Raw genomic sequence first — 44,011 nt, forward strand, 5'->3', positions numbered from 1 at the left:
CCACATACCCCCCCCCCCCCCCCACCCCTAAAAAATCCCGGGGGGGGGGGTCTGTTTTTTTTTTACACCACCCCCCCCCCCGGCGGGGGCCCCCGCCCCCCGCCCCCCCCCCCCGGCCGTGAGTGATCAGGCCTTCGGAGCCACCTTGGAGAGGCCGTTGATGATCCGGTCCATCGCGTCGCCGCCCGTCGGGTCGGTGAGGTTGGCCAGCATCTTCAGCGTGAACCGCATCAGCATCGGGTGGGACAGACCGCGCTGGGTCGCGATCTTCATGACCTTCGGGTTGCCGATCAGCTTCACGAAGGCGCGGCCCAGCGTGTAGTAGCCGCCGTAGGTGTCCTTGAGGACCTTCGGGTAGCGGTGCAGCGCCAGCTCGCGCTGGGCGGGGGTGCGGCGGGAGTGCGCCTGGACGATCACGTCGGCCGCGATCTCCCCGGACTCCATGGCGTACGCGATGCCCTCGCCGTTGAACGGGTTGACCAGGCCGCCCGCGTCACCGACGAGCAGCAGGCCCTTGGTGTAGTGCGGCTGGCGGTTGAAGGCCATCGGGAGCGCGGCGCCGCGGATCGGGCCCGTCATGTTCTCCTCGGTGTAGCCCCAGTCCTCCGGCATCGAGGCGCACCATGCCTTCAGCACCTCGCGCCAGTCCAGCTCCTTGAACGCCGCCGAGGTGTTGAGGACACCGAGGCCGACGTTGGACGTGCCGTCGCCCATGCCGAAGATCCAGCCGTAGCCCGGCAGCAGCCGGTCCTCGCCCGGGCCGCGGCGGTCCCACAGCTCCAGCCACGACTCCAGGTAGTCGTCGTCGTGGCGGGGGCTCGTGAAGTACGTGCGCACGGCCACGCCCATCGGGCGGTCGTCGCGGCGGTGCAGGCCCATGGCGAGGGAGATGCGGGAGGAGTTGCCGTCGGCGGCGACGACCAGCGGGGCGTGGAAGGTGACCGGGGTCTTCTCCTCGCCGAGCTTGGCCTCCACGCCGGTGATCCGGCCGGTCCGCTCGTCGATGATCGGGGCGCCCACGTTGCAGCGCTCGTGGAGCCGGGCGCCCGCCTTCTGCGCCTGGCGGGCCAGCTGCTCGTCGAAGTCGTCGCGCTTGCGGACGAGTCCGTAGTCCGGGAACGAGGCGAGTTCCGGCCAGTCGAGCTGGAGCCGCACTCCGCCGCCGATGATCCGCAGGCCCTTGTTGCGCAGCCAGCCGGCCTCTTCGGAGATGTCGATGCCCATGCCCACCAACTGCTTGGTGGCGCGCGGGGTCAGCCCGTCGCCGCAGACCTTCTCGCGCGGGAACGCGGTCTTCTCCAGCAGCAGAACGTCCAGGCCCGACTTGGCGAGGTGGTAGGCGGTCGTGGAGCCGGCCGGGCCTGCTCCGACAACGATCACATCCGCGCTGTGCGCCGTGTTCTTGGCGAGCGACTCGGTCACGGCGGGTTCTCCCGAAGACTCGATATTGCGTACCGGATGGCACTGGACATGTGCAGTCTATGGGGGCGTACAGATCAGCGACCGAAGGGCTCCCCCATGAGCAGGCTCCTCCCCGCCGTGCAGCTCCGCGTGCCCACCGGCGAGGACGCCGTTGCCTGGCACCGCGTCTTCGCCGACCCGGACGTCATGGAGTTCCAGGGCGGCAGGGCGGCCGAGTTGTCGGTGTACGAGGAGCTCACGGCACGCCAGCGCCGGCATGACGCGGAGCGCGGCTTCTGCTTCTGGACCATGCTCGACGAGCAGGGCGAGGTCATCGGTTTCACGGGCGCGCAGCCCTGGCCGCACACGCACTTCGGGCCGGTCGGCGAGATCGAGATCGGCTGGCGGCTGGCACGGCGGGCGTGGGGCAAGGGCTATGTGACGGCCGCCGCCCGCACCACGCTGGAGCGGGTACGGGCGGCGGGGGTCGGCCAGGTCGTGGCCATGGTCGACGCGGCCAACAAGCGCTCGATCGCGGTGACCGAGCGGCTCGGGATGCACCTGTCGGAGACGTTCACGGCCCCGGTGTCGAAGCGGCAGGGGTGCTGCTTCCGGCTGGACCTGACGAGAGCCTGATCCGGCGGACCGGGCCGGACCGGACCGGGCCGAGCCCGGGGGCGGTTGGGGCCGGGGGCGGTTGGGCCGGTTCCGGCGGTCGGTCCGCCCGGTTCCGGCGGCCCCGCCCCCGGGCGGCCGGGGCCGTCCGGCCGGTGCGCCCACGGGGGGGGGTGACGGGCAGCCCTCAGTTCGGCTTGAAGGTGCTGAGGGCCGTCGAGAAGACCACGTCGTTCTCGGTGTCCCACAGGTCCGCCCGGTCGCCGGCGAGGATCGCGTACTCCGTGCCGTCGGCCGCCACGAAGGCCTGGTCGATGACATGGCGCAGCACGGTGCTCTTCGAGGGATCGGGGATGTTGGTGAACTCCCACAGCGCGCCGGGGCGTCCCTGGAAGGTGTTCCGCACCAGTTGCAGACGCTGGTAGCGGACCTCGGGGAGCGCCTGGCGCTTGCTCTCCAGGTCGAGGAAGTTTTCGTAGGACGACGTCGGCGCGTTCTTGATGACGCCGATCTGGAGGTACGAGCCCCCGGTGGGAGCCTCGTAGAAGATCTGGCTGCCGGTCTGCCGCCGCTGCCAGCCGTCCATGACGGCGACCGTGAATCCGGCGGGGTCGTTCTTGAGGACGAATCCGGCGGGCAGTGCGCCGTCGGACGGCTGTGAGGGAGTCGCGTTCCCGCCCGGCGGCGTACTCGCGCCACCCGGCCCCTCGGTGGGCTCCTGCGACGGAGTCGGGGACGGCGTGGCCGACGAGGGCACCGGTGAGGGCGAGGCGGCGGGCTTGTCCGACGCGCGATCGGAACCGCCGTCGTCCTTCTGCAGGAGCAGCACCCCGGCCGCGGCACCGCCGCCGATGACGAACGCGGCGACGAGGGTGCCGGTCCAGACGAGCACCTTGCGCCGGCGTGCCGCGGCGGCCGGGTCGCTCCCGGGCGGGGGCACGGTGGCGTGCCCCGCGGCCAAGTCGGAGATGTGGGGGGCGGCGGGTCCGTAACCGGCCGGCACATAGGTCTCGGCGTCGTACACCGGCACGGGAGCGCCCGGCCCGTGCGCACCGGGAGCCGCCGGGGCGCCGGGAGTTCCGGGCAGCGGCGGACCCGCGGGAGCGCCTGCCGCGTCGCCCGCGGACGGAACGACGGGCGGAACGCCCGGGCCGGCGAGCGGAACGCCCGGGCCGGCGGGCGGGAGAGCCGGTGCGGCCGGGGCCGCGGGCGCGGCCGTTGTGCCCGAGGCGGCCGGGGCGTCCCCGGTGTCCGGCAGATCATGGCCCGAGGTCGGCGGCGGACCCGAGTCCGCAGCGACCGCGTGCCCGTCCGTCTCTTCCGGTCCTCCGTGGCCCGGCGCGCCCGCCACCGGCCAGGCGCCCGCGACGGTCGCCCCCGCCGCGCCCGGTGCCATGGGCGCCGGCGGGTGGGCCGGCGCCCCCGGGGCGTACGGCGGTACGGCCGGCCGACGCCCCGTCAGTTTCACCGCGTAGGGGGCCAGAAGCACCGCACCGCCCACCCACAGCAGACCGAACAGGAGCGCGTCGGGCACGCTCGGGGCCACCTCCGAACGGCCCTGGCCGCCGAAGCCGCCCACGCCGCCCGAGACGTCCGCCGCGAGCCCGGTGAAGCCCAGGAACAGCAGGAACAGGCCGAGCAGGAAGCCGCCGGTCAGCAGATGCTCACGGCGGTCCGGTGAGCGCAGGGCCGTCCGGACGCCGAGGATCAGCGCACAGACCACACCGAGCGTCAGGGCCCCGGCGACCGCGCCGTTGCCCCACAGGTCGCCGATCTCCGACAGCCCGAAGGCGCCGCTCTCCGAGCTCGATCCGAAGGCACTGGCCTCCCCCCGGACGTCGTACTCCACCGGTACGCCCCAGCTCAGTCCGAGCACCGCGAACCCGATGTTGGGCAGGAACGGCAGCGCGCCCAGCAGGGCCGTGCCGTCCACGTCGTCCTGCACCGCGAAGACGATGAAGCCCACCACCGAGCAGAGCGCGATCACCATGCCGAGCGCCCGCACCGCCGTGCCGAGGGCGCGGACCGCCGAGGCGGCGGCGGGGCGCATGCCCAGCCAGGAGGCGAGGTGGTCGCGCTGGAGGACGGCGCAGCTCACGACGAGCGAGATCGCCAGCGCGCCGAACATCGCGAGCAGCGGCGACGAGGAGACCTCGACGCCGTCGATGTCGGGCTGGGCGAACAGTCCGAGGACCAGCACCGCCGCGGTGACCACGAGTGACAGCCGTACGGCGGCCTCCAGCCCGGCGCCGCGCGTGCGCAGCATCCGGGCACCCAGGTAGAGCGCGGCGACGAAGAGCAGCGTCACGGTGAGCGGCACCAGCGAGAGCGAGGCGCTGCCCATGGCGTCGGACGAGCCGAAGGCGTCACCGAAACCGGACCCGGAATCCGATCCGAAGCCGGAGCCGGAGCCGGAGCCGGAGCCGGAACCCGATCCGAAGTCCTCCCCGAAGGGCGAACCCCCTTCGGCGGCCTTGATCTCGAATGCGCCGCCGACCCCTTGGAGCAGCATCGCGAGCGCGATCCGCAGCCGTGCGACCCAGCCGACGACGACCTCGTCGTCCTGTCCGTAGGAGGGGAACGCGAGGGCCACGCCCAGGGCGAGCAGCAGCCCGGCCGGGAAGAGCGCGGCCTGCGCGGGCCGCGCCCAGTCGCCGCGCAGGACCCGGCCGGCGAACTGCCCGACGGGCGAGGGCCCGGCGGGAGGGGACGGAAGCGCGGGAGCGGGCCCGGCGGGAGGGGACGGAAGCGCGGGCGAGGGCCCGGCGGGAGGGGACGGAAGCGCGGGAGCGGGCAGCGCGGAGGGAGCGGGCGGCAGTGCCGGGGGCACGGGCGGTGGACCCGTCTCGGCTGCCGGGAGCCGCTCACGCCCGCATTTCATACAGAAGCGTGCCTCGTCCGGGGACGGGGAACCGCAGTGCGGACAGTACGAGGCCATGGGTACTCCGGGACCGTGGGGAACGGGGCTGCGAGTGAACTGACACATCCTGCCCGCCGGACGGTTCCCGTCAACTCCCCCGTCGTGCTCGCCCGTTGCGTCCGCCGCTCCCGGCGCGCGCGGCTCAGGCCGGCCTGGTGCCCCGGTGCAGCGCCACGATCCCGCCCGAGAGGTTCCGCCAGGCGACCTTCGCCCAGCCCGCGCGCTGGAGCTTCGCCGCCAGCTCGGGCTGGTCCGGCCAGGACTGGATCGACTCGGCGAGATAGACGTACGCATCGGGGTTGGAGGAGACCGCGCGGGCCACCGGGGGCAGCGCCCGCATCAGGTACTCCTCGTACACCGTCCGGAACGGGGCCCATGTGGGGTGCGAGAACTCGCAGATCACGATGCGTCCGCCGGGCCTGGTCACCCGGTACATCTCGCGCAGGGCCGTGTCCGTCTCCTGCACGTTGCGCAGACCGAAGGAGATCGTCACCGCGTCGAAGACGCCGTCGCGGAACGGCAGTCGCGTCGCGTCGCCCGCGGTCAGCGGCAGCCAGGCGTTGCGCTTCTTGCCCTCACGGAGCATGCCGAGGGAGAAGTCGCAGGGCACGACGTAGGCACCGGCCGCGCTGAACGGCAGCGAGGAGGTGCCGGTGCCGGCCGCGAGGTCGAGGATCTTCTGCGCCGGACGCGCGTCCACCGCCTTCGCGACCTCCTTGCGCCACCGCCGGTCCTGGCCGAGCGAGAGGACGTCGTTGGTGAGGTCGTAGTTCGCCGCCACGTCGTCGAACATCGAGGCGACTTCGTGCGGCTGCTTGTCCAGGGAGGCTCGGATCACGCAGCCCATTCAAGCAGCCGTGGTGCACGCCTAGGCGCGGCGGTACACCAGCCGGCCGCCGAGGACCGTCGCCACACACGTCCCGGCGCCGTGCAGGCGCAGCACCTCCGCGGGCGGTTCGTCCACGGGAACGTCGAAGACGGCGAAGTCTGCCGGCGCTCCGACCGAGAGCCCGCCGTCGAGCAGCGCGCTCAGCGGAAGGATCCGCAGCGGATCGAGCGTGACGCCCTCCGTCGCCCGGACCGGCACGGGCTCGCGGACCCGCAGTCCGGAGCGGGCCACGGCGGTGCGGACGGGGGGCCGGCTGAAGGGACCGGTGACCGCCGTGACGCCGTGCCCGAGCATCCGCTGAAGCCCCCGGCGGGCGCTGCCGCCGAGGCGCTTGTCGTCCAGCTCCAGGGCGGCCAGGGCATCCCCCGTCAGCGGTTCGGTGCCGAGCGCGTCGGCCTCCCGGGGATCGGGGTGGTAGGCCGACTCCAGCAGGTCGACCGCCCCGGGGTGGCGCAGGCCCGGCACCAGGAGCCCGGGCCAGGTCCGCACCCGCGCCTGCGGGCGCGCGGCGGTCATCGCGTCGTAGGGACCCATCTGCACGATGAGCCCGGCGTCGACGACGACCGCGCGCACGTCCTCGTGGCCGGCGAACGACACGGCGTCGGCCACATGGATCGTCAGCAAGGCGGCCTCAGTTGGCGCTCAGCAGCTTGAGCTCGGGGTGGGCCGTGCCGCCCTCGATGGCCGTCGAGGAGATGTGCGAGGCGACGCGGTCGTCGACCGGGTCGTTCGCCGGGTCGTCGTGCACGACGAGGTGCTCGTACGTCGTGGAGCGCTGCGCCGGGACGCGGTCGGCCGTGCGGATCATCTCGATGATCTCGTGCAGGTTCGAGCGGTGCTTGGCGCCCGCCGAGGAGACGACGTTCTCCTCCAGCATCACCGAGCCGAGGTCGTCCGCGCCGTAGTGCAGGGTGAGCTGGCCGACCTCCTTGCCGGTGGTGAGCCAGGAGCCCTGGATGTGCGCGACGTTGTCGAGGAAGAGGCGGGCGATGGCGATGATGCGCAGGTACTCGAAGAGCGTGGCCTGGGTCTGGCCCTTCAGCTTGTTGTTCTGCGGCTGGTACGTGTACGGGATGAAGGCACGGAAGCCGCCGGTCCGGTCCTGCACGTCGCGGATCATCCGCAGGTGCTCGATCCGCTCGGCGTTGGTCTCGCCGGTGCCCATCAGCATGGTGGAGGTGGACTCCACGCCCAGGCCGTGCGCGATTTCCATGATCTCCAGCCAGCGCTCGCCGGACTCCTTCAGCGGGGCGATCGCCTGGCGCGGACGGGCCGGAAGCAGCTCGGCACCGGCGCCCGCGAACGAGTCGAGACCCGCGGCGTGGATCCGGCGGATGGCCTCCTCCGCGGAGACCCCGGAGATCCGGGCCATGTGCTCGATCTCGGAGGCGCCGAGGGAGTGGATGACCAGCTGCGGGTACGCCTTCTTGATCGCCGAGAAGTGCTCCTCGTAGTACTCGACGCCGAAGTCCGGGTGGTGGCCGCCCTGGAACATGATCTGGGTGCCGCCCAGTTCGACCGTTTCCGCGCAGCGCCGCAGGATGTCGTCGAGGTCGCGGGTCCAGCCCTTCGCGGTGTCCTTCGGCGGCGCGTAGAAGGCGCAGAACTTGCAGGCCGTGACACACACGTTGGTGTAGTTGATGTTGCGCTCGATGATGTACGTCGCGATGTGCTCGGTACCGGCGTAGCGCCTCCGGCGGACGGCGTCGGCCGCCGTGCCCAGTGCGTGCAGCGGGGCCGAGCGGTACAGCTCCAGCGCTTCCTCGGGCGTGATCCGACCGCCCTCAGCGGCACGGTCCAGCACGGACTGAAGGTCGGCCTTCTCGGTCACCGGGTGTCACCTTTCGGCGGTTTTTCGGAGCATCTGCGGGCCGCTCCAGCCTACGCCAGCCGCCTGGGCCGCCTTCCGGCCGGTGCCCGGAGTCAGTCCGTACGCTCCAGCGTGGCGCGCGGATCGCCCGCCCGCGGCTCGCGCGAGGTGTACTGGACGCGGTCCCCGTCCAGGCGCAGTTTCACCGTGTGGGTACCCGGTGTGCAGGTGTTGCCCGGCTTGCCGCTGGAGCTGCCGTCGGCCACGAGCTCGGCGGTCGTCGCGCCGCGCAGGACCAGGTTGTCCTCGCAGGAGAGGTTGCCGAGCGCGTCGTACTGGCTGACCGTGCCGAACGTCGCGCCCGTCTTTCCCGCGCGGATGACGACGGTGAAGGTCCCCGCCTCCAGTTCGCTTCCCGCGAGGCTGACCTTGAAGGGACCCTGCCAGCTGCCGATGAAGGGCTTCGGTACGGCCGCCACCTTGTCCCCGGGCTCCTGCGAGGCCGAGGCGGAAGGGCGGGGAGTGGACGGGTCGGGGGTGGACGCGGCGCTGGACCCCGGCGGTTCGGCCCCGGTGTCGGTGTTGTTCCCTCCGCCACCGGTGCCCGGCCACAGGTCCAACAGGAAGCCGCCGCCGATCGTCACCACGGCCAGCGCGGCGGCGAGCGTCAGGGTCACGGTGCAGCTCACCCTGCGCCTGCCGGCCGGTTTTCCGGGGGCGCCGGTGGGTGGCGCGGCCGGCCCCGTCGCCGCACCGCCGGGATGGGAGGGCAGCTGACCGACGGGATCGACCGGCGGTCCGAACGTGCCGATCGCCGGGCTGCTGAAGGCCACCGGACCCGACACGGCGTCCGCCACGGCCTGGTCCGCGGGCTCCAGGTTCAGCAGCGTCACCGCGGACCGGCTCACCTGCTCGACCAGCGGTCCCGGCAGCCAGCCGGCGGCGACCAGCGCGGCGGCGCCGCCGGGCGCGAGCCGGCGCGCGATCTCGCCGGGTGACGGACGCACGGAGGGGTCCTTGGCGAGGCACTCGGCGACCAGGTCCCGCAGATCGCCCTCCAGACCGGCCAGTTCGGGTTCCTCGTGCACCACCTTGTAGAGCAGCGCCGCGGAGGAGTCGCCGGGGAAGGGAGCGGTGCCCGTCGCCGCGAACGCGAGGACCGCGCCCAGCGAGAAGACGTCGGCGGCGCCGGTGATGCCCTTGCCGAGGATCTGCTCGGGCGACATGTAGCCGGGCGATCCGACGGAGACACCGGTGGAGGTGAGGGAGGCGGTGCCCTCGGTGGCGCGGGCGATCCCGAAGTCGATCAGACGCGGCCCGTCGAGCGTGAGGAGCACGTTGGACGGCTTCACGTCGCGGTGCACCAGCTCCAGCGCGTGCACGGCCGCCAGCGCCTCGGCGAGACCCGCGCCCAGCACCCGTACCGAGTGGGCGGGCAGCGGGCCGTGTTCCGTCACCGCCTGGGACAGCGGGGGTCCGGCCACATAGCCGGTCGCCACCCACGGCACGGACGCCTCCGGGTCGGCGTCGAGCACGGGCGCCGTCCACTGGCCGCCGACGCGCCGTGCCGCGTCGACCTCGCGGCGGAAACGGGCCCGGAACTCCTCGTCGAGCGCGAAGTGCGGATGGACGATCTTCACCGCGACCGTGCGGCCGCCGGCACTGCGCCCGAGGTAGACGCGGCCCATTCCGCCCGCCCCCAGCCGCCCGAGCAGCCGGTACGCACCGATGCTCCGCGGCTCGCCCGGATCCAGCGGCTGCATCTGTACTCCCCCGGTTGTTCCACGCCTGTCCCGCCCGCCCCTGCTGCTCATCAGGGTAGGCCCCGGCGTGTCCGGCATCACGGGGATTGCCCGCCCCCGGCGGCCAACCGATCCCGGGTACCGGCCGTCTCCCAGGTCGCCGTTCGCGCAGCTTGTCCGAAAAGATGCCTGCGCCCCGCCCGCGCCTCCGACCGCGCCGGAACCCTCGGAGCACCCTGCATGAACCGCCTCTCCCGCGCCCTCATCACCGCCGCCGCCGTCGGCTCCGTCCTGCTCGCCACGGGCTGCTCCGACGAGGGCGAACCGGTGAGCTTCGACGGACCGGCCGTGACGGCCCCCACCGGCGGCGATGGCGCGCGGACCGGAGGCGGGGCGGCGGCCGAGGCCGCCGCGAAGACGCTGATGCCGACCGGCCCCAAGGCCTCCTTCACCACCCAGAACACGCTGGATGACGGCACCCGGATCGGCGTGACCACCCTGGAGGGCAGGAAGTCCGGCTTCACGGGCAAGGTCTGGGTGTGGGCGCCCGAGCAGTACTTCGACGAGAAGTACGCGAGCAGCGGCTTCCCCGTCCTGATAGCCCTTCCCGGCGGCAACGGCTATCCGAACAACTACTGGATGGGCACCGACCTGCGGCTCCAGAGCAGCATCGCGAAGTGGTCGAGGGAGGGAAGGAGCCTTCCCTTCATCGTGGTGATGCCGGTGCTGAACCCGGACGCGAAGAACTACTACGACGGCAGCGACATACCCGGGCAGCCGAAGATGGGCACCTGGATGACCGAGGACGTCCCTGACTTCGTGAAGGCCAACTTCCGCACCTTCACCAGCCGCGACGGCTGGGCGTTCATGGGCTCGTCGTCGGGCGCGTTCGTGGGCCTGAAGTCCGTGCTCCAGCGGCCGGACCGGTTCAAGGCGGCCATCGCCTCCGGCCCGGACACCGTGCCGGACTCCCCGCTCTGGTCGGGCCACGAGCCCCAACGGCAGGCCAACAACCCGGAGAAGCTCGCCGAGGCGCTCGGCGCGCGGCCGGACACCCGGGCCAACGCGGTCTATCTGGCGTTCCAGGTGGGCACCAGGGAGTCGGGGCTCGCGCGGGTGAAGAAGTTCGCGCGCGACTACGGCAGGGGCCCGGTGAAGACCCGCCTCCAGGTCATCCAGGACGGCGAGCACAACGCCAAGACCTATGTGCGGGGCATGGGGGACGGATCCATCGAGTGGATCAGCAAGCACATGCAGGCGCCCATCCCGACGTCCTGAGGGTCGGCGCGGGCCAGTGGGTCAGGGCGCGGGCCCTGTGCGTCGGGGCACGCCCGGTGCGTCGGCGCTCGCCCGGCGGCCGAACGCGCTGAAACGGTCACGCGGCCCGGCGGTCACCCGGGCCGGCGGTCATCGGGCGCCGAGCAGTTCGACCGTCACGTCCGACGGGTAGCCGGTGGCCGGCCCCGTGCGGCGGGCGAACTCACGCACACCGGCGAGCTGGTCGGGACCGAAGCGGAAGTCGAGCGTACGGAAGTACCGCTCCAGCAGCTGAGCGTCGAAGGTCTCCCAGCGTGCGGCCTGCTCCGAGACCTTGGCGACCTCCTGGAGGGAGAGGTCACGGGAGGCGAGGAAAGCCTCGTGGACCTCGTGCACCATCTCGGGCTCCCGGGCCAGATAGTCCTTGCGCGCCGCCCACACCGCGAAGACGAACGGCAGCCCGGTCCACTCCTTCCACATCTTCCCCAGGTCGTGGACCTGGAGGCCGAGGCGCGGGGCGTCGTGCAGCGAGGCGCGCAGCGCGGCGTCCCCGATCAGCACGGCGGCCTCGGCCTCCAGCATCATCTGACCGAGGTCGGGCGGGCACGTGTAGTAGTCGGGAGTGACCTGGTACTGCTCGGCCAGCAGCAGCTGCGCCAGGCGTACGGAGGTGCGGGAGGTGGAACCGAGCGCGACCCGCGCGCCGGAGAGCTGCTCCAGCGGCACCTGCGACACGATCACGCAGGACATGACGGGTCCGTCACAGCCGACCGCGAGGTCGGGGAAGGCGACGAGCCGGTCGGCGTTGCGCAGGAATTCCACGAGGGTGACGGGCGCGATGTCCAGATCGCCGCGCACCAGCTGCTCGCTGAGCTTCTCCGGGGTGTCCTTCGACAGCTCGAGATCGAGGAGGGTTCCGGTGCGCGCCAGCCCCCAGTACAGGGGGAGACAGTTGAGGAACTGGATGTGCCCCACACGGGGGCGGCTGCGACGGTGGTCGACTGCTGTGCTTTCTCCGGGACTGTCCACATCGCGAGGCTAGACCTGTGGAGGCCGGCACGACGCGCCGGGGGCGTGCGCGGCATGAGCCGGGCGGGTACGGGGACACCGGCCGCGCCCCTCCCGAGCTGCGATTCGTCAGCGGACCAAGATCTTTTCAAACGTCCGGGTGACGTGATCTTTCCCTCTACCGCTGTGAACACCCTGCGTGCTAGGCTCGACGCAAGTTGCAGTTTGGTTTCCCTTGCAGTACAGAGCCTGCGGAGCATGTGACCCGCAGGCTTTTGTAGTTTTCAGACTTGTTTGCAGGTTCTGGAGCAGGGCAACCCTTTGGCCCAAGGAGGGCTTATGGCTACCGGAACCGTCAAGTGGTTCAACGCTGAAAAGGGCTTCGGCTTCATCGCCCAGGACGGCGGCGGCCCGGATGTCTTCGTCCACTACTCCGCGATTAACGCGTCTGGCTTCCGCTCCCTCGAGGAGAACCAGGTCGTGAACTTCGACGTCACTCAGGGTCCGAAGGGCCCGCAGGCGGAGAACGTGACCCCGGCCTAATCAGCCACGGGTCGTCGATCGCGCACGACTTAGCAGTACCAAGGAGCCCTGCCCCGTACGTCCAGTGCGGGGCAGGGCTCCTGCCTTGGGTCCGCCGGTCGCCTCAGCCGTCGCCGTACAGCCCGTCGATGACATCGGCATAGCGCTCCAGCACGGCCCGGCGGCGGACCTTCAGGGTGGGCGTGAGCACTCCGTCCCCGATGGAGAAGTCCTCCTCCAGCACGGCGAAAGCCCGGATCCGGGCCGGCCGGGCGACCCGCGCGTTCGCCGCGTCGACCGCTTCCTGGACCAGGGATCGGACGGTCGCCGGATCCGTCTCGCCGGTCTCCAGCCGGTCCACCGTGATCAGGGCCACGGGATAGGGCCGCCGGTCCCCCACCATCACCGCGTGCGACACATACGGCGAGCGCTCGATCGCGAGCTCCACCTCAGCGGGGGCGAGGTTCTTCCCGGCGGACGTGATGATCAGGTCCTTCTTGCGTCCCGTGATGCTCAGATAGCCGTCCGGGTCGAGCGAGCCCAGGTCCCCGGTGTGCAGCCAGCCCTCGTCGTCGAGCACCTCCGCGCTCGCCCCGGGATTCGCGTGGTAGCCGGGGAAGACCATCGGCCCGCGCGCCAGGACCTCCCCGTCGGCCGCGATGCGCACCTCGCAGCCGGCGATCGGGCGTCCGACCGTGCCGCGGCGCTCCGCGCCCGGGTGGTTCAGCGAGATGACCCCGCCGGACTCGGTCATCCCGTACCCCTCGTACACGGCGATCCCGCACGCCCGCAGCAGGTCCAGGGTCCCGGTCGCGATCGGGGCCGCTCCGGTGAGACCCCAGCGCAGCCGGCCGCCGAAGGCCGCCCGCACCAGGCCGTAGAGCTGCTCGTCGGCCTGCTTGTACGCGTCCGTCAGCTCGGGCGGCAGCACGCCGTCCGCCGCCAGCAGCCCGATCCGTACCGCTTCCTCCAAGCGCTCACGCCCGCCCTCCCGCGCCCCGGCGAGCGCCAGCACCGAGGCGTGGACCTTCTCGAAGAGGCGGGGAACGGACGGCAGATGCGTGGGCCTGGCCTGGGCGAGTTCGGCGACGACGTTCTCGATGCGGCCGCCGAAGTAGCAGAGCTCGCCGCCGTAGATCAGGGTGCTGAACTGCGTCAGCTGGGCGAGCACATGCGCGAGCGGGAGGTAGAGGTACGTCCGGTCCCCCGGGCCGCCGTCGACCAGCGGCAGCGTCGCGTCCTGTATCCCGCCGAGGTTGCCGTGCAGCAGGCGGCAGCCCTTGGGCGGGCCGGTGGTGCCCGAGGTGTAGACGATCCCGGCCTCGTCGTCCGGCCGCACGCGGCGGGCGCGGTCGAGCAGCGCTTCGAGGGGTGCGGGTCCGGGCAGCGCGAGGAGTGCGGGCCGTCCCCCCGCCGTTTTCCCCGTCCCCGCCGTTTTCCGCGTCCCCGCCCCGGGCCGCTCTCCCGCCACGGGCTGCGTCTCCGCCCCGGCCTGCGGGTCCATCAGCACCAGGTGCCGCACCGCGGGCAGCGTGTCCCGCAGCGACTCCACCCGGTCGGCCTGTGCCGCGTTCTCGCAGATCACCACCGACGCCCCGGAGTCGCCCAGCACCCAGCGCAGCTCCTCGGCCCCGGCCGTCGGGTAGACGGGCACGACGACGGCACCGGCCGCCAGGGAGGCGAGGTGCGCGTACGTCCACTCCGGCCGGGTCTCCGAGAGGACCGCGACCCGGTCCCCGGCCCGTACACCGAGGCCCATCAGCCCCTGCCCGACCGCCCGGACGGTGTCCCGCAGTCCGGTGTGGGACACCGTGTGCCAGGAGCCGTCCCGCGTGAACCGCAGTGCCGGATGGTCCGTGTACCGGTCGGCGGTCCACTCGGCGAACACCGCGAGCGTGCCGGGCCGTTCCCGCTCTTCACCTGTCATGCACCGAACGTAAGGACGCGGCCACCGCCGGTGGCATGACGGAAACCGTCACGCCCGCTGACCCCACCGCTCAACCCCGCTACCGTCGATGACCATGGGGAAGCGGACGATCACCGTGCACCATGTGCGGGCCGTGCTGCGTGGGGCGGAGCGTCACGGACTCGACACCGTCCCGCTGCTCCAGACCGCCGGCATCCCCCCGCTGCTGCTGAGCGACGACCGGGCCCGGGTCACCGCCGACCAGTTCGGCCTGCTGTTCAGGGCGCTGTACCGGGCGACCCACGACGAGTTCCTCGGTCTCGGCCCGTCGCCGAGCCGCCCGGGCACCTTCGCGATGATGTGCCACGCCACGCTGGGCTGTCGTGATCTGGGCGCGGCGATCGAGCGCGGTGCCGCCTTCTACGGGCTGTTCCCCGGCGGCCCCGACCTCGCCCTGACCCGGGACGGCGACGAGGCGGTGTTCGTCGTGCGCAACGACCTCGGCCGGGACGAGGACCGCTTCCTCGCCGAGTGCCTGGTGGTCATCTGGCACCGGCTGTGCAGCTGGTTCATCGGCCGCCGCATCCCGCTGCTGCGGGCCGGGTTCGGCTACCCCCCGCCGCCGCACCACGACGAGTACCCGTACCTCTTCGGCTGCCCCGTCCGCTACGGGGAGCCGGTGACCACGGCCGCCTTCTCCGCCCACTGGCTGGCATCGCCGCTGCTGCGGGACGAGTCGGCGCTGGAGGAGATGCTGCGGGCCTCGCCGTTCGAGCTGCTGAGCCGACGGGAGTACGCGGCGACCGTCGGCGAGCAGGTGCGCCGAGCGCTCGCCCGCTCGCTGCGGGCCTCCCCGAGGCTCCCCTCGCTGGACGAGACCGCCGCCGGGCTCGCGGTCAGCCCGGCGACGCTGCGGCGGAGGCTTCAGCAGGAGGAGACGTCCTATCGGCAACTGAAGGACGCGGTGCGGCGGGACGCGGCGATCGCCGGTCTCGCCGAGGGGCACGAGCCGATCGCGGAGCTCGCGGCCCGCCTCGGTTTCTCCGAGGACACCTCCTTCCACCGGGCCTTCCGCCGGTGGACGGGGACGACACCGGGGGCGTACCGCGGACAGGCCGACGTCGTTGATCACGACGGGTCGGCCGACGCGAGTTGACCCGAAGTCAGTGAAGCTGAGCTGCCCGGTCAGGACGGAACTTACTCACGGGTCACTACCTTTCCGTCAACTGCCCAGCATCACTGGACCGTTGGGAGAGCCGCAATGCGTGTACCCACCCGGGTGCTGGCCGTCATGGCCGCACTCGCCCTCTCGGCAGCCACCCCCACAGCGTCCGCGGACGACACGTCGGCCGCAGGCCCCGGCGACATCGTCGGCTCGGCGCCGAGCGCTTTCCACCCCCTGCCCGGACAACCCACCGCGACCAAGGCCTGGCGGATCACCTACCGCTCCACCACCGCCGACGGCGCCCCGAACACCGTCTCCGGCACGGTGATCGTCCCCCAGGACGGCCGCACCGGCCCGCGTCCTCTGGTCACCTACGCGGTGGGCACGGTCGGCCTCGCCGACAACTGCGCACCGAGCGCCGGATTCCCCACCGGCACGACCGTCGAGGCCAATCTGATCCAGCAGCTGACCCTGCGCGGCTGGGCCGTCGCGGTCACCGACTACGAAGGGCTCGGCACCCCGGGCGAGCACACCTACACGGTCGGCCGCTCGGCCGGTCACGCCGTGCTGGACGCGGCGCGCGCCGCGATCGCGCTGCCGGAGGCCGGGCTCTCCGCCGACTCCCCCGTCGGGATCATGGGCTACTCGCAGGGCGGGCAGGCGACGAGCTGGGCGGCCGAACTGCACGACTCGTACGCACCGGAACTGAAGGTCAGGGGCACGGTGACCGGCGGCGTACCGGCCCGGCTGACCGGGCTCGCCCCCGTACACGACGGCTCCTACGGATCGGGGCTGCTGTTCATGGCGGCGGCCGGCCAGGACGCGGCCTTCCCCGAGCTGGAACTGGACTCGTATCTGAACCCGGCGGGCAGGGCGCTCATCTCGTTCCTGCGCAACAACTGCGTGGCCCTCGACACCACCGTCGGATCCTTCAAGAAGATCTCCGAGATGACGGTGCGCAATCCGCTGGAGACCCCGCAGTGGCAGAAGCGGCTGCACGAGTCCGACCTCGGTTCGCACCGCCCCGACCATCCCGTGTACCTGTACCACGCGCTGGCCGACGAGCTGATCCCCTACGGCCAGGGGTCCCAGCTGCGCAAGGACTGGTGCGCGAAGGGCGCGAACGTGAAGTGGCGGACGATCGTGCTCGGCGAGCACGTCACCGGAGTGATCACCGAGGCGATTCCGGCGGCCAATTGGCTGGCGGACCGGTTCGCGGGACGGGCGGCTGCCGGCAACTGCTGACGCCGCCGGGGGCGGGGTCGGGGGTGGCCGTGCGGCCACCCCCTTCGCTTTCCCGGCCCGCCTACGATGGAGGGACCGAGACGGGAGGTCGGGACGTGACCGAGCGAAAGCCCCCGGGCGTCAGTTTCGAGTCGTGGGTGGACAAGCAGATCCGCGACGCGACGGAACGGGGGGACTTCACCTCACTGCCCGGCTTCGGAAAACCGCTGCCGGACGACAAGGCGCCGTACGACGAACTGTGGTGGGTCAAGAGCAAGATGCACCGTGAGGGCGTCTCGGTCCTGCCGCCGACGCTGGCGCTGCGCAAGGAGGCGGAGGACGCCCGGGACGCGGTGGACCGCGCCACGACGGAGTCCGAGGTCCGGCGCATCCTCACCGGGATCAACGAGAAGATCACCGCCGCGATCCTCCGTCCGCCGCCGGGCCCGCCACTGGGACGCAAGCCGTTCGACATCGACGCGGTCCTCCGCGAGTGGCGCGAGGCCCGCGCGAAGGGCCGGCGCGCGGAGGGCTGAGGAGGCGGCCCCGAACAACGCCCCGCGCGCCGCCGTGCGGCCGGAGCGGCCGAGCGGTTGACCGCCCCGCGCCGCCGTGCCGCCGGCTCAGCGCTGCCGCGGCAGCGGCGGCAGCTTCGGCTCGTACAGCCATGTGGTGAACAGCTTGTCCAGCGGGCGCGGTGAGTGCTCGCGGGCCAGCGCGATGAACTCCTCCGTCGTGACCACACCGTGCCGGTGCGTCGATGTCCACTGCCGCAGCAGCCCCACGAACGCCGCGTGCCCGATCTCCATGCGCAGCGCGTGCAGCGTCAGCGCGCCGCGTTCGTAGACCCGGTCGTCGAACAGCCGCCGCAGACCGGGGTCGGCGATGCGGACGTCCTGTCGCATCAGCGCCAGGCGCGCCCGGGACTTCGCGGCCATCGCCGACGCGGAGGGGCCGCCCGACATCTCGGACCACAGCCACTCGGCGTACTTCGCGAAGCCCTCGTTGAGCCAGATGTGCCGCCAGTCGGCGACCGTGAGGCTGTTGCCGAACCACTGGTGGGCCAGCTCGTGCGCCACCAGGCGTTCGCTGCCGCGCCGCCCGTCGACGTGGTTCGCGCCGAAGATGGACAGACCCTGGGCCTCCACCGGCACGTCGAGTTCCTCGTCGACGACCACGACCGCGTAGTCGTCGAAGGGGTAGGGCCCGAACAGGTCCTGGAAGACGGTCATCATCTGCGGCTGGCGCGCGAAGTCCCGCCCGAAGCGCCCGAGGAGCGGGCGCGGCACGGCGGCGGGCTGCGGCACGGCTCCCGCGTGCGGCACGTCGACCAGTTCGTACGGACCGATCTGCACGGTCGCGAGATACGTGGCCATCGGGGCGGACTGCTCGTACACCCAGGTCGTCGTGGAGGCGCTCATCGTGCGCGAGGTGAGCGTTCCGTTCGCGATCACCGTGTACGGCGAGGGCGCGGTCACCGCGATCCGGTAGACGGCCTTGTCGTCGGGGCGGTCGTTGCAGGGGAACCAGGACCGGGCGCCGTGCGGCTGCGAGGCCACCAGCGCGCCCTCGTCCAGCTGCTCCCAGCCGAGGTCGCCCCAGTCACGGGTGCGCACGGGATGCGGCACCCCCGTGTACCGCACCTCGACGGTGAAGTCGGCGCCCGCCCGCAGCGGTCGCGCCGGACGTATCCGGAGTTTGTCCCCGCGGTGCGTGTACCGGGCCGGGCGGGCGCCGTCCACCAGCACCTTGCTGAGCCGGAACTGCCCGAGGTCGAGGACGATTTCGGGCAGCGCGCGCTCGGCGACGGCGGCGATCCGTGCCCGGCCGGACAGTCGCCCGGTGTGCGGGATGTAGTCCAGCTCCAGGTCGTACCGCGTCGTCCGGTAACCGCTGTCGCCGTGCTGCGGCAGATACAAGTCCGTCACCCGTGTGTCCTTTGGGTCTTGCGTGTACTGCGCTGTCGCGCCCGTGCTCACTTCCGCCATGCCGCGATCGGGTTGCCCAGCCAGCGGGTGTCCGCGGGCACGCTCTCCCCGCGCATGACCAGCGATGCCGGACCGACGGTGGCCCGGTCGCCGATCACCGCGCCGGGCAGCGCGATGCCGTGCGGGCCCAGTGTCGCGCCCGCTCCGAGAACGACATTGTCCATGCGCATGATCCGGTCATGGAAGAGGTGGGTCTGGACGACACATCCGCGATTGACGCTCGCGCCGCTGCCGACGCTCACCAGGTCCGCCTCGGGCAGCCAGTAGGTGTCGCACCAGGCACCGCGTCCGATGCGGGCGCCCAGGCCGCGCAGCCACAGGTTCATCAGCGGGGTGCCGGCGCTCGCGCCGACCAGCCACGGCACGGCCAGCACCTCGACGAAGGTGTCCGCGAGCTCGTTGCGCCACACGAACGACGACCACAGCGGGTGCTCGACGGCCTTGAACCGGCCCACCAGCAGCCACTTCACCGCGATCGCCACCAGGCACGCCACCACACCGGCGGCGAACAGCACCGCTCCGCCGAGCAGCATGGCGACGGCGAATCCGTACCGGGCCGCCAGCAGTTCGAAGACCGCGAGCCCGAGGACGGCGAGCGCGACGCTGCACATCACCGGCACGATCCGGCAGAGCTCGACGCAGGCGCGCGCCCACTTCAGCCGGGCGGGCGGGGCGAAGGTACGGCTCTGGTCGCTCTCCTCCGCCGAACGCGGCAGCTTCATCGGAGGCATACCGAGCCAGGACGAGCCCGCCTTGGCCCGCTTCGGGGTCGACGACAGCACACCGACGAGACCGCGCTTGGGCACCCGGCGCCCGGCGGCGGTCATCCCGGAGTTGCCGAGGAACGCGCGCTTGCCGACCCGGGCCTCGGCGATCCGCAGCCAGCCGCCGCCGAGTTCGTAGGAGCCCACCATCGTGTCGTCGGCGAGGAACGCGCCGTCGCCGACCGTGGTCATCGCGGGGAGCGCGAGCACCGTCGACGCCTCGACGCCGCGGCCCACCTTCATGCCCAGCGCCCGCAGCCACACGGGCGTGAACAGGCTCGCGTAGAGAGGGAAGAGATGGACGCGCGCCATGTCCATCAGCCGCTCGGTCGCCCATGCCTGCCAGGCGATCCGGCCGTGCACGGGGTGATGGCCCTCGCGCAGGCCGACGCCGAGCGTACGGACGCCGGCGACGATCAGCAGGGCGTAGCCGACCATCGCCACCAGCGTGGCGAGCGGTACGGCGGTCAGCGCGGCGGCCAGGGCGTCACCGAGCCCGTGCGTGCCGTCCACGAAGGCGCCCATCACCAGCAGCGCGGGCAGCGCCGCGAGCGCCGGCAGCAGGCCGAGGAACAGCGAGGTCAGGGAGTAGACGGCGGTCCAGCGGCGTCTGCGCTGCGGACGGCCTTCGGGGAGCCGGCGGTTGGCCTTGCCCTTGCGGGTGGCCGGTACGCCGGACCAGCGCTCGTCGGCCGGCACGGCCCCGGTCACGCCGGAGCCGGGCGCGATCTCCGCGCGCTTGCCGATCCGCGCGCCGGGGAAGAGCGTGCTGCGGGCGCCGACGGTGGCACCGGCGCCGATGCGTACGGCTCCGATGTGCAGCCGGTCCCCGTCCAGCCAGTGGCCGGAGAGGTCCACCTCGGGTTCCACGGCGCTGCCGCGGCCGAGCCGGAGCATGCCGGTCACCGGCGGCAGGGAGTGCAGATCGACGTCCTCGCCGATCCGGACGCCGAGCGCGCGGGCGTAGTAGGTGAGCCAGGTGCCCGCGAGGTTGGTCGCGCCGCTGAGTTCGGCGAGACGTTCGGCGGCCCACACGCGCAGATGGGTACCGCCGCCGCGCGCGTACGTGCCGGGGCGCACCCCGCGCAGCAGCATCCGCGCGCCGCCGGCGGCGATGACGATCCGGCCGGCCGGGCTGAGGAACAGGAGCCAGCCGAGCGCCACCCACCACCAGGAGACGGTGGGGGCCCAGGGCAGGGCGACGACGTTGTTGACGGCGGCCGCGACCACCGACCAGCGCAGCCCTGTGACGGTCAGCAGCGGCAGCATGAGCAGGATCTGCGCGATCCCGGTCCCGCGCGGCACCGGCCGCACCGGGCGGGACTTCGTGCTGCGCGGGGAGGTCCGCTCCAGCGTGAGCGCGAGGGCTCCGAGCGTGGGGTTCTGGTAGATGTCGCCGACGGACCCGGTGGCGTACTGCTCACGGATCCGCGAGACGAGCTGTGCGGCGGCGAGGCTGCCGCCGCCACCGGCGAAGAAGTCGGCGTCGGGCCCGCTCACCGGCACGCCCAGGAGGTCGGTCCACTGCTCGGCGAGCCATGCCTCGGTCTCGGTGAGCTCGGCGGCCTGAGCGCTGTCGCCGGTGCCGGTGTTCGGCAGCGGCCAGGGCAGGGCGTTGCGGTCGACCTTGCCGGAGGTGCGGGTCGGCAGATCGTCGACGACGGCGATGAGCGGGACGAGTGCGGCGGGCAGCTCCTTGCGCAGCCGCGCGAGCGAGTCGTCGAGGTCGAACGCGACAGCGGCGACGGGCACGGCATCGATATCGGCATCGGCATCGGCATCGGCATCGGCGTCGGCATCGGCATCGGCATCGGTGTCCGCATCGGCGGCGTCCGGTGCATCGGCGGGCGCGTCCGTCCCCTGGGCCACCGCGCCGGCGCCCTCGGTCCGCGGCACCTCGGCGGAGTCGTCGAGCGGGTCCGCGGGCGTCACGCCGTCCGGCGCCGCCGGTACGACGTAGCCCACCAGCAGCTGGTGGCCCGCACCGGTCGTGCGGACCGCCGCCGCCGCGCCGGCCACGCCCGGCAGCGCCTGGAGCGCCGCGTCGATCTCGCCCAGTTCGATGCGGCGGCCGCCGAGCTTGATCTGCTCGTCGGCGCGGCCCACGAACAGCAGGCCCTCCTCCTCCGCGCGCACCAGGTCACCGCTGCGATAGGCGCGGTCCCAGCCGAGTGCGGGCAGGGGTGCGTACTTCTCGGCGTCCTTCGCCTCGTCCAGGTAGCGCGCCAGGCCGACGCCGCCGATCACCAGCTCACCGGTCTCGCCCATCGCCACGACCTCGCCGCGGCCGTCCACGACGGCGAGCTCCCAGCCGTCGAGCGGAAGGCCGATGCGCACCGGGCCCTCACCGGTCAGCGGGGCCGCGCAGGCGACGACGGTGGCCTCGGTGGGGCCGTAGGTGTTCCACACCTCGCGGCCGGTGACCGCCATGCGTTCCGCCAGCTCGGGCGGGCATGCCTCACCGCCGAAGATCAGCAGACGTACCTCGTCGAGCGCTTCCGCGGGCCACAGGGCCGCGAGTGTGGGGACCGTCGAGACGACGGTGATGCGCTGTTCGACGAGCCAGGGGCCGAGGTCGAGTCCGGTGCGGACGAGGGAGCGGGGGGCGGGCACCAGGCAGGCGCCGTGCCGCCAGGCCAGCCACATCTCCTCGCAGGAGGCGTCGAAGGCGACGGAGAGGCCGGCGAGGACGCGGTCGCCGGGGCCGAGCGGGGCGCCGGCGAGGAAGAGTCCGGCCTCCGCGTCGACGAACGCCGCGGCGTTGCGGTGCGTGACGGCGACGCCCTTGGGCTTGCCGGTGGAGCCGGAGGTGAAGATGATCCACGCGTCGTCGTCGGGCGCCGGCCTACGGCCGGTGTCGCCGCCGGGGGCGCTGCTCGGGACGATGGTGCGGCCTTCGCCGATGACGGCGCTCACCGCGGCCTCGGTGAAGACGAGGTCGGCGCGCTCGTCGGGGTCCTCGGCGTCGACGGGGACATAGGCGGCGCCGGCCGCGAGGACGGCGAGGATGGAGACGTACAGGTCGGCGGTCCCGGAGGGGACCCGTATGCCCACCCGGTCGCCGGTCCCCGTGCCGGTCTCGGCGAGCTGCCGGCGCAGCGTCTCGACCTCGTCGAGGAGCGCACGGTAGGTGAGGGGTGCGACGCCGTCGTCGACGGCGAGAGCGTCCGGGTGGCGGCGGGCGGTCTCGTCGAGGATGTCGACGAGAGTGCGCTCGGGTGCGGCGCCGCCGGCGGTGTAGAGCGCCGGGGAGGGCGCTTCGGCCAGAAGGGTTTCGAGGAGAGCCGGGGTCTCCGGGGCGACGGTCATGCAGTCCGCCGTTCGCCGGCGGACAGATCCCCGGGACCGGGCTCGCCCCGGTCGACACGCCACGGGCTGGTACGCATCTCTCACTCTCCCTCGGTCGTGGAGTGCGCTGCGAATCCCCATTCCGCGCACGGCAAACGAGGAGTTTATCCAGCGTTGACCCGACTCGCCTGTTGTCCGGGGCACTGGGCGAGTAAGTGGCACTGACCCGCCGGACCCCCGACGGTCGGTCATCGTCGCAGCTCGCCCCATCGAATCGGGGAACGGGGAAAGACCGGGATGGCGGTCTACCGGCGCGTAGAGAAATGTCCGACTGTGGCGAAGGGCACGCACGAATCGGCCCTTATCCCCCTCCACAGGGTGCCGGTCACGTCACCCCGGGTGACTCCGGAGCCCTTTTCCGGACCCCTGGTCCGCTGGACGCCGGTCCGCCCGACGCCTGCCACGGCGGGCGCCGTGGTGGTGCGCCGTCACCGGTAGAGGCCCTCGATCTCCGTCGTGAAGTCCCGAGCGATCGCGCTCCGCCGCAGCTTCAGCGATGGCGTCAGATGGCCGCCCTCCTCCGTGAAGTCCCCTTCCAGAACACGGAAGCGGCGGATCGACTCGGCCCTCGACACCAGCCGGTTCGCCTCGTCCACCGCGCGCTGGAGCGTCGCCAGCAGGTCCTCGTCCACGGCCAGTTGGGCCGCCGTGAGGTGCTGCTTCTTCTTCATACGGCACCAGTGCGCGATGCCATCGGGCTCCAGCGTCAACAGGGCGGTGACATAGGGGCGGTTGTCGCCGACCACCATGCACTGGCCGACGAGCGGATGTGCGCGCAGCCAGTCCTCCAGCGGCGCCGGGGCGACGTTCTTCCCGGCCGAGGTGATGAGAATGTCCTTCGTGCGTCCGGTGATGGTCAGATAGCCGTCCGCGTCGATCGAGCCGAGGTCGCCGGTGGCGAACCAGCCGTCCCGGGTCACCGGCACGATCGCACCCCGCTCCCGGTCCCAGTACCCGCTGAACACCTGGCCGCCGCGGAGCAGCACCTCACCGTCGTCGGCGATCCGTACCGCCGTTCCGGGCAGTGGCCAACCGACCGTGCCCATCCGGGGCTTGAGCGGCGGCGTCACGGTGGCAGCGGCCGTCGTCTCGGTGAGCCCGTACCCCTCGAAGACCTGGACACCGGCTCCGGCGTAGAAGGCGGCGAGCCGGCGTCCGAGCGGTGAGCCTCCGCAGATCGCGTACCGGACCTTTCCGCCGAGTGCCGCACGGATACGCCGGTAGACCAGCGGGTCGTACAGCGCGCGGGCGGCTCGCAGGGAGCGCGAGGGCCCCGGGCCGGTGCCGTGGTGGGCCGCCTCCATCGCCTCCCCGTAGCGCCGGGCGATCCTCGCCGCCCGGTCGAACGACGAGGCCCGGCCGAGCTTTTCGGCCGTCGCGCGGCCGGTGTTGAAGACCTTCTCCAGGACATAGGGGATGGCGAGCAGGAAGGTGGGCCGGAAGCCGGCCAGGTCGGCGAGCAGGTCCTCGGTCCGGATGGAGGGTGCGTGCCCCAGCCGTACACGGGCCCGCAGACAGGCCACCGCCACCATCCGCCCGAAGACGTGGGACAGCGGCAGGAAGAGCAGCGTGGCGGCGGGTTCACGGCTCAGCGACCGGAAGACCGGGTGCAGCAGCTCGATCGCGTTGTCCACCTCGGCGAAGAAGTTCCCGTGGGTGAGGACACAGCCCTTGGGGCGGCCGGTCGTTCCCGAGGTGTAGAGCAGTGTCGCGACCGACTCCGGCCCCAGGCCGCCCCGCCGCGCGGTGACGACCGTGTCGGGTATCTGCGCGCCCGCCTTCATGAGCGTGTCCACCGCGCCCGTGGCGAACGCCCACAGCCGGGTGAGGTCGGGCAGTTGCCTGCGTTCCTGGCTGATCAGCCGCGCCTGGGCGGTGTCCTCCACGACGCACGCCACGGCCCCCGAGTCCTGGAGGATCCAGCGGGCCTGGAAGGCGGACGAGGTCGGGTAGACGGGGACGGTGATCAGCCCGGCGGCCCAGGCCGCGAAGTCGAGCAGCGTCCACTCGTAGGTCGTACGGGACATGATCGCGAGCCGGTCGCCGGGGCGCAGCCCCTCGGCGATCAGGCCCTTGGCCACTGCCAGCACCTGATCCGCGAACTCCCCGGCCGTCACGTCCTTCCAGTCACCGCCGGGGCCCTTGCGGCTGAGGACGGCGTCGGCGGGCGCCTCGCGCGCGTTGTCGAAGGGGATGTCGGCGAGCGAACCGTGGCGGACCACGGGCATGAGCGGCGGCAGACGGACCTCGCGTACGACACCGCCCTGAAGGCTCTTGCTCGGCTCGACCGGTTCGACGGTCACGGGCGACTCCTTGTGCGCGTGGGACGTGCGGGGGTGTGGCTGCGGGGCAACGGCCCCACGGGAGGGCGGGGTTCAGGCGCGTTCGAGGATCGCCGTGACCCCCTGGCCGCCCGCCGCGCAGACCGAGACGAGTCCGCGGCACGGACCCTCCCGCTCCGCCAGCAGCGTGGCGAGCGTGGCGACGATCCGCGCGCCCGTCGCGGCGAACGGGTGCCCGGTCGCGAGCGAGGAGCCGGCGACGTTCAGCCGCGCCCGGTCCACGGGAGCGAGGCCCTGCTTCTCCCAGGCGGCCAGCGTGGCGAGCACCTGTGAGGCGAACGCCTCGTGGATCTCCACCAGATCGAAGTCGCCGAGGGAGAGCCCGGCCCGCTCCAGCATCCGGGGGACGGCGTACGCGGGTGCCATCAGCAGTCCGTCCCGCCCGCCGACATGGTCGACGGCGGCGGTCTCGTACGCCGTGAGGAAGGCGAGCGGCCGCAGCCCCCGCGCCGCCGCCCAGTCCTCGCTCGCCAGCAGCACGGTGGCCGCGCCGTCGGTGAGCGGAGTGGAGTTGGCGGCGGTCATCGTCGCGTCGGGGTGGCCGGTCCCGAACACCGGCTCGAGCGTGGCGAGCTTCTCCACGGTGGAGCCGGGCCGCAGATTCCCGTCCCGGGCCAGGCCCCGGTACGGCACGACGAGGTCGTCCAGGAGCCCGCGGTCGTACGCCGCCGCCAGCCGTCGGTGGCTCTCGACGGTCAGCTCGTCCTGCTCGGCGCGGCCGATCGCCCACTCCCGTGCGGTGATCGCGGCGTGCTCCCCCATCGACAGTCCGGTGCGGGGTTCGGCGTTGCGCGGGATGTCGGGCACGAGATGCCCCGGCCGGATCCGTGCGAGCGCCCGCAGCCGGCCGCCCGCGCTCTTCGCGCGGCGCGCTTCCAGCAGGATCCGGCGCAGGTCGTCGTTGACGCCGAGCGGTGCGTCGCTCGCGGTGTCCGCGCCGCCCGCGATCCCGCTGTCCACCGCGCCGAGCGCGATCTTGTTCGCCACGGCGATGATCGCCTGGAGCCCGGTGCCGCACGCCTGCTGGATGTCGTACGCGGGGGTCCGCGGGTCGAGTGCCGAGCCGAGGACGGTCTCCCGCGCGAGATTGAAGTCGCGGCTGTGCTTGAGAACGGCGCCGGCGACGAACTCGCCCACCGCGTCCGGCTCCTGGAGGCCGTACCGCTCGACGAGCCCGTCCAGCGCGGCGCCCAGCATCTCCTGGTTGGAGGCGGTGGCGTAGGCACCGTCGGACCTGGCGAAGGGGATACGGCTGCCACCGATCACCGCGATCCGGCGAGGCGCGTGAGCGAACATCTCGACCAGCTCCTGACTTGTCAGTAACCTTACTCTGGAGTAAATCTACGACCGAGCTGGGAGCAAGGACAATGGCCGATCGCTATCTGCACCTCACCCGCACAGCACCCGGCCGGTTTCTGACCCGGCGGCTCGGCCTGCCCCAGCCGCACCCGCTGCGCCGCTGGAGCTCCGACGCCCCCGCGCTGGACGGTCCGCTGCTGCGGCTCACCGCCGGGAGCTCGGCGCTGCGGGAGCCGCTGTCCGACGCGGGACTGCCGCTCATCGCGCCGGACGAGGGACCCGCGGAGCGGCAGACGCCGGCCGCCCTCGTCCTCGACGCGACCGGTATCAGCTCCGCCACCGGACTCGCCGAGGTGCACGCGGCGCTGCACCCGGCCGTACGGTCGCTCGGGGCAGGCGGCCGGGTGGTCGTCCTCGGCTCACCGCTGTCGGCGGACGATCATCACCAGGCCGCCGCCCAGCAGGCGCTGGAGGGATTCACCCGCTCCCTGGGCAAGGAGCTGGGCCGCGGACGCACCGCCAACCTCGTCCGCCTCACCGCTCCCGCCGCAGCCGAGTCGACCCTGCGCTTCCTGCTCTCGCCCAAGTCGGCGTACATCAGCGGGCAGGTCATCGAGCTCGCCGGGCGCGCGGTGGACGAGGAGCGGGCGGCGGTCGACGGGCAGGCCGCGGATCCCGCGCGCCCGCTCGCGGGCCGTACCGCTCTGGTCACCGGCGCGGCACGCGGCATCGGGGCGGCCGTCGCCGAGACCCTCGCCCGCGACGGCGCGGACGTCCTCTGCCTGGACGTGCCCTCGGCCGAGGCCGACCTCCGGGCCACCGCCGACCGGATCGGCGGCACCGCGCTCACCCTCGACATCACCGCCGCCGACGCGGCCGACCGCATCACGGCCGCACTCCCCGGCGGCCTCGACATCCTGGTCCACAACGCGGGCGTCACCCGCGACCGGCGCCTCGTCAACATGCCCGCGGACCGGTGGAGTTCGGTCCTGGACGTCAATCTCACCGCCGTACTCGACATCACCGACGCGCTCCTGAAGGCCGGGGTGGTCGGGGACGGCGGCCGGATCGTCGCGACCTCGTCCATCGCCGGTATCGCCGGGAACACCGGCCAGACCAACTACGCGGCGAGCAAGGCCGGGATCATCGGCCTCGTCCGCTCCCTCGCTCCCCGCGTCGCCGACCGGGGCATCACCGTCAACGCCGTCGCGCCCGGCTTCATCGAGACCCGGATGACGGCCGCCGTCCCGCTGTTCGTCCGGGAGGCGGGACGCCGGATGAACTCCCTCGCCCAGGGCGGGCTCCCCGTCGATGTCGCGGAGGCCACGGCCTGGTTCGCCCACCCCGGGTCCGGTGCGGTCTCCGGTCAGGTGCTGCGCGTCTGCGGCCAGAGCCTGCTGGGAGCCTGACGTGCCACTCGCCCTCACCTTGGCCCGTGGGGCCCTCACCTCACCGATGAAGCGCGGCATCCACGCGGACGCCGAACTGCCCGCGACCCGGATCGGCGGCCCCGTCCGCATCGATCCCGCGCGCCTCGCCGCGTACGCCCGCATCTGCGGCTTCCCCGGCGACGGACCCCTCCCGCTCCCCTATCCGCATGTCCTGGGCTTCCCGCTCGTCATGCGCCTGATGGCCGCCCGGCGCTTCCCGCTCCCGCTGCTCGGGCTGGTCCACACCCGTATCGAGATCACCGGGCACCAGCCGCTGCACCCGAAGGACATGCCGGTCCTGACCGTCCACGCCGAGGCGCTCACCCCGCACCGGCGGGGCACCGAGGTCACGATCGTCACCCGGGCGCACCGGGACGACGACCTCGTGTGGGAGTCCCGCAGCGGCTATCTGGCCCGGCACCGGACGTCGTCGGAGACAGACCGCCCGGCGCCCGGGACGCGGCACCGGACGTCGTACGACACGGGCCGCCGCGCGCCGGAGACAGGGCTCCTGGCCACCGGCCACCCCGCCCCCGACGAGCGTCTGCCCGCCGTCGGCACCTGGCAGCTCCCGGCGGACCTGGGACGCCGCTACGGCGCGGCCTCCGGCGACCGCAACCCCATCCATCTGCATCCGCTGACCGCCAGGGCCTTCGGCTTCCCCCGGGCGATCGCCCACGGGATGTGGACCTTCGCCCGCTGCCTCGCGGAGTCGGATTCCCCACGACTCACGGCGGCGAGCGCCGAGTTCAGGGCCCCGGTGCTGTTGCCCGCGTCCGTGACGTACGCCGCCGAGCCGGCCGGCTCCGGCACCGCGTTCCAGCTCCGCAGCGGCGACCGGATCCATCTCAGCGGGAGGACCAGCGTTCACCCTTCATGAGCTCGCCGAGGCCCATCCAGGCGAAGTTCATGAGCGTCGCGGCGGCTTCCTTCGCCGATACCGTGCCGGTCTGGTTCATCCACCCGGCCAGCGACTCGGCCGCGCCGACCAGCGCCTGCGCGAGGCCCGCCACGTCCCGGTCGGCCAGTTCGGGGTCCTGCCGGGCCGCTCCCGCCTCGCGGGCCGCGGTCGCGATCAGACCGGTCACGAAGGTGACGATCTCGTCGCGCATCGCGGCCACTTCGAGCGCGAACGGTTCCCCGTGCGTCCGCGCCTGCTGGTGCAGCACGGCCCAGCCGTCCGGGTGCTCGGCGGTGTGCGTGAAGAAGGCCGCGAGGCCGGCCCACAGCTGCCGGTCCGCCGGCAGCCCCGGCTCCACCGCCGCCTCCACGGCCGCGATGAGCGCGGCGGCCTCACGGCGGATGCACGCCGTGAACAACTCCTCCTTGGAGTTCAGATACAGGTAGACCAGGGGCTTGGAGACCCCCGCCAGCTCGGCGATCTCGTCCATCGAGGCCGCCCGGTAGCCGCGCTGCCCGAAGGTCTGCACAGCGGCGTCCATCATCTGCCGCTCGCGCACCGCCCTCGGCATGCGCTTGCTCTTCACGCCCTTCACCGCACTCATCTCAGAACATCCCTCCGCCCCCGCACCCCTACTCCGCGGTAAGCCTACGGCCAGCCGCAAGGCGGCACGACGCGTAAAGACCCCCCTCCCTTACGGAAGGGGGGTCTCACGCTGTTCACCTACGCGCCACGACCTGGTCAGGCGGCGACGGGCACCGCCGTCTTCTGTTCGGTCGCGCGCGGCTCGGCCTCGTCGATCGGGGACGAGGTGGCCGAGTTGTACGCGTCGTGGTCCAGGATCTTCTCCCGGGCCGCGACGATCACGGGCACGAGCGCCTGACCGGCGACGTTCGTCGCGGTCCGCATCATGTCCAGAATCGGGTCGATCGCCATCAGCAGACCCACGCCCTCCAGCGGGAGACCCAGCGTGGACAGCGTCAGGGTGAGCATCACGGTCGCGCCGGTGAGACCCGCCGTGGCCGCCGAGCCGACGACCGAGACGAAGGCGATCAGCAGGTAGTCCTGGATGCCCAGCTGCACATCGAAGATCTGCGCGATGAAGATCGCCGCCAGCGCCGGGTAGATCGCGGCGCAACCGTCCATCTTCGTCGTCGCGCCGAACGGGACGGCGAAGGACGTGTACTCCTTGGGCACACCGAGCCGCTCGGTGACCTTCTGGGTCACCGGCATCGTGCCGACCGAGGAGCGCGAGACGAACGCCAGCTGGATCGCGGGCCAGGCACCCCGGAAGAACTGGATCGGGTTGACCTTGGCGACCGTCGCGAGCAGCAGCGGGTAGACGCCGAAGAGGACCAGCGCGCAGCCGATGTAGACGTCGGCGGTGAAGGTCGCGTACTTGCCGATCAGGTCCCAGCCGTAGTCGGCGATGGCGAAGCCGATGAGGCCGACGGTGCCGAGGGGCGCCAGCCGGATGACCCACCACAGGGCCTTCTGGAGGAGCTCCAGCACGGACTCGCTGAGGGTGAGGATCGGCTGGGCCTTCTCACCGAGCTTGAGTGCGGCCACGCCGGCGACGGCGGCCATGAAGACGATCTGCAGGACGTTCAGCTCGGTGAACGGCGTGATGACGTCCGTGGGGACGATGCCGGTGAGGAAGTCGATCCAGCTGCCCGCGTGCTCGGGCTTCTCGCCGTCCTTCGGGGTCAGGCCGGTACCGGCGCCGGGGTTGGTGATCAGGCCGATGGCCAGACCGATCGCGACGGCGATCAGCGAGGTGATCATGAACCAGAGCAGGGTGCGGGTGGCCAGCCGTGCGGCGTTGTTGACCTTCCGCAGGTTGGTGATCGACACCAGGATGGCGAAGAAGACCAGCGGCGCGACAGCGAGCTTCAGCAGCTGGACGAAGATGTCGCCGACCTGCTCCAGCGTCTTGTAGAGCCAGTTGATGTCCTGGCTGCGGGCGAGCCATCCGAGCAGGACACCGAGGACGAGACCGGCGACGATCTGGGCCCAGAACGGGACCTTGGGTATGCGGAAACCGGAGCCCGAGGGCTCTTCCGTCGTGGTGGACGCGGCGTTCGCGGACACGGACACACTCCAGTTGCGGCGTATCGGGTGGATACGGCGGATGCGGGGACACAGGGGATGCGGGCCATACGGAGCAAGGAGAGCGGCGCCCGGTGCGCGATGGCGCGGCGCCGCTGAGATGCCGGGGTCAGACCGAGCGGCAACAGACCGCGGACATACAGCGGCAGAGATCGACATGCAGGCGCGCCACGAGCGGGGGGCTCGCGGCATCGTGGAGGCGCACTGCTGTCGTCACGTCGAACACGTTAACACTTGAACTTTGAGCTACTCAAAGAACCCCTTTGAGGGCGGGGAATCCCAAGTGGCCCTCGGGGCAACGGAAAACCCCGGCGGAAGCGACTGCTTCCGTCCGGGGTGTGTGACGCAGACAACGTCCGCGGAGTGCGACGGACGTGTGCGCCGCGCTCCGCGCACGGGGTGCGGGGCGTGTGACGCGGACTGTCGTGCGAGGGTGACGCGGACCGTCGTCGGGGTGGGCTGGGCGCGGGCTACTGCACCGCGCCGTCCTCCTGCGACCGGTTGGCGTCCAGGCGCGCTTTCGCGTGGTCGACCTTGGTGACGATCTGCTCGGACATCGCGTCGCGCTGCTTGCGCAGCAGGACGAAGCTGAGCGGCGCGGAGATGAGGAGCGCCAGCAGAACGACCCAGACGAAGTTGGAGTCGCCGAGTCCCTTGGGGAGCGCGCCGATCTGCACGAGACCGCCCACGGCGAGGAAGCAGCCGATGAAGATGGCGAGGCGCAGAGTGGTGTACCGGATCGCGGCGCTCGACTTGGCGGACACGGTGGGCCTTCTCTCTTCGTACGACAGATCGTGCCAAACCAGTGAAGCACGACCCCCGGCGGCTCAGTACAGCGGTAGCAGCATCACGACGTCGTCGCGGTCGTCGCCCTCGGCGACCCGGATCGCGCCGGGCACCCGGCCGACTTCCTTGTAGCCGCAGGCCTCGTAGAACCGGTCGGCGCCGGTGCCGCCGCGGCAGGTCAGCCGTATCGCCTCTATGCCGTCCAGACCCCGGGCGGCCTCGGCCGCGGAGGCCAGGAGGTCGCGGCCGTATCCCTTGCCCTGATGGGTGGGGTGGACCATGACCGTGTAGAGCCAGATCCAGTGCCGCATGAGCCGGTGCGTGTTGAGGGTGAGGAAGGCGGCGGCGGCGACCTCGCCGTTCGCGTCCTGACCCACGAGCAGCCGGGTGCGGCCCTCGGTCATCGACGTGAGGTGCTTGACCAGTTCGGGCCGCACGGCATCGGCCGTGACCGGGGGCACGAAGCCGACGGCGCCGCCCGCGTTGGACACATCGGTCCAGAGCGTGACGAGGCCGTCGTGCAGCGTGCGGTCGACGGCGGGATCCAGGGTGAACGCCAGGGCCATCAGAGGCGCATGGGCTGCGGCGACTCACGACGGTCGGCGTCCGGGCCCGGGTACTCGCGGATGATCTCGTAGCGGGTGTTGCGCTCGACGGGCCGGAAGCCGGCGTCGCGGATCAGGTCGAGCAGATCGTCGCGGGTCAGCTTGTTCGGCGTGCCGTAGTTGTCCGCGTCGTGCGTGATCTTGTACTCGACGACCGAACCGTCCATGTCGTCGGCGCCGTGCTGGAGCGCGAGCTGGGCGGTCTGCACACCGTGCATCACCCAGAACACCTTGACGTGCGGGACGTTGTCGAACAGCAGCCGGGAGACCGCGAAGGTCTTGAGCGCCTCGGCCCCGGTCGCCATGGTGGTGCGCGCCTGGAGGCGGTTGCGGACCTTGCCGTCCTGCATGTCGACGAAGTCGTGCTGGTAGCGCAGCGGGATGAAGACCTGGAAACCGCCGGTCTCGTCCTGGAGTTCACGCAGCCGCAGCACGTGGTCGACGCGGTGACGGGGCTCCTCGATGTGCCCGTACAGCATCGTGCTCGGGGTCTTCAGACCCTTCGAGTGCGCGAGGCGGTGGATGCGCGACCAGTCCTCCCAGTGGGTGCGGTGGTCGACGATGTGCTGACGCACTTCCCAGTCGAAGATCTCGGCGCCGCCGCCGGTGAGCGACTCGAGGCCCGCCTCGATCAGCTCGTCGAGGATGTCGGAGGCCGACATCCCGGAGATCGTCTCGAAGTGGTGGATCTCGGTGGCGGTGAAGGCCTTCAGCGAGACGTTGGGCAGCGCCTTCTTCAGCTCGCTGAGGGACCGCGGGTAGTAGCGCCACGGCAGGTTGGGGTGGAGGCCGTTGACGATGTGCAGCTCGGTGAGGTTCTCGCCCTCCATCGCCTTGGCGAGGCGGACGGCTTCCTCGATGCGCATCGTGTACGCGTCCTTCTCGCCCGGCTTGCGCTGGAACGAGCAGTAGGCGCACGACGCGGTGCACACGTTCGTCATGTTGAGGTGACGGTTGACGTTGAAGTGGACGACGTCGCCGTTCTTGCGCGTGCGCACCTCGTGGGCGAGGCCCCCGAGCCAGGCGAGATCGTCCGACTCGTAGAGGGCGATACCGTCCTCACGGGTCAGCCGCTCTCCGGCCCGGACTTTCTCCTCGAGCTCGCGCTTGAGTCCCACGTCCATGTGCGACGGCCTCCCATACGTATGCCAATCGGGCTCCACCAACCCAGCAAGACTACGTCCAGCTCTCCTCGGGCAAGTCGCCGACCCGGTTCTCCCACTTCGTGGACAGCACGATGGTGGTACGGGTGCGGGAGACGCCCCGGGTGCCGGACAGCCTGCGGATCGTCTTCTCCAGACCGTCCACGTCGCTCGCCCGCACCTTGAGCATGTACGAGTCGTCGCCCGCGATGAACCAGCAGTCCTCGATCTCGGCGAGGTCCTTCAGCCGGCGGGCCACGTCCTCGTGGTCGGCGGCGTCGGAGAGCGAGATGCCGATGAGCGCGGTGACACCGAGACCGAGCGAGGCCGAGTCGACGGTGGCGCGGTAACCGGTGATGACGCCCGCCGCTTCGAGGCGGTTGATGCGGTCCGTGACGCTCGGCCCGGAGAGGCCCACAAGCCGTCCGAGCTCGGCGTACGAGGCTCTGCCGTTCTCCCGCAGCGCCTGGATGAGCTGCCTGTCCACCGCGTCCATATGCCTGGAGCCTTCCATTGTTCAGCGATCCAGCGAGTTTACGTATAGAATCTAAGGCATGCAGGGGCAGTGACCCTGCGATTCCTTCAAAAAATCAGCGACGATCCTTCAGGAGCGTGCTTCACCGTGTACACGATCGAGATGGCCCACGCCCACATGCGACAGCTTCAGGAGCTGGCCAACCGCTCGCGTGCCCACCACCCCGCGGCCGCCCGCCGCACCGACAAGGCGCGCAAGGCCGGCAAGAAGGCCTGAGGGGGAGTCTTCGGACACCCCCTAATCCGTACGAGAGCCACCGAGCTCTCCTTCCCAGCGGCGGTAGAGCCGGTGCGGCACCCCTGCCGCGTCCAGCACCCGCCCGGCGACGAAGTCCACCAGGTCCTGGATGTGCGTCGCCCCCGCGTAGAACGCAGGAGAGGCGGGTAGCACCACGGCGCCCGCCTCGTCCAGCGTCACCAGATGCCGGAGCGTCTGCCCGTTGAGCGGAGTCTCGCGGACCGCGACCACCAGGGGCCGGCGCTCCTTGAGCGTCACGCTCGCCGCCCGCTGGAGCAGATCCTTCGACAGTCCGAGCGCCACCCCGGCCACCGACGCCGTCGACGCCGGCACGATCAGCATCCCCTTGACGGGATACGACCCCGAGGACGGCCCGGCGGCCAGATCCCCTGCGGCCCAGTGCCGGACGTCGTCCACGTCCACCGCGAAGGTGCCCGGCTTGCCGTCGGCACCGCGCGCCAGCCACTCCCGCAGATCGTCGCGCCAGTGCGCGTCACGGAAGGCGATGCCGGTCTCGTCGAGCAGCGTCAGCCGCGACGCCCGGCTGACCACCAGGTCCACACTCTCGCCCGCGGCGAGCAGGCCACGCAGTACGGCGGCGGCGTACGGCGTCCCGGACGCGCCGGACACTCCGACGATCCAGGGCCGGCGGCCGTTCACTTCTCCTTGCTCCACACAGTGAGCCTATCCGGCGGCGCGGACCCGGAACCGAACGCGGTGGGCCTGACGTTCCCCGGCCGGGGTCAGGCGGCCGAGGGGTCCACGGGCAGCGCGGCGGTGTCGACCGAGAGCGTCCCGATGCCGCTCGCCACGGTGACCTGCTTGCCGTACGGGATCGTGTCCCGCCCGAGGTAGCCGTCGGGACCCGGGTTCCACAGCGTCACGCAGTGCCGCCGGTACGGGTCGAAGATCAGGTAGTGCGGAATGCCGCGCCGCGCGTACGCCCGGTCCTTGACCTCGTAGTCGTTGCGCACACTGCTCGGCGAGACCACCTCGATCGCGATCTCGATGAGTTCGGGAGAGTACGCGCTGAGGTTCTTGGCCACCTCGGCGGCGGGGATCACGGCGAGGTCGGGGCAGAACTCGTTGGTGTCGTCCATGGGTACGGCGACATCACTGAGGAAGCCCCACTCCTCCGGGACCTGGGACTCCAGCGCGTTCCACACACGCCGGATGGTCTCGGCATGGTGTGGTTCGACCGGACTCATCACGATGTTGCCCTCGACAATCTCCGTCCGGTATCCGGGGAACATGTCCTCGAACCGGCTGAGCTGCGCGTGCAGGCGGTCGCTCTCCGAGATGGTCACGTCGGCCTCCATTCCCTGCACCCGATGGTAGGCGCACCGTAGCTACACGGTCAGGCCGCGAACCAGAAGATCGAGCAGCGCACACACGAACAGGGCAATGCCGATGAACCCGTTGACCGTGAAGAACGCCCTGTTCAGCCGGGACAGGTCGTGCGGGCGCACGATCGAGTGCTCGTAGAGGAACGCCGCCGCCACCAGCGCGAGGCCCAGCCACAGGAACACGCCCGCGTCCGTCGCCAGCGCGTACCAGACGAAGAGCGCCATCGTCACGACGTGGCAGCCGCGTGCGCCGTACAGCGCCGCCGGGATGCCGAACCGGGCCGGGACCGACTTCACGCCGTGGGCCCGGTCCGCCTGGACGTCCTGGCAGGCGAAGATCAGGTCGAAGCCGCCGATCCAGATGCCGACCGCGAGTCCGAGGATCACCGCGTCCCACGACCACGACCCGGTGACCGCGATCCAGGCGCCGACCGGGCCCATGGCCTGGGCGAGACCGAGGATGGCGTGCGGGAAGTCGGTGAACCGCTTGCCGTACGGATAGACCACCATCGGAATCACCGCGATGGGCGCGAGCGCCAGGCACAGCGGGTTCAGCGCGGCGGCGGCGCCCAGGAAGACCACCAGGGCGACGAGCGCCCCGGTCCACGCCGAGCGCACACTCACCGCTCCGGTGACCAGTTCGCGCGAGGCCGTGCGCGGGTTCCGGGCGTCGATCTCCCGGTCGATGATGCGGTTGCAGGCCATCGCGAAGGTCCGCAGCCCCACCATCGCCACGGTGACGAGCAGCAGCCGGCCCCAGTGGATGTTCTTGTCCAGCTCGAACATCGCGGTCAGCGCGGCGATGTAGGCGAACGGCAGCGCGAAGACCGAGTGCTCGATCATCACCAGGCGCAGAAACGCCTTGGTGCGTCCGCGCTGCGGCGCCGGGCCCGGACGGGCCACGCCGTCGGCGGTCGTCATCATCCGAGGTTCCTCCGGAACAGTTCGAGCTCGGCGCGAAGGTCCTCCGTGGACATGGAGCCGATCTCCACATCGAGCGGAGAGGACTCCGGCGGGGTGAGCCGCGCCAGGAACGCGAAGCCCCCACCGGCCGGGCGACCGTCCAGGCGCAGCAGCCCTCGGCCTGACACCGTCAGCGTCTCGGTGAACTCCGCCTCCGGGTCGTCCAGGGCGGCCAGCAGCCGCTCCGCGAAGTCGGCCGCCGCCGCGTCGCCGAACTCGGGCAGCGCGACCTCCAGCCCCTCGCCGTCCGTACGGTCGGCGATCAGCTGCCACAGGCCAGACGGCCCGGCGAACTCCTCGGGGGTGACGCCCGCGCGCTCGGCCGCCTCGCGTACCTCCGGCCGGGTGGGGTCGATCTCCGGGCGCAGCAGGGCGACGCACGGTGTGTCGGCCCCGAGGAACAGGGCGGGGCCGCCCACGGCGATCGGGCTCACAGGCCGTACTCCTTCCAGCGGCGGTCGACCTTCGCCGCCGTCTCCGGGTCGGACTCGACCATCTCCGGCCAGCCGCCGTCCCGGGTGTATCCCTCCTCGGGAAGCTTCCGCGTCGCGTCGATGCCCGCCTTGCCGCCCCAGAACTGCTGGTAGGAGGCGTGGTCGAGATGATCCACCGGCCCCTCGACCACGGTCAGGTCCCGGGCGTAGTCGGTGTTGCCGAGGGCGCGCCAGGAGACCTCGTGCAGATCGTGCACGTCGCAGTCGGCGTCGACGACCACGATCAGCTTCGTCAGCGACATCATGTGCGCGCCCCAGATCGCGTGCATGACCTTCTGCGCGTGCTTCGGGTACTTCTTGTCGATCGAGACGATCGCGCAGTTGTGGAAGCCGCCCGACTCGGGGAGGTGGTAGTCCACGATGTCCGGCACGATGATCTTGAGCAGCGGCAGGAAGAAACGCTCCGTCGCACGACCCAGCGGACCGTCCTCGGTCGGCGGACGGCCCACCACGATGGACTGGAGCAGCGGCCGCTTGCGCATGGTCACACAGTCGATGGTGAGCGCCGGGAACGGTTCCTGCGGCGTGTAGAAGCCGGTGTGGTCGCCGAACGGCCCCTCGGGAAGCGTCTTCCCGGGCTCCAGCCAGCCCTCCAGCACGACCTCGGCCTGCGCCGGGACCTGGAGCGGAACGGTCTTGCAGTCGACCATCTCGATCCGCTTGCCCGAGACGAAGCCCGCGAACAGGTACTCGTCGATGTCGCCCGGGAGCGGCGCCGTGGAGGCGTAGGTGACCGCGGGCGGGCAGCCGAAGGCGATCGCGACCGGCAGCCGCTCCCCGCGCCTGGCCGCCACCTGGTAGTGGTTGCGGCTGTCCTTGTGGATCTGCCAGTGCATGCCGATGGTGTTCCGGTCGTGGCGCTGGAGCCGGTAGAGACCGAGGTTGCGCACCCCCGACTCCGGGTCCTTCGTGTGCGTCAGCCCCAGGTTGAAGAAGGAGCCGCCGTCCTCGGGCCAGGTGAACAGCGCCGGCAGCCGGTCCAGGTCGACGTCGTCGCCGTGCAGGACGACCTCCTGCACCGGGGCGTCCTTCACCTTCTTCGGCGGGACGTGCACCATCGTGCCGAGCTTGCCGAACGCCTCGCGAACCCCGACGAAACCGTGCGGCAGCTCGGGCTTCAGCAGCCCGCCGATCTTGTCGCTGATCTCGGAGTAGGACTTCAGTCCGAGCGACTTGAGCAGCCTGCGGTCCGTACCGAACACGTTCATCGCCAGGGGCATCGCCGAGCCGCGCACGTTCTCGAAGAGCAGGGCCGGGCCGCCGGCCTTGTTCACCCGGTCGACGATCTCGCCGACCTCGAGATACGGGTCGACCTCGGCCTTGATGCGCTTGAGGTCACCCTCGCGCTCCAGCGCCCTGAGCAGGGAGCGAAGATCGTCGTAAGCCATGCGCTCCAGTATCCGGTACGAGCTACCCTGGCCGCGTCACCGGGGCCCGTTCCGCGCCCTTCCGCCTCTTCCTGGGGGACCGTACGACCATGCTCAGGTATCTGCCCTTCCTCCTGGTCCTGGCCCTGTGGATCTACGCCTTCATCGACTGCCTGAACACTCCCGAGAAGGAGGTCCGGCACCTGCCGAAGGTCGTCTGGGTGATCATCGTGCTGCTCTTCGGAGAGGTACTGATCGGCCCCGTCGCCTGGCTGGTCGCGGGCCGCCCCCGCAAGGGCGCGCGAGGCGGCGGCTCGCCGTTCGAGCGTCGCCGCACCCAGTGGGTCGCCCCGGACGACAACCCCGACTTCCTCAAGTCCCTGAAGGACGAGAAGGCCGAGAAGGACGCACGGGCGGCGAAGGACGCGGACGAGGCCCAGGCGGCGAAGGACGCCGACGCGGAGGAGCTGCGGCGCCGCGAGCGCGAGGAAGACGACCGCTGAGAGGACTTCGGTGACCGGACGCGGGATTCCCACCATCGATCTGCGCCACTGGCACGAAGGGGGCACAGCGGACCGCGCGGACCTCGCGGCGGTCGTCGACGAGGCCCTGCGCCGCGCGGGCTTCCTGCTCGTCACGGGTCACGGAGTCGACCCTGAGGTGCGGGCGGAGATCCGCGGCGCGGCACGGGAGTTCTTCCGGCTGCCGCGGACGGTGAAGGAGCCGTACGCGGTACGCCCCGGCGGCCGCGGCTGGCTCGGCCCGGGCGCCGAGGCCAACGGCTATGCGGAGGGCACCGAGACACCGCCGGACCTCAAGGAGTCGCTGTCCTTCGCGGCCGACGAGCCGACCGGCGACGCGGCCGTCGACGCCGAGTGGTTCCTGCCCAACACCTGGCCCGGTGAGGTGCCCCGGCTCAAGGCGCTGGTCGAGACGTACCTCGGGCAGATGCGGGCCCTGTCGGACGGTCTTCTGGAGCTCCTCGCGGTCGCGCTCGGCGAGCCGGAGTCCTTCTTCACCCGCCACACGGGACACCCGACCTGGGGCTTCAACATCAACTGGTACCCGAGCCGGGACCGCATCGGAGACCCGCAGCCGGGCCAGTTCCGCATCGGCCCGCACACCGACTTCGGCACGGTCACGGTCCTCGACCGGCAGGAGGGCAGGGGCGGCCTCCAGGTCTTCACCGACGAGGCCGGCTGGGAGGACGCGCCCTTCGCCCCGGACGCCTTCACCATCAACATCGGTGATCTGATGGCCCGCTGGACGGACGGCCGCTGGCGCTCGGGCCGTCACCGGGTGCTGCCTCCGCCGGCGGACGCGCCCGCGGAGGAGCTGATGTCGCTGGTCTTCTTCTACGAGTGCGATCCGGGCACCGACGTGCGCGGCGTGGACTCGCACGTCCACCTGCGCGCCCAGCTGGACGCGATCTCGGCGGACTGACCCGGCCCCACCGGCGGAGACGGTGGCCACCCGTTGCGGAGCAACGGCGTCCAACTGTCCGCACGGCAAAGGCCGGTTCCGGTGACGTGGGTCACAGGAACCGGCCTCGGCGAGGAGTGGGAGTCTCAGACGCCCGCGTAGCTGTGCTTGCCGGTCACGAAGATGTTCACGCCGTAGTAGTTGAACAGCCAGCAGCCGAAGGCGATCAGTGCCAGGTAGGCGGCCTTGCGGCCCTTCCAGCCGGCCGTCGCGCGGGCGTGCAGGTAACAGGCGTACGCGACCCAGGTGATGAAGGACCAGACCTCCTTGGGGTCCCAGCCCCAGTAGCGGCCCCATGCGTCGCCCGCCCAGATCGCGCCCGCGATGATCGTGAACGTCCACAGCGGGAAGACCGCCGCGTTGACGCGGTAGGCGAACTTGTCCAGCGAGGCCGCGGACGGCAGCCGGTCGAGGACCGAGGTGGCGAAGGCGCCGGGCCTGCCGCCCTTGGCGAGCTTGTTCTCGTACGAGTCGCGGAAGAGGTACAGCGCCGTGCCGACCGCGCCCAGGTAGAACACCGCGCCGCAGATGATCGCGGTGGAGACGTGGATCCACAGCCAGTACGAGTGCAGCGCCGGTACGAGCTGGTCGCTCTCGGTGTAGAGCACGGTGGTCGCGATGCCCAGGTCCAGCAGGACCGTGGTGACCAGCGGCAGACCGACCCAGCGGATGTTCTTCTTCGCGAGCAGGAACGCGAGGTACGCGCCGACCGCCACCGTGGAGAAGGTGATGGAGAACTCGTACATGTTGCCCCAGGGGGCGCGCTGCACCGACATGGCCCGTGCGACGACGCCGCCGGCCTCGATGAGGAACGCGAGAACGGTCAGCGAGACGGCGATCCGTCCGTACAGATCGCCCTTCTCCGTGCCGCCGGCAGCGCCGGGCCCGTCCGGGACGTCGCGGGTGCCCGCCGCCGAGCGCGTGACGATCTTCGGCCGGTCGAGCACGGCGGTCGAACCGCCCTGCTTCGAGCGGACCGTGACCGCCGGGGCCGCGGCGGAGGCGGCACCGGTCAGCGCGGCGGCCGTGCGGCCGACCTTGCTGCGGCTGCCGAAGACCCACTCGGCGATGTGGGCGAAGAAGGCCAGCGTGTAGACGGCCATCGCCGAATAGATCAGCACATTGCTGATGTTCGCCAGGTTCTCGTTGGTTGCGGCGGCGAGAGTCACTTCTCAGCCCCTTCGGAAGAAACTTCCACTGGTTCGGGCGCGGTGGGCGCCTCTGTGTTGAGGGTCGCGGCCAGGTCGGCCAGTTCTTCGGGCAGCTTCGCGGACTCGCTGCGACCGAGGCCCGCCATCTCGACGACGGTGACACCGTCGTCGCCGGTGACGGCCCGCACCCAGACGCGGCGGCGCTGGATGAACAGGGAGCCGATCAGACCCGCGATGGCGACGATCGCTCCGGTCAGCGCCCAGCCGGTGGCCGGCTGGTGCGTGATCTGGAACGTCGCCCACTCCTTCACGTCCTTCTCGAACGTGATGGAACCCGCGCCGTCGGGGAGCGTCAGGGTCTCACCGGGCAGCAGGTTCTTCTTCAGGATGTTGCCGTCGGCGTCCTTGAACGGCTTCATCTTGCGGCTGTCGAGCTGGTACACGTTCTGCGGCAGACCCGAGTCGACGCCCAGGCTGCCGTGGTAGGCGCCGACGTTCAGCACCGGGAACTCCAGCCCCGGGAACTGCGAGAACATCTGGCCCTTGCCCTTGCCCGCGTACGTGGGCACGAACATCGCCGGGAAACCGAGCTGGTCCTTCCTTCCGGTCTTGTCCCGGTAGCCGTCCATCACCTTGATCGCGCCGGTCGAGGTGACGTTGTTGTCGATGGGCAGCAGCGGCACGGCGCCGTTGAAGACCACGTTGCCCTTGCCGTCCCGGACGGTGACGACGGGCGCGTACCCGTGGCCGTTGAGATAGACCTTGGTGTCGTCGAACACCAGGGGCTTGTTGACCTCGATGGTCTTCGTGCCCTCGGTGCCGTCGGCGCGCGTGAAGGAGACGGCGGCCTCATAGGTGCGCGGCGTACCGCGCTGCGGGCCGCTCTTGGCGTACGTCCCCGTGAACCGGTCGAGCGTGAAACTGAACGGCGACAGCTCGTCCGTGCTGAACAGCGAGCCGGACTTGAAGTCGTCGTACTGGGTGAGCGTGTTGGAGAACCCGTCGCCCTCGACGATCAGCTTGCCGCCCTCGGACTTGAAGAGCTGACCCGCGGCGAACGCCACCAGCATCACGATCAGCGCGATGTGGAAGAGGAGGTTGCCGGTCTCGCGCAGATAGCCCTTCTCGGCGGCGACGGCGTTGCCGACGGTGTGGGCGCGGAACCGGCGGCGCCGCAGGATCGTGAGCGCGGCCTCACGTACGTGCTCGGCGTCCTGCTCCGTACGCCACGTCGTGTACGCGGGCATCCGGTTCAGCCGGCCCGGCGCGCCCGGCGGGCGGCTGCGGAGCTGGCCGACGAACTGCCAGGTGCGCGGCACGATGCAGCCGATGAGAGAGACGAACAGCAGGATGTAGATCGCCGAGAACCACACCGAGCTGTAGACGTCGAAGAGCTGGAGCCGCTCGAAGAGGGGCGTCCAGAACTCGTGGGTGGCCTTCCACGACTGCACCTTCAGCTCGTCCACGCTGTTCTGCGGCACGAGCGAGCCCGGGATCGCGCCCAGCGAGAGCAGGAACAGCAGGATCAGCGCGACCCGCATCGAGGTCAGCTGCCGCCAGAACCAGCGGGCCCAGGCGACGACCCCGAACGAAGGCCCGGAGACGGGGGCCTCCTCGACGGGGGCGGTGGAGAGCTGCGCACCGGCGGCGGCGTACTCCCCGCTGTCCCGCTGCTCTTCGGTCTCGGTCTTGCTCATGGATCAGATCCCCACCTGGAAGCCTTCGGACCAGCCCTGCATCTCCTGGACCATGCTGTCCCACGCACCTGTGAGCAGCAGCAGACCGGTCGCGACCATCATGCCGCCGCCGATCCGCATCACCCACGCATAGTGCCGCTTGACCCAGCCGAACGCGCCGAGCGCCTTGCGGAACGCGATCGCGGCGAGGATGAACGGCAGCCCCAGCCCGACGCAGTACGCGGCGGTCAGGATCGCCCCGCGGCCCGCGCTGGCCTGTTCAGCGGCGAGCGCGTTGACCGAGGTCAGGGTGGGTCCGATGCACGGGGTCCAGCCGATGCCGAACAGGGCGCCCAGCACCGGCGCGCCGACCAGCCCGGTCACCGGCCGCTTGTGGAAGCGGAATTCACGCTGGGTGAACCACGGCATGAGGCCCACGAAGAAGATCCCCATGACGATCATCAGCACACCGAGGACGGTGGTCAGCGTCTCCCGGTGCTCCTGGAGCGTCCAGCCGAAGTAGCCGAAGAGCGCGCCGCCGGAGATGAAGACGGCGGAGAAGCCGAGGACGAAGAGCGCCGCGCCGGCGGCCATCCGGCCCCGCCTGGCCTCGGCGAGGTCGGTTCCGGTGACCCCCGTGACGTACGAGAGGTAGCCGGGGACCAGCGGCAGGACGCACGGCGAGAAGAAGGAGACCAGCCCTCCGAGTACGGCGATGGGCAGGGCGAGCAGCAGGGCCCCGCTGAAGACCGTCTCGTTCATCACTTCTCCGCGATCAGCGGTTCGACGAGCTTGCGCAGTTCGCTCTCGTCGAGCGCCTTCAGCGAACGCGCGGCGATCTTTCCGTCACGGTCGAGGACGATCGTGGAGGGAATGGCCTGCGGATTGAGACTGCCCTTCGGGAAGCCCGTGACGATCAGCTTGCCCGCCGGGTCGTAAAGGCTCGGGTACTCGATGCCGTAATCCTTCTCGAAGGAGATGGCCGGGCCCTTGTTGGCGTCACGGGTGTTGATCCCGACGAACTCCACGCCCTTCGGCTTGGTCTCCTTGGCCACCTTCGCGAAGTGCCGCGCCTCGGCACGGCACGGCGGGCACCAGGAACCCCAGACATTCATCACGACGACCTTGCCCTTGAGGTCGGCGATGTCGAGCTGCGCGCCGTCGAGGGTCTCACCGGCGAGCTTGTGGGGCGCCGTGCGCTTCCCCTTCGCCACGGTGGAGATGCCGCCCGTGTCGGTGACGAAGTTGGTGTCGCCGCCACCGCCCGACTTCCCTGAGTCCTCGCCGGTGCAGCCGGACAGGACGAGCGCGCCGGCCGCGGCACAGGAGGCCAGCAGGACGGCGCGGGGGGCACGGCGAATACTCATGTGAAAAGTTTCGCATGGCGCTTCCGGCGATCTTCCGCGCCCCCCTGCGCGTCCGTGGGGCCGTGTGTCAGGCGGTCTTGAAGAAGGTGTTCCAGCCGCCCGCCGGGGCCTGGCCGACCTCCAGCGAGCAGAGCTTGGCGAGCACCTGCGGGTCCTGGACGTCGAGCCAGTCGCAGAACTGCCGGAAGGACACGAGCCGTACGTCCTTCTTTCCGGCCAT

The 44,011-nt window shown here is 71.4% G+C and carries 38 protein-coding genes and 1 pseudogene; 11 read left to right on the plus strand and 28 right to left on the minus strand.

The genetic code is table 11. From position 1 onward, the window contains the following. Window positions 1-126 precede the first annotated feature (126 nt). Window positions 127-1,422: a geranylgeranyl reductase family protein gene (locus ACFWU3_RS31510; RefSeq protein ID WP_313944767.1), complete on the minus strand. Its 1,296-nt coding sequence runs from the start codon at window positions 1,420-1,422 to the stop codon at window positions 127-129. A gap of 96 nt (window positions 1,423-1,518) precedes the next feature. On the opposite strand from ACFWU3_RS31510, the gene ACFWU3_RS31515 reads away from it, so the two are divergent. Beyond that, complete coding sequence (locus tag ACFWU3_RS31515; RefSeq protein WP_384444464.1) at window positions 1,519-2,037, plus strand: GNAT family N-acetyltransferase; 519 nt, start codon at window positions 1,519-1,521, stop codon at window positions 2,035-2,037. A gap of 166 nt (window positions 2,038-2,203) precedes the next feature. Here the strand turns inward: ACFWU3_RS31515 and ACFWU3_RS31520 are convergent, their stop codons facing one another. The 6 genes and pseudogenes from ACFWU3_RS31520 to ACFWU3_RS31545 form a co-directional block, all read right to left on the minus strand. Continuing rightward, complete coding sequence (locus tag ACFWU3_RS31520) at window positions 2,204-4,846, minus strand: hypothetical protein (protein ID WP_384444491.1); 2,643 nt, start codon at window positions 4,844-4,846, stop codon at window positions 2,204-2,206. A 39-nt stretch (window positions 4,847-4,885) separates the two neighbouring features. Continuing rightward, a pseudogene (locus ACFWU3_RS31525) lies at window positions 4,886-5,002 on the minus strand (zinc-ribbon domain-containing protein); the annotation flags it as partial. A 76-nt stretch (window positions 5,003-5,078) separates the two neighbouring features. Further along, a complete protein-coding gene (locus ACFWU3_RS31530; protein WP_384444465.1) occupies window positions 5,079-5,774 on the minus strand; it encodes a demethylmenaquinone methyltransferase in 696 nt (231 codons plus the stop codon). Between the two features lie 30 nt (window positions 5,775-5,804). Beyond that, on the minus strand, window positions 5,805-6,449 hold the full coding sequence (locus tag ACFWU3_RS31535; protein WP_384444466.1) for a hypothetical protein: 645 nt from the start codon (window positions 6,447-6,449) through the stop codon (window positions 5,805-5,807). Window positions 6,450-6,456: 7 nt separating this feature from the next. Further along, window positions 6,457-7,656, minus strand: coding sequence for a cyclic dehypoxanthinyl futalosine synthase (gene mqnC / locus ACFWU3_RS31540; RefSeq protein ID WP_313944772.1), 1,200 nt, complete (start codon window positions 7,654-7,656; stop codon window positions 6,457-6,459). Between the two features lie 92 nt (window positions 7,657-7,748). After that, window positions 7,749-9,398, minus strand: a complete 1,650-nt coding sequence (locus tag ACFWU3_RS31545) for a protein kinase (RefSeq protein ID WP_384444467.1) — start codon at window positions 9,396-9,398, stop codon at window positions 7,749-7,751. A gap of 219 nt (window positions 9,399-9,617) precedes the next feature. Here ACFWU3_RS31545 and ACFWU3_RS31550 point away from each other — a divergent pair, with 219 nt between their 5' ends. Then, complete coding sequence (locus ACFWU3_RS31550; protein ID WP_384444468.1) at window positions 9,618-10,655, plus strand: alpha/beta hydrolase; 1,038 nt, start codon at window positions 9,618-9,620, stop codon at window positions 10,653-10,655. A 129-nt stretch (window positions 10,656-10,784) separates the two neighbouring features. Here ACFWU3_RS31550 and ACFWU3_RS31555 read toward each other — a convergent pair whose 3' ends face one another. Beyond that, a complete protein-coding gene (locus ACFWU3_RS31555) occupies window positions 10,785-11,663 on the minus strand; it encodes a menaquinone biosynthetic enzyme MqnA/MqnD family protein (RefSeq protein WP_384444469.1) in 879 nt (292 codons plus the stop codon). Between the two features lie 318 nt (window positions 11,664-11,981). On the opposite strand from ACFWU3_RS31555, the gene ACFWU3_RS31560 reads away from it, so the two are divergent. Further along, on the plus strand, window positions 11,982-12,185 hold the full coding sequence (locus ACFWU3_RS31560; protein ID WP_003967102.1) for a cold-shock protein: 204 nt from the start codon (window positions 11,982-11,984) through the stop codon (window positions 12,183-12,185). Window positions 12,186-12,288: 103 nt separating this feature from the next. Here ACFWU3_RS31560 and ACFWU3_RS31565 read toward each other — a convergent pair whose 3' ends face one another. Then, window positions 12,289-14,091 carry an AMP-dependent synthetase/ligase gene (locus ACFWU3_RS31565; protein WP_384444470.1) on the minus strand — a complete coding sequence of 601 codons (1,803 nt, stop codon included), beginning with the start codon at window positions 14,089-14,091 and terminating at the stop codon, window positions 12,289-12,291. Between the two features lie 94 nt (window positions 14,092-14,185). Between ACFWU3_RS31565 and ACFWU3_RS31570 the strand changes: the two genes are divergently transcribed. From ACFWU3_RS31570 to ACFWU3_RS31580, 3 genes are all read left to right on the plus strand, one after another. After that, complete coding sequence (locus ACFWU3_RS31570) at window positions 14,186-15,226, plus strand: AraC family transcriptional regulator (protein ID WP_384444471.1); 1,041 nt, start codon at window positions 14,186-14,188, stop codon at window positions 15,224-15,226. Window positions 15,227-15,331: 105 nt separating this feature from the next. Continuing rightward, the gene (locus ACFWU3_RS31575; protein WP_384444472.1) at window positions 15,332-16,480 is read left to right on the plus strand and encodes a lipase family protein; all 1,149 of its coding nucleotides are present in this window, start codon (window positions 15,332-15,334) and stop codon (window positions 16,478-16,480) included. Between the two features lie 95 nt (window positions 16,481-16,575). Continuing rightward, window positions 16,576-16,995, plus strand: a complete 420-nt coding sequence (locus tag ACFWU3_RS31580) for a DUF1992 domain-containing protein (RefSeq protein WP_384444473.1) — start codon at window positions 16,576-16,578, stop codon at window positions 16,993-16,995. An 87-nt stretch (window positions 16,996-17,082) separates the two neighbouring features. Here ACFWU3_RS31580 and ACFWU3_RS31585 read toward each other — a convergent pair whose 3' ends face one another. The 4 genes from ACFWU3_RS31585 to ACFWU3_RS31600 form a co-directional block, all read right to left on the minus strand. After that, the gene (locus ACFWU3_RS31585) at window positions 17,083-18,387 is read right to left on the minus strand and encodes a M1 family metallopeptidase (RefSeq protein WP_384444474.1); all 1,305 of its coding nucleotides are present in this window, start codon (window positions 18,385-18,387) and stop codon (window positions 17,083-17,085) included. Between the two features lie 47 nt (window positions 18,388-18,434). Next, window positions 18,435-22,520, minus strand: coding sequence for a Pls/PosA family non-ribosomal peptide synthetase (locus ACFWU3_RS31590; RefSeq protein WP_384444475.1), 4,086 nt, complete (start codon window positions 22,518-22,520; stop codon window positions 18,435-18,437). 467 nt (window positions 22,521-22,987) lie between these two features. Then, window positions 22,988-24,862: an AMP-dependent synthetase/ligase gene (locus ACFWU3_RS31595; protein WP_384444476.1), complete on the minus strand. Its 1,875-nt coding sequence runs from the start codon at window positions 24,860-24,862 to the stop codon at window positions 22,988-22,990. Window positions 24,863-24,934: 72 nt separating this feature from the next. Continuing rightward, entirely contained in the window at window positions 24,935-26,197 is a 1,263-nt protein-coding gene (locus tag ACFWU3_RS31600; RefSeq protein ID WP_384444477.1) for an acetyl-CoA C-acetyltransferase, read from the minus strand. 71 nt (window positions 26,198-26,268) lie between these two features. On the opposite strand from ACFWU3_RS31600, the gene ACFWU3_RS31605 reads away from it, so the two are divergent. Then, a complete protein-coding gene (locus ACFWU3_RS31605; protein ID WP_384444478.1) occupies window positions 26,269-27,609 on the plus strand; it encodes a 3-oxoacyl-ACP reductase in 1,341 nt (446 codons plus the stop codon). A gap of 1 nt (window position 27,610) precedes the next feature. Then, window positions 27,611-28,510: a MaoC family dehydratase gene (locus tag ACFWU3_RS31610; RefSeq protein WP_384444479.1), complete on the plus strand. Its 900-nt coding sequence runs from the start codon at window positions 27,611-27,613 to the stop codon at window positions 28,508-28,510. On the opposite strand, the gene ACFWU3_RS31615 is transcribed toward ACFWU3_RS31610, so the two are convergent. The 6 genes from ACFWU3_RS31615 to ACFWU3_RS31640 all read right to left on the minus strand — a co-directional run bounded on the left by ACFWU3_RS31615 (window position 28,479) and on the right by ACFWU3_RS31640 (window position 33,669). After that, window positions 28,479-29,135, minus strand: coding sequence for a TetR/AcrR family transcriptional regulator (locus ACFWU3_RS31615; RefSeq protein ID WP_384444480.1), 657 nt, complete (start codon window positions 29,133-29,135; stop codon window positions 28,479-28,481). The two genes, ACFWU3_RS31610 and ACFWU3_RS31615, sit on opposite strands and share 32 nt — an antisense overlap. A 137-nt stretch (window positions 29,136-29,272) precedes the next feature. Continuing rightward, complete coding sequence (locus ACFWU3_RS31620) at window positions 29,273-30,622, minus strand: dicarboxylate/amino acid:cation symporter (protein ID WP_313944787.1); 1,350 nt, start codon at window positions 30,620-30,622, stop codon at window positions 29,273-29,275. A 488-nt stretch (window positions 30,623-31,110) separates the two neighbouring features. Then, window positions 31,111-31,404, minus strand: coding sequence for a DUF4229 domain-containing protein (locus tag ACFWU3_RS31625; RefSeq protein ID WP_313944788.1), 294 nt, complete (start codon window positions 31,402-31,404; stop codon window positions 31,111-31,113). Window positions 31,405-31,467: 63 nt separating this feature from the next. Continuing rightward, the gene (locus ACFWU3_RS31630; protein WP_384444481.1) at window positions 31,468-31,992 is read right to left on the minus strand and encodes a GNAT family N-acetyltransferase; all 525 of its coding nucleotides are present in this window, start codon (window positions 31,990-31,992) and stop codon (window positions 31,468-31,470) included. Further along, window positions 31,992-33,155: an aminofutalosine synthase MqnE gene (gene mqnE / locus ACFWU3_RS31635; RefSeq protein ID WP_384444482.1), complete on the minus strand. Its 1,164-nt coding sequence runs from the start codon at window positions 33,153-33,155 to the stop codon at window positions 31,992-31,994. The genes ACFWU3_RS31630 and mqnE overlap by 1 nt, the downstream gene beginning before the upstream one ends. Before the next feature lie 52 nt (window positions 33,156-33,207). Beyond that, window positions 33,208-33,669 (minus strand): Lrp/AsnC family transcriptional regulator, encoded by a 462-nt coding sequence (locus tag ACFWU3_RS31640; protein ID WP_313944791.1) that lies wholly within the window; start codon window positions 33,667-33,669, stop codon window positions 33,208-33,210. Window positions 33,670-33,795: 126 nt separating this feature from the next. Between ACFWU3_RS31640 and ACFWU3_RS31645 the strand changes: the two genes are divergently transcribed. Further along, window positions 33,796-33,924 carry a hypothetical protein gene (locus ACFWU3_RS31645; protein WP_340478198.1) on the plus strand — a complete coding sequence of 43 codons (129 nt, stop codon included), beginning with the start codon at window positions 33,796-33,798 and terminating at the stop codon, window positions 33,922-33,924. 21 nt (window positions 33,925-33,945) lie between these two features. Here the strand turns inward: ACFWU3_RS31645 and ACFWU3_RS31650 are convergent, their stop codons facing one another. The 5 genes from ACFWU3_RS31650 to ACFWU3_RS31670 form a co-directional block, all read right to left on the minus strand. After that, window positions 33,946-34,605, minus strand: a complete 660-nt coding sequence (locus ACFWU3_RS31650) for a UbiX family flavin prenyltransferase (protein ID WP_384444490.1) — start codon at window positions 34,603-34,605, stop codon at window positions 33,946-33,948. A gap of 83 nt (window positions 34,606-34,688) precedes the next feature. Next, on the minus strand, window positions 34,689-35,252 hold the full coding sequence (locus ACFWU3_RS31655; protein WP_384444483.1) for a Uma2 family endonuclease: 564 nt from the start codon (window positions 35,250-35,252) through the stop codon (window positions 34,689-34,691). A gap of 42 nt (window positions 35,253-35,294) precedes the next feature. Continuing rightward, complete coding sequence (mqnP, locus tag ACFWU3_RS31660; protein ID WP_384444484.1) at window positions 35,295-36,215, minus strand: menaquinone biosynthesis prenyltransferase MqnP; 921 nt, start codon at window positions 36,213-36,215, stop codon at window positions 35,295-35,297. Beyond that, on the minus strand, window positions 36,212-36,688 hold the full coding sequence (locus ACFWU3_RS31665) for a hypothetical protein (RefSeq protein WP_384444485.1): 477 nt from the start codon (window positions 36,686-36,688) through the stop codon (window positions 36,212-36,214). The genes mqnP and ACFWU3_RS31665 overlap by 4 nt, the downstream gene beginning before the upstream one ends. Continuing rightward, entirely contained in the window at window positions 36,685-38,136 is a 1,452-nt protein-coding gene (locus ACFWU3_RS31670; protein ID WP_327681465.1) for a menaquinone biosynthesis decarboxylase, read from the minus strand. Before ACFWU3_RS31670 ends, ACFWU3_RS31665 begins: the two co-directional genes overlap by 4 nt. 89 nt (window positions 38,137-38,225) lie before the next feature. Here ACFWU3_RS31670 and ACFWU3_RS31675 point away from each other — a divergent pair, with 89 nt between their 5' ends. Next, window positions 38,226-38,618 carry a PLD nuclease N-terminal domain-containing protein gene (locus ACFWU3_RS31675; protein ID WP_384444486.1) on the plus strand — a complete coding sequence of 131 codons (393 nt, stop codon included), beginning with the start codon at window positions 38,226-38,228 and terminating at the stop codon, window positions 38,616-38,618. A gap of 10 nt (window positions 38,619-38,628) precedes the next feature. Next, window positions 38,629-39,558, plus strand: coding sequence for an isopenicillin N synthase family dioxygenase (locus tag ACFWU3_RS31680; protein ID WP_384444487.1), 930 nt, complete (start codon window positions 38,629-38,631; stop codon window positions 39,556-39,558). A gap of 125 nt (window positions 39,559-39,683) precedes the next feature. Here the strand turns inward: ACFWU3_RS31680 and ccsB are convergent, their stop codons facing one another. Genes ccsB through ACFWU3_RS31700 form a run of 4 tightly spaced genes read right to left on the minus strand, consistent with a single transcriptional unit; the run spans window position 39,684 to window position 43,791 of the window. Further along, complete coding sequence (gene ccsB / locus ACFWU3_RS31685; RefSeq protein WP_313944798.1) at window positions 39,684-40,766, minus strand: c-type cytochrome biogenesis protein CcsB; 1,083 nt, start codon at window positions 40,764-40,766, stop codon at window positions 39,684-39,686. After that, entirely contained in the window at window positions 40,763-42,445 is a 1,683-nt protein-coding gene (locus ACFWU3_RS31690) for a cytochrome c biogenesis protein ResB (RefSeq protein WP_384444488.1), read from the minus strand. Before ACFWU3_RS31690 ends, ccsB begins: the two co-directional genes overlap by 4 nt. Window positions 42,446-42,448: 3 nt before the next feature. Then, entirely contained in the window at window positions 42,449-43,186 is a 738-nt protein-coding gene (locus ACFWU3_RS31695; protein ID WP_327681476.1) for a cytochrome c biogenesis protein CcdA, read from the minus strand. Then, entirely contained in the window at window positions 43,186-43,791 is a 606-nt protein-coding gene (locus ACFWU3_RS31700) for a TlpA family protein disulfide reductase (RefSeq protein WP_384444489.1), read from the minus strand. Before ACFWU3_RS31700 ends, ACFWU3_RS31695 begins: the two co-directional genes overlap by 1 nt. Window positions 43,792-44,011 lie beyond the last annotated feature (220 nt).

It is taken from the genome of Streptomyces sp. NPDC058685, assembly GCF_042714725.1.
In the GTDB taxonomy this organism is placed as follows: domain Bacteria; phylum Actinomycetota; class Actinomycetes; order Streptomycetales; family Streptomycetaceae; genus Streptomyces.

Bases quoted from the DNA above. Each gene is read 5' to 3' on its own strand.
- ACFWU3_RS31515 (WP_384444464.1), top strand. From the start codon at position 1,519: ATGAGCAGGCTCCTCCCCGCCGTGCAGCTCCGCGTGCCCACCGGCGAG.
- ACFWU3_RS31545 (WP_384444467.1), bottom strand. From the start codon at position 9,398: ATGCAGCCGCTGGATCCGGGCGAGCCGCGGAGCATCGGTGCGTACCGG.
- ACFWU3_RS31550 (WP_384444468.1), top strand. From the start codon at position 9,618: ATGAACCGCCTCTCCCGCGCCCTCATCACCGCCGCCGCCGTCGGCTCC.
- ACFWU3_RS31560 (WP_003967102.1), top strand. From the start codon at position 11,982: ATGGCTACCGGAACCGTCAAGTGGTTCAACGCTGAAAAGGGCTTCGGC.
- ACFWU3_RS31565 (WP_384444470.1), bottom strand. From the start codon at position 14,091: ATGACAGGTGAAGAGCGGGAACGGCCCGGCACGCTCGCGGTGTTCGCC.
- ACFWU3_RS31570 (WP_384444471.1), top strand. From the start codon at position 14,186: ATGGGGAAGCGGACGATCACCGTGCACCATGTGCGGGCCGTGCTGCGT.
- ACFWU3_RS31575 (WP_384444472.1), top strand. From the start codon at position 15,332: ATGCGTGTACCCACCCGGGTGCTGGCCGTCATGGCCGCACTCGCCCTC.
- ACFWU3_RS31590 (WP_384444475.1), bottom strand. From the start codon at position 22,520: ATGACCGTCGCCCCGGAGACCCCGGCTCTCCTCGAAACCCTTCTGGCC.
- ACFWU3_RS31600 (WP_384444477.1), bottom strand. From the start codon at position 26,197: ATGTTCGCTCACGCGCCTCGCCGGATCGCGGTGATCGGTGGCAGCCGT.
- ACFWU3_RS31605 (WP_384444478.1), top strand. From the start codon at position 26,269: ATGGCCGATCGCTATCTGCACCTCACCCGCACAGCACCCGGCCGGTTT.
- ACFWU3_RS31615 (WP_384444480.1), bottom strand. From the start codon at position 29,135: ATGAGTGCGGTGAAGGGCGTGAAGAGCAAGCGCATGCCGAGGGCGGTG.
- ACFWU3_RS31630 (WP_384444481.1), bottom strand. From the start codon at position 31,992: ATGGCCCTGGCGTTCACCCTGGATCCCGCCGTCGACCGCACGCTGCAC.
- mqnE (WP_384444482.1), bottom strand. From the start codon at position 33,155: ATGGACGTGGGACTCAAGCGCGAGCTCGAGGAGAAAGTCCGGGCCGGA.
- ACFWU3_RS31640 (WP_313944791.1), bottom strand. From the start codon at position 33,669: ATGGACGCGGTGGACAGGCAGCTCATCCAGGCGCTGCGGGAGAACGGC.
- mqnP (WP_384444484.1), bottom strand. From the start codon at position 36,215: ATGATGACGACCGCCGACGGCGTGGCCCGTCCGGGCCCGGCGCCGCAG.
- ACFWU3_RS31670 (WP_327681465.1), bottom strand. From the start codon at position 38,136: ATGGCTTACGACGATCTTCGCTCCCTGCTCAGGGCGCTGGAGCGCGAG.
- ACFWU3_RS31675 (WP_384444486.1), top strand. From the start codon at position 38,226: ATGCTCAGGTATCTGCCCTTCCTCCTGGTCCTGGCCCTGTGGATCTAC.
- ACFWU3_RS31690 (WP_384444488.1), bottom strand. From the start codon at position 42,445: ATGAGCAAGACCGAGACCGAAGAGCAGCGGGACAGCGGGGAGTACGCC.
- ACFWU3_RS31695 (WP_327681476.1), bottom strand. From the start codon at position 43,186: ATGAACGAGACGGTCTTCAGCGGGGCCCTGCTGCTCGCCCTGCCCATC.
- ACFWU3_RS31700 (WP_384444489.1), bottom strand. From the start codon at position 43,791: ATGAGTATTCGCCGTGCCCCCCGCGCCGTCCTGCTGGCCTCCTGTGCC.